The sequence below is a fragment of the Pseudomonas sp. C2B4 genome, assembly GCF_013359695.1.
Taxonomy (GTDB): domain Bacteria; phylum Pseudomonadota; class Gammaproteobacteria; order Pseudomonadales; family Pseudomonadaceae; genus Aquipseudomonas.
The window spans coordinates 114,357-169,345 of record NZ_JABFMU010000005.1 but is presented as its reverse complement, the minus strand read 5'-3'; the positions used below and the strand labels follow the sequence as shown (position 1 = coordinate 169,345).

60 protein-coding genes (2 of these 60 cut by a window edge) are annotated in these 54,989 nt (G+C 59.1%); 27 read left to right on the top strand and 33 right to left on the bottom strand.

Features of this window, described 5'->3' with window-relative positions:
* From HNQ83_RS06330 to HNQ83_RS06245, 18 genes are all read right to left on the bottom strand, one after another.
* A protein-coding gene (locus tag HNQ83_RS06330) for a baseplate J/gp47 family protein (protein WP_175388159.1) crosses the window boundary here: on the bottom strand, positions 1–605 show its 5' portion. Its footprint begins 571 nt before the window's first position; the window shows 605 of its 1,176 coding nt (coding positions 1–605); its start codon is at positions 603–605; its stop codon lies off the left edge, out of view.
* Positions 602–919 (bottom strand): DUF2590 family protein, encoded by a 318-nt coding sequence (locus HNQ83_RS06325; RefSeq protein ID WP_175388158.1) that lies wholly within the window; start codon positions 917–919, stop codon positions 602–604. The genes HNQ83_RS06330 and HNQ83_RS06325 overlap by 4 nt, the downstream gene beginning before the upstream one ends.
* Positions 916–2,901 (bottom strand): phage tail tape measure protein, encoded by a 1,986-nt coding sequence (locus HNQ83_RS06320; RefSeq protein WP_175388157.1) that lies wholly within the window; start codon positions 2,899–2,901, stop codon positions 916–918. The genes HNQ83_RS06325 and HNQ83_RS06320 overlap by 4 nt, the downstream gene beginning before the upstream one ends.
* A 5-nt stretch (positions 2,902–2,906) precedes the next feature.
* On the bottom strand, positions 2,907–3,047 hold the full coding sequence (locus HNQ83_RS06315) for a hypothetical protein (protein WP_175388156.1): 141 nt from the start codon (positions 3,045–3,047) through the stop codon (positions 2,907–2,909).
* 23 nt (positions 3,048–3,070) lie between these two features.
* Positions 3,071–3,361: a putative phage tail assembly chaperone gene (locus HNQ83_RS06310; protein WP_175388155.1), complete on the bottom strand. Its 291-nt coding sequence runs from the start codon at positions 3,359–3,361 to the stop codon at positions 3,071–3,073.
* A complete protein-coding gene (locus tag HNQ83_RS06305; protein WP_175388154.1) occupies positions 3,358–3,615 on the bottom strand; it encodes a hypothetical protein in 258 nt (85 codons plus the stop codon). Before HNQ83_RS06305 ends, HNQ83_RS06310 begins: the two co-directional genes overlap by 4 nt.
* Before the next feature lies 1 nt (position 3,616).
* Positions 3,617–3,979: a DUF1353 domain-containing protein gene (locus tag HNQ83_RS06300; RefSeq protein ID WP_175388153.1), complete on the bottom strand. Its 363-nt coding sequence runs from the start codon at positions 3,977–3,979 to the stop codon at positions 3,617–3,619.
* A complete protein-coding gene (locus HNQ83_RS06295) occupies positions 3,969–4,184 on the bottom strand; it encodes a hypothetical protein (protein ID WP_175388152.1) in 216 nt (71 codons plus the stop codon). Before HNQ83_RS06295 ends, HNQ83_RS06300 begins: the two co-directional genes overlap by 11 nt.
* Positions 4,185–4,577 carry a D-Ala-D-Ala carboxypeptidase family metallohydrolase gene (locus tag HNQ83_RS06290; RefSeq protein ID WP_175388151.1) on the bottom strand — a complete coding sequence of 131 codons (393 nt, stop codon included), beginning with the start codon at positions 4,575–4,577 and terminating at the stop codon, positions 4,185–4,187.
* Entirely contained in the window at positions 4,574–4,786 is a 213-nt protein-coding gene (locus HNQ83_RS06285; protein WP_175388150.1) for a TraR/DksA C4-type zinc finger protein, read from the bottom strand. Before HNQ83_RS06285 ends, HNQ83_RS06290 begins: the two co-directional genes overlap by 4 nt.
* On the bottom strand, positions 4,786–5,238 hold the full coding sequence (locus tag HNQ83_RS06280; RefSeq protein ID WP_175388149.1) for a phage protein: 453 nt from the start codon (positions 5,236–5,238) through the stop codon (positions 4,786–4,788). Before HNQ83_RS06280 ends, HNQ83_RS06285 begins: the two co-directional genes overlap by 1 nt.
* Positions 5,239–5,243: 5 nt before the next feature.
* Entirely contained in the window at positions 5,244–6,359 is a 1,116-nt protein-coding gene (locus tag HNQ83_RS06275; protein ID WP_175388148.1) for a DUF2586 domain-containing protein, read from the bottom strand.
* 11 nt (positions 6,360–6,370) lie between these two features.
* Entirely contained in the window at positions 6,371–7,054 is a 684-nt protein-coding gene (locus HNQ83_RS06270) for a phage virion morphogenesis protein (RefSeq protein WP_175388147.1), read from the bottom strand.
* On the bottom strand, positions 7,041–7,493 hold the full coding sequence (locus HNQ83_RS06265) for a phage tail protein (protein ID WP_175388146.1): 453 nt from the start codon (positions 7,491–7,493) through the stop codon (positions 7,041–7,043). Before HNQ83_RS06265 ends, HNQ83_RS06270 begins: the two co-directional genes overlap by 14 nt.
* A complete protein-coding gene (locus HNQ83_RS06260) occupies positions 7,490–7,951 on the bottom strand; it encodes a head completion/stabilization protein (RefSeq protein WP_175388216.1) in 462 nt (153 codons plus the stop codon). Before HNQ83_RS06260 ends, HNQ83_RS06265 begins: the two co-directional genes overlap by 4 nt.
* Positions 7,952–8,048: 97 nt before the next feature.
* Positions 8,049–8,774, bottom strand: coding sequence for a phage terminase small subunit (gpM, locus tag HNQ83_RS06255; RefSeq protein ID WP_175388145.1), 726 nt, complete (start codon positions 8,772–8,774; stop codon positions 8,049–8,051).
* Positions 8,771–9,805, bottom strand: a complete 1,035-nt coding sequence (locus HNQ83_RS06250) for a phage major capsid protein, P2 family (protein WP_175388144.1) — start codon at positions 9,803–9,805, stop codon at positions 8,771–8,773. Before HNQ83_RS06250 ends, gpM begins: the two co-directional genes overlap by 4 nt.
* A gap of 1 nt (position 9,806) precedes the next feature.
* The gene (locus HNQ83_RS06245) at positions 9,807–10,730 is read right to left on the bottom strand and encodes a GPO family capsid scaffolding protein (RefSeq protein ID WP_175388143.1); all 924 of its coding nucleotides are present in this window, start codon (positions 10,728–10,730) and stop codon (positions 9,807–9,809) included.
* 163 nt (positions 10,731–10,893) lie between these two features.
* On the opposite strand from HNQ83_RS06245, the gene HNQ83_RS06240 reads away from it, so the two are divergent.
* The 3 genes from HNQ83_RS06240 to HNQ83_RS06230 all read left to right on the top strand — a co-directional run bounded on the left by HNQ83_RS06240 (position 10,894) and on the right by HNQ83_RS06230 (position 14,047).
* Positions 10,894–12,933, top strand: coding sequence for a terminase large subunit domain-containing protein (locus HNQ83_RS06240; protein WP_175388142.1), 2,040 nt, complete (start codon positions 10,894–10,896; stop codon positions 12,931–12,933).
* The gene (locus HNQ83_RS06235; protein WP_175388215.1) at positions 12,830–13,723 is read left to right on the top strand and encodes a phage portal protein; all 894 of its coding nucleotides are present in this window, start codon (positions 12,830–12,832) and stop codon (positions 13,721–13,723) included. Before HNQ83_RS06240 ends, HNQ83_RS06235 begins: the two co-directional genes overlap by 104 nt.
* 66 nt (positions 13,724–13,789) lie before the next feature.
* A complete protein-coding gene (locus HNQ83_RS06230; RefSeq protein WP_175388141.1) occupies positions 13,790–14,047 on the top strand; it encodes an ogr/Delta-like zinc finger family protein in 258 nt (85 codons plus the stop codon).
* 347 nt (positions 14,048–14,394) lie between these two features.
* Here HNQ83_RS06230 and HNQ83_RS06225 read toward each other — a convergent pair whose 3' ends face one another.
* On the bottom strand, positions 14,395–14,745 hold the full coding sequence (locus tag HNQ83_RS06225; RefSeq protein WP_175388140.1) for a helix-turn-helix domain-containing protein: 351 nt from the start codon (positions 14,743–14,745) through the stop codon (positions 14,395–14,397).
* An 84-nt stretch (positions 14,746–14,829) separates the two neighbouring features.
* On the opposite strand from HNQ83_RS06225, the gene HNQ83_RS06220 reads away from it, so the two are divergent.
* The 8 genes from HNQ83_RS06220 (at position 14,830) to HNQ83_RS06190 (ending at position 21,488) form a co-directional block, all read left to right on the top strand.
* Positions 14,830–15,042: a DNA-binding protein gene (locus HNQ83_RS06220; protein ID WP_175388139.1), complete on the top strand. Its 213-nt coding sequence runs from the start codon at positions 14,830–14,832 to the stop codon at positions 15,040–15,042.
* A 29-nt stretch (positions 15,043–15,071) separates the two neighbouring features.
* Positions 15,072–15,551 (top strand): YmfL family putative regulatory protein, encoded by a 480-nt coding sequence (locus HNQ83_RS06215; RefSeq protein ID WP_175388138.1) that lies wholly within the window; start codon positions 15,072–15,074, stop codon positions 15,549–15,551.
* The gene (locus HNQ83_RS06210) at positions 15,548–15,913 is read left to right on the top strand and encodes a hypothetical protein (RefSeq protein ID WP_175388137.1); all 366 of its coding nucleotides are present in this window, start codon (positions 15,548–15,550) and stop codon (positions 15,911–15,913) included. The genes HNQ83_RS06215 and HNQ83_RS06210 overlap by 4 nt, the downstream gene beginning before the upstream one ends.
* Before the next feature lie 75 nt (positions 15,914–15,988).
* Entirely contained in the window at positions 15,989–16,234 is a 246-nt protein-coding gene (locus HNQ83_RS06205; RefSeq protein WP_175388136.1) for a hypothetical protein, read from the top strand.
* Between the two features lie 8 nt (positions 16,235–16,242).
* Positions 16,243–18,945 carry a toprim domain-containing protein gene (locus HNQ83_RS06200; protein WP_175388214.1) on the top strand — a complete coding sequence of 901 codons (2,703 nt, stop codon included), beginning with the start codon at positions 16,243–16,245 and terminating at the stop codon, positions 18,943–18,945.
* A gap of 37 nt (positions 18,946–18,982) precedes the next feature.
* Positions 18,983–19,363, top strand: a complete 381-nt coding sequence (locus tag HNQ83_RS31570; protein ID WP_372241876.1) for a DUF4224 domain-containing protein — start codon at positions 18,983–18,985, stop codon at positions 19,361–19,363.
* Positions 19,360–20,508, top strand: a complete 1,149-nt coding sequence (xerC, locus tag HNQ83_RS06195; RefSeq protein WP_175388135.1) for a tyrosine recombinase XerC — start codon at positions 19,360–19,362, stop codon at positions 20,506–20,508. The genes HNQ83_RS31570 and xerC overlap by 4 nt, the downstream gene beginning before the upstream one ends.
* A gap of 92 nt (positions 20,509–20,600) precedes the next feature.
* Positions 20,601–21,488 (top strand): hypothetical protein, encoded by an 888-nt coding sequence (locus HNQ83_RS06190; RefSeq protein WP_175388134.1) that lies wholly within the window; start codon positions 20,601–20,603, stop codon positions 21,486–21,488.
* Positions 21,489–21,735: 247 nt separating this feature from the next.
* Here HNQ83_RS06190 and HNQ83_RS06185 read toward each other — a convergent pair whose 3' ends face one another.
* The 4 genes from HNQ83_RS06185 to HNQ83_RS06170 form a co-directional block, all read right to left on the bottom strand.
* Positions 21,736–22,389: a hypothetical protein gene (locus HNQ83_RS06185; protein ID WP_175388133.1), complete on the bottom strand. Its 654-nt coding sequence runs from the start codon at positions 22,387–22,389 to the stop codon at positions 21,736–21,738.
* Between the two features lie 377 nt (positions 22,390–22,766).
* Positions 22,767–23,477, bottom strand: coding sequence for an SDR family NAD(P)-dependent oxidoreductase (locus HNQ83_RS06180; RefSeq protein WP_175388132.1), 711 nt, complete (start codon positions 23,475–23,477; stop codon positions 22,767–22,769).
* A gap of 42 nt (positions 23,478–23,519) precedes the next feature.
* Positions 23,520–24,176 (bottom strand): DsbA family oxidoreductase, encoded by a 657-nt coding sequence (locus HNQ83_RS06175; protein ID WP_175388131.1) that lies wholly within the window; start codon positions 24,174–24,176, stop codon positions 23,520–23,522.
* The gene (locus tag HNQ83_RS06170) at positions 24,173–24,391 is read right to left on the bottom strand and encodes a 4-oxalocrotonate tautomerase family protein (protein WP_175388130.1); all 219 of its coding nucleotides are present in this window, start codon (positions 24,389–24,391) and stop codon (positions 24,173–24,175) included. Before HNQ83_RS06170 ends, HNQ83_RS06175 begins: the two co-directional genes overlap by 4 nt.
* A gap of 380 nt (positions 24,392–24,771) precedes the next feature.
* Between HNQ83_RS06170 and HNQ83_RS06165 the strand changes: the two genes are divergently transcribed.
* The 3 genes from HNQ83_RS06165 to HNQ83_RS06155 are packed head-to-tail and all read left to right on the top strand — an operon-like array spanning position 24,772 to position 28,107.
* Positions 24,772–26,112 carry a CHASE2 domain-containing protein gene (locus tag HNQ83_RS06165; RefSeq protein ID WP_175388129.1) on the top strand — a complete coding sequence of 447 codons (1,341 nt, stop codon included), beginning with the start codon at positions 24,772–24,774 and terminating at the stop codon, positions 26,110–26,112.
* Between the two features lie 39 nt (positions 26,113–26,151).
* Positions 26,152–26,517, top strand: coding sequence for a hypothetical protein (locus HNQ83_RS06160; protein WP_175388128.1), 366 nt, complete (start codon positions 26,152–26,154; stop codon positions 26,515–26,517).
* A 12-nt stretch (positions 26,518–26,529) separates the two neighbouring features.
* Positions 26,530–28,107 carry a M48 family metallopeptidase gene (locus HNQ83_RS06155; RefSeq protein WP_175388127.1) on the top strand — a complete coding sequence of 526 codons (1,578 nt, stop codon included), beginning with the start codon at positions 26,530–26,532 and terminating at the stop codon, positions 28,105–28,107.
* Between the two features lie 107 nt (positions 28,108–28,214).
* On the opposite strand, the gene HNQ83_RS06150 is transcribed toward HNQ83_RS06155, so the two are convergent.
* Positions 28,215–29,501: an OprD family porin gene (locus tag HNQ83_RS06150; protein WP_175388126.1), complete on the bottom strand. Its 1,287-nt coding sequence runs from the start codon at positions 29,499–29,501 to the stop codon at positions 28,215–28,217.
* 441 nt (positions 29,502–29,942) lie between these two features.
* On the opposite strand from HNQ83_RS06150, the gene HNQ83_RS06145 reads away from it, so the two are divergent.
* Positions 29,943–32,036, top strand: a complete 2,094-nt coding sequence (locus tag HNQ83_RS06145; protein ID WP_175388125.1) for a TonB-dependent siderophore receptor — start codon at positions 29,943–29,945, stop codon at positions 32,034–32,036.
* Between the two features lie 196 nt (positions 32,037–32,232).
* Here the strand turns inward: HNQ83_RS06145 and HNQ83_RS06140 are convergent, their stop codons facing one another.
* The 4 genes from HNQ83_RS06140 to HNQ83_RS06125 all read right to left on the bottom strand — a co-directional run bounded on the left by HNQ83_RS06140 (position 32,233) and on the right by HNQ83_RS06125 (position 37,862).
* Positions 32,233–32,445, bottom strand: coding sequence for a hypothetical protein (locus HNQ83_RS06140; RefSeq protein ID WP_175388124.1), 213 nt, complete (start codon positions 32,443–32,445; stop codon positions 32,233–32,235).
* Positions 32,446–32,691: 246 nt separating this feature from the next.
* Complete coding sequence (gene aguA / locus HNQ83_RS06135) at positions 32,692–33,798, bottom strand: agmatine deiminase (RefSeq protein WP_175388123.1); 1,107 nt, start codon at positions 33,796–33,798, stop codon at positions 32,692–32,694.
* 5 nt (positions 33,799–33,803) lie between these two features.
* Positions 33,804–34,682, bottom strand: coding sequence for an N-carbamoylputrescine amidase (gene aguB, locus HNQ83_RS06130; protein ID WP_175388122.1), 879 nt, complete (start codon positions 34,680–34,682; stop codon positions 33,804–33,806).
* Positions 34,683–34,949: 267 nt separating this feature from the next.
* Positions 34,950–37,862, bottom strand: coding sequence for an aminotransferase (locus HNQ83_RS06125; protein ID WP_175388121.1), 2,913 nt, complete (start codon positions 37,860–37,862; stop codon positions 34,950–34,952).
* A 179-nt stretch (positions 37,863–38,041) separates the two neighbouring features.
* Here HNQ83_RS06125 and HNQ83_RS06120 point away from each other — a divergent pair, with 179 nt between their 5' ends.
* The 3 genes from HNQ83_RS06120 to HNQ83_RS06110 are packed head-to-tail and all read left to right on the top strand — an operon-like array spanning position 38,042 to position 41,737.
* Complete coding sequence (locus HNQ83_RS06120) at positions 38,042–39,850, top strand: ATP-binding protein (RefSeq protein ID WP_175388120.1); 1,809 nt, start codon at positions 38,042–38,044, stop codon at positions 39,848–39,850.
* Positions 39,847–41,241: a sigma-54 dependent transcriptional regulator gene (locus HNQ83_RS06115; protein ID WP_175388119.1), complete on the top strand. Its 1,395-nt coding sequence runs from the start codon at positions 39,847–39,849 to the stop codon at positions 41,239–41,241. Before HNQ83_RS06120 ends, HNQ83_RS06115 begins: the two co-directional genes overlap by 4 nt.
* A gap of 40 nt (positions 41,242–41,281) precedes the next feature.
* Entirely contained in the window at positions 41,282–41,737 is a 456-nt protein-coding gene (locus tag HNQ83_RS06110; RefSeq protein ID WP_175388118.1) for a YiiD C-terminal domain-containing protein, read from the top strand.
* A 174-nt stretch (positions 41,738–41,911) separates the two neighbouring features.
* On the opposite strand, the gene cysQ is transcribed toward HNQ83_RS06110, so the two are convergent.
* A complete protein-coding gene (gene cysQ / locus HNQ83_RS06105) occupies positions 41,912–42,739 on the bottom strand; it encodes a 3'(2'),5'-bisphosphate nucleotidase CysQ (RefSeq protein WP_175388117.1) in 828 nt (275 codons plus the stop codon).
* Positions 42,736–43,302 carry an ADP compounds hydrolase NudE gene (nudE, locus tag HNQ83_RS06100; protein WP_175388116.1) on the bottom strand — a complete coding sequence of 189 codons (567 nt, stop codon included), beginning with the start codon at positions 43,300–43,302 and terminating at the stop codon, positions 42,736–42,738. Before nudE ends, cysQ begins: the two co-directional genes overlap by 4 nt.
* Positions 43,303–43,390: 88 nt before the next feature.
* On the opposite strand from nudE, the gene yrfG reads away from it, so the two are divergent.
* Positions 43,391–44,053: a GMP/IMP nucleotidase gene (yrfG, locus tag HNQ83_RS06095; protein WP_175388115.1), complete on the top strand. Its 663-nt coding sequence runs from the start codon at positions 43,391–43,393 to the stop codon at positions 44,051–44,053.
* 98 nt (positions 44,054–44,151) lie between these two features.
* Here yrfG and lysM read toward each other — a convergent pair whose 3' ends face one another.
* On the bottom strand, positions 44,152–44,601 hold the full coding sequence (gene lysM, locus HNQ83_RS06090) for a peptidoglycan-binding protein LysM (RefSeq protein WP_175388114.1): 450 nt from the start codon (positions 44,599–44,601) through the stop codon (positions 44,152–44,154).
* A gap of 149 nt (positions 44,602–44,750) precedes the next feature.
* Between lysM and HNQ83_RS06085 the strand changes: the two genes are divergently transcribed.
* The 4 genes from HNQ83_RS06085 (at position 44,751) to HNQ83_RS06070 (ending at position 49,768) form a co-directional block, all read left to right on the top strand.
* Positions 44,751–45,638, top strand: coding sequence for a LysR family transcriptional regulator (locus HNQ83_RS06085; RefSeq protein WP_175388113.1), 888 nt, complete (start codon positions 44,751–44,753; stop codon positions 45,636–45,638).
* A 92-nt stretch (positions 45,639–45,730) separates the two neighbouring features.
* Positions 45,731–46,570, top strand: a complete 840-nt coding sequence (gene fdhD / locus HNQ83_RS06080) for a formate dehydrogenase accessory sulfurtransferase FdhD (RefSeq protein ID WP_175388112.1) — start codon at positions 45,731–45,733, stop codon at positions 46,568–46,570.
* Positions 46,567–48,915, top strand: a complete 2,349-nt coding sequence (locus HNQ83_RS06075; protein WP_175388111.1) for an FdhF/YdeP family oxidoreductase — start codon at positions 46,567–46,569, stop codon at positions 48,913–48,915. The genes fdhD and HNQ83_RS06075 overlap by 4 nt, the downstream gene beginning before the upstream one ends.
* A gap of 361 nt (positions 48,916–49,276) precedes the next feature.
* Positions 49,277–49,768: a glycine zipper domain-containing protein gene (locus tag HNQ83_RS06070; protein ID WP_175388110.1), complete on the top strand. Its 492-nt coding sequence runs from the start codon at positions 49,277–49,279 to the stop codon at positions 49,766–49,768.
* 66 nt (positions 49,769–49,834) lie between these two features.
* Here the strand turns inward: HNQ83_RS06070 and HNQ83_RS06065 are convergent, their stop codons facing one another.
* On the bottom strand, positions 49,835–50,254 hold the full coding sequence (locus HNQ83_RS06065; RefSeq protein WP_175388213.1) for a thioesterase family protein: 420 nt from the start codon (positions 50,252–50,254) through the stop codon (positions 49,835–49,837).
* Positions 50,255–50,358: 104 nt separating this feature from the next.
* Positions 50,359–52,293 carry an ATP-dependent DNA helicase RecQ gene (locus HNQ83_RS06060; RefSeq protein ID WP_175388109.1) on the bottom strand — a complete coding sequence of 645 codons (1,935 nt, stop codon included), beginning with the start codon at positions 52,291–52,293 and terminating at the stop codon, positions 50,359–50,361.
* A gap of 265 nt (positions 52,294–52,558) precedes the next feature.
* On the opposite strand from HNQ83_RS06060, the gene HNQ83_RS06055 reads away from it, so the two are divergent.
* The 4 genes from HNQ83_RS06055 to HNQ83_RS06040 all read left to right on the top strand — a co-directional run.
* The gene (locus HNQ83_RS06055) at positions 52,559–53,623 is read left to right on the top strand and encodes a S8 family peptidase (RefSeq protein ID WP_175388108.1); all 1,065 of its coding nucleotides are present in this window, start codon (positions 52,559–52,561) and stop codon (positions 53,621–53,623) included.
* A 327-nt stretch (positions 53,624–53,950) separates the two neighbouring features.
* On the top strand, positions 53,951–54,241 hold the full coding sequence (locus HNQ83_RS06050) for a hypothetical protein (RefSeq protein WP_175388107.1): 291 nt from the start codon (positions 53,951–53,953) through the stop codon (positions 54,239–54,241).
* A gap of 103 nt (positions 54,242–54,344) precedes the next feature.
* Positions 54,345–54,698, top strand: coding sequence for a DUF1493 family protein (locus HNQ83_RS06045; RefSeq protein WP_175388106.1), 354 nt, complete (start codon positions 54,345–54,347; stop codon positions 54,696–54,698).
* Between the two features lie 43 nt (positions 54,699–54,741).
* Positions 54,742–54,989: the 5' portion of a DMT family transporter gene (locus tag HNQ83_RS06040; RefSeq protein ID WP_175388212.1), read on the top strand. The gene runs 607 nt beyond the window's last position; 248 of the gene's 855 nt are visible here — the first part of the coding sequence; the start codon lies at positions 54,742–54,744; the stop codon falls past the right edge of the window.

Below are 54,989 nucleotides of genomic sequence, written 5' to 3'. Positions count from 1 at the left end.
TGGTCGTTGGGTTCAGGATCTGCACCCGGGGATTCCAGCCAGCCGTCCACGTTGGACACCTGGACAATGCCCGGTACCGGCTCCGGCAGGATCGCGTAGTAACCAGGTGCCAGGTTGTAGCCGCTGCCCGCCTCCTTGCCTTCCACCGGCACTGCCAGTTGCAACTGGCCATTCTGGAAAGTCGCGGCGGCGGTCGTGTTCAACTGGTAGACGTTGCCGTTGATTGATGCTGACTGCACGGCGATACCTTTGGGCAGCTCCATCACCCCGTCCGGTGTCGCCCGGGTAAACAGCAAAGTGCCCCGGGCTTTGGTGGCGCCCTTGCGCTCGACGTTGACCGCCCAAGCCAGCATGTCCAGCCAGGCGTCCACCGCCGTTTTCACAAAGAAGTTGGGCAGCACCGTCAGGCACAGAAAATCCAGCAGCCATAGCACCGGTTTGGTCACCAGGGCCGTCATCACGCGCCAGAACGGCGAATAGCTGCTGGTGTTGGCCACCTTGGCACCCTGAGCCACCACTTCCTTTTCCCAGGCCGCCTTCAGCCCCGCTTCCGTGGTGGGAATGCCGGCGTCGGCGATCACTTGCTTAAAATCGACCTCGCTCATGCACGAACCTCAATCAATCCGAATTTCAGGGTTTTCGCGGTGACCAAGTACTGGCCAGCCTCCAACTGCGTGATGCGCGCTGTACCCGGCACCAGGCGTTCGTCCGCCTCCACCAGCAGCTCCAGCTGTTGAATGCAGTCGCGTTGGCGCAGCCGATCGCGCTCGGCCACCAGGGTGACCAGCAGCCCGCTGTCACGGATCATGTGCGCGATGTCCTGGGCGATGCAGGCGCGGTCATCGACCAGCCGCGGCTGGTGCGACGGGTCCAGCGCCAGGTCGTTGTTGACGATCAACAGGTCCAGGTACTCGCTCATCCTCCCACCGCCATGGCCATCATGTTTTCCATTTCCAGCGGGCTCATCGGCTTGCTGGTTTGAATGTTCACGTTCTCCACATGGGTGCCCTTGTTCTGGCTGTTGGTGTTGTTCTGAATGCTGGTCAGCAGGCCGCCTGGCGGCACCGCTGACGGGCGCGCCGGAGACAGGCTGGGGATGGCCGAGTTGATGGACTGCTGGGCTTTCTGTGCGGTGCCGGCGGCGTCGGCGGCACTAGTCGCGGCATCGACGCCGGGAATGTCGGGCATGCCACCGAAACGCGCCTCGATGTTCACCCCGGGGATGCTGTTGAGCATCTCGATCAGGCCGTTGATCGCCGTCTGAAAGACGCCGACGATGCTGTCCCAGGCCGCCTTGGCCATGCTCGACCAGCCGCCCATGGAGTTGAACCAGTCCGACAGCCCCGCGAACTTGTCCGCGACCCATTGAAAGGCGGCGGTGTCCATGAGCGCCGACGTCCATTCGTCCCAGTAGTAGACGGCGGCGACCACCATCGCGACCAGTACGGCAATCCCCATCACAATGACGCCGATCGGGTTGGCGGTCAGGGCAACGTTGACCAGCCATATCGCGCCCTGCCACAACAACATAGCGCCGCGAATGACCGCCAGGGCAGCGCTCAAACCATAGATCACGACGGAATAAGCCAGGATGGCCAGCTTTTGCAGAATGAAGCCGGCCACGGTGCGCAAGTTCAGCAACTGCACCACTTTCCACACTGTCACCAGGCCCAGCCAGGTGGTCCTGGCGATTCCCACCACCAGAGTGAGCAACGACATGGCGGCCACGATGCCCATGATGGTCAGCGCGGTGAGGCCGATCACGCGGGTGATGTTGGGAAACAGCTGCGACCAGCGCACCAGGGTTTTGCCGATGTCGACCATCTTGGACATGAACGGCGACAGGACCGGGATCAGCACCTGGCCAAATACCACGCGCATGACCTCGACCAGGGACGCCCACTGCTGCCATGGATCGACCATCGCTTGGGCCATCTGCTCAGCCTTTTCCAGACCGCGCACCTTGCCCAGTTGATCGATACCGTTGCGCAACCGCTCGCTGTCTTTGGCAAGGGCGCCGATCACCTGGGCGCCTTCACCACCGAACGCTTCCATCAACTTGGCCCCAGCCGAGGCGCTGGACAGATCGCCGAACTTGCCCTGGAGTTTGTCCAGGATGGTCATGATCGGCAGGATCTTGCCCTGCTGGTCGGTGAACTTCAGCCCCAACTTGTCCGACGCCGCGCCGATATTCTCGAAGAACGATTTGTAGCGTCCACCCGCGTCACCGCCTTCCATGGTGCTGCTCAGGGTGCCGATCACGGCCATCTGCTCGGCCAGATCGACACCGGCTGTCGTGGCGATCGCGCCGGCCTCCTTGAAGGCGTCCTTCATCGCCGCACCACTGGTACGGAACATCCGCACCGCCAGTGCCGTCTGACCACCGAGCCTTTCGACCCACTCGTCCTTGCCCATGGCATCGGCCTGGGATTTTTGCAGGTTGTAGAGCGTGCCGACGTACTCGCCCATCGTGCCGGCATCGGTCTTGGTCGCCTTGGCCAACAGGTTGCTGGTGTTGGTGAAGGTGGCCAGCTGGTTGCCGGCCAGGCCCTTGATCGCACCATCGATTTGGTATGCCGACGCGACAAAATCACGGGCGTTCTCGCCGTAGTTCACCGCAAACTCCAGCGACTTGCTGTTGAGCGCACTCAAAGCGTCCTCGGCCACACCCAGCGATCGGACGTCGCCCAGGGCGCGGTTAACCTCCAACGCCGGTGCCATGGATTGCTGAATGCCGACCACGGCCGCCGTAAGCCCGCCCAGACCCAAGCCCATCGTTTTGATGTGCTGTTCGCTCTGCTCGGCAAGGTCGGAAAAGCCCATTTTCACCTTGCCCAGGGGCGCGGTGACCTTGTCGGTCAGGCTCAGGATGAAAGCCAGGCTGGCGCTACGGTCTGCCAAAATCGTTACCCGTTCAGCGCAAGGGCGATGCCGTTAGCCACGGCAAACTCCATGCGTCTCCAGTATTCGTCTTCCAGCCACTTGGCCGTGCCCATCGCTTCGGTCGTGGGCTCGGCTCCAGGCAGCCAGCGGTTGGTCAGGGCCATCAACTGACCCAGGCCGTTTTCGGTTAGGCGGTCAGCGTGGTCGAGCGCTTTTTTACGATCACCTCAACGTTCGGCGCGTACTCTTCCAACAGCGTGCCGGCGAGCTGCATCACCATCACCGGGTTGCCCAGCAGTGGTTTCAAAGTGGCACGCTGTTCCTGCTTGACGGTGGTCATCAGCAGGTTGTTGCCCGGGGCAACTTTGTTGGTCTGCGTCAGCGCGTTGAAGTATTTGGTGACGTCCTGCGGGGTCAGGTTGAAGGTGAATTCCTGTTCGCCGACTTCCAGGACGATTTCCGGGTTTTGCTCGTTCATGCGCTCGCTCTCTTGTTGAGGTTTTTGAAATAGGTATCGAGGTGGTTTTCCAGCCGGTCTTCCAGGCGGGTAATGACCTTGTCGAACTGGTCGTTGCGCACGTAGTTCTGTGCCAGGTGCAGGCGCAGTTCCAGGTGCTCGCGGCGTGCCGCATTGATCTGTTTGAACAGGTACACCTGAAAGCCCATGACACCGGTCAGCGCCAGTTCGGTCAGCACTAAAAGGATGCTCACGGTTAATGGATTGAGTTCCATGTCATGCACTCCAGGTGCCGCGACCGCCGATGCGCACGGCTTTCCACATCAGCCAGGCCAAAGGCGTGGCCATGCCTTCTTCACGCAGCGCGTCGTAGAAAATCCGGTCGGCTTCCACCTTGCTGAAACGGTGGCTCAAGTGGGTGTAAATGTGGTCATGCACCACCGAAGGCCGACGTGCTTGGGGCGTTTGTGGATCAACGATCCGGCGCGCTACGTGCGGCACACTGGCCAGGTCCGAGAGGTAGCCAACCGGCACAACGACCTGTCGCCCGTCGCTGGTCCGATAGACCAGCGGGCGGATCACTTCCCAGCGGGTGTGCCCGGGCCGGTGTCGCAATTCCAGATCACTTTCAAAGGGCATCGGCGGCGCACCCCACGCGAATGGTATTGGGGGCGGTGTCACTGGCGATCTGCGCACGCAGCAGCACGCGTACTGTTTCCGGCGCTTGGCAATACATCGCCACTAGCGTGGACGCACTCCGCGCCACCACCGTACGGGCGTCACTGAAGGCACAACCGACCAGAGCGACGGCGGTGAACAGGGCAACAATCGACAATCGAGACATTCAGTAGCTCCAGATCGCAGGGCTGGGGAATCGGCCACCGGCCGGCGCCATACCCAAGTGGATAAAACGGGCACTACCGCGCTGGCTGATCCCGAAGCGAGTGAACTTCAGGTTCATGGCTAGGCGCAAAATCTCCACGGCATCAACACCACTGCAGCGCACGTCAACGGCCAAGCCGGTACAGTGTTCACCGGGGGCGGGCTTGTTTACTTCCACCGGATGCTGGGGGCAGCGGAAGGCACTGCTGAGTGCCATCGGCCGACCAAACTGCTGACGCAGCGTTACCAACTCAGCCATGAAATTCGGATTCATCTCGGCGCCGGTGCTGGCACATTTCCCGCACCGGCAGCGCAATTCAGCCGCAGCAAAGTGCGGCCAGGTGATCAGGCTCATCGGAGTTTTCCTGTCTCAAAAAGGGATTGGCACGGGGAGCACCGGCTGATTCCGCCCAGGGCCTGGCGCTGCTCCGGAATAGGGTTTTCGCACTCCAGGCAATGGCTGCGGCTCGGCCCGATCGGGCGTGCCTTGGCGAGCTGGGCGGCGATCGCCTGGTCACGCTGGCGTTGCTCCAGCGCCTGGGCACGATCGAACGGGCACACCATCAGCGCAGGCCCTCGATCTCACGGGCATCGAGGTACGGCACGCCGTTGATGTGCACAAAGTCAGGGCTGGTGACGTTGAACGGCACTTTGTGTTTGCTCTTTTCCGCACCCTTGGGATCGATACCTAGCAGGCTGGAAATCTTCACCTTGCAGCCGAAGGCTTCCACCCGCAGTTCCTCTTCTTCACCGGCCTTGGCGAAAAACACCGCGTCGAACGGTTTCAACGCACGGAAGCTGCCGGCCGATCGCGCCGCGTCGATCAGCAGGTTGAAATTGGTGGTGTCCAACTCAAACTCACCCGCCGCCGCGACGTCGCCTTCCACGTAGCCATCGGGAACGCCCCGGGTTTGTGCCACCGCCGAGTTGTCGGTGATGTCCAGGGTGCAGTTCTCGACGTGCAGCACCAGGTCGCCCAGGCTCACGTCGAAATTCTTACCGCCGATTTTTGCCATGGGCCTTACTCCGATTGATCGTTGGAAAGATCCAGGGCGATGTTCGCCGTCAGGTCTTTCGGGCAGTTGAGGGGTTTGAGTTTGATGAAGGCGGCGACCTTGGTTTTGCTCAGCCAACTGAGCACCAGGTCGCCGTCTTTCGGCGGCTCGATGTCACCCGGGAACACCTCGCCGTTGAACGTGCTGGACTTGGCCATGGCACGCAGCGGCGCCATCAACTGGTTGGTGTTGACCGCCATGCTGTTGGGGGTGCTGTTCAAGCGGCGATCGGCCACGCGACGAATCAGCAGCGGACGAATCAGGCGCGCAGCCTTGTCGGTGATGCGCAGGTATTCAACGACCTGAAAGTCACTCGCCGGGGTGTCGAGCATGTTGCCGTCGCCCCAGTACACGCCCTGGTAGTCGGGATAGGTTTGCGACACGGAGAAGCGTGCTCGATCCAGCTCATTGCGCACGGCAGACGGCAAGGGCACCTTTTCTTTGTCGATTGGCACCGCACCCAGTCCCAACACCGGACCGGTGGCGACACGCATCGGGCTGTCCGCAATGCTGACTGCGGTGTTGGCCAGGCGTCCGGCCAACACGCCCAGATCATTGCCGTGCAGTTGCGGCACGACCAGCACACGCGGTGCCGCTACGTTCGCCAACAACGCCTTCTGCTCAGTCTGGTAGTGCGCCCAGGTTTGTTCGGGGGTGATGCCGGTAACGCTGGCCATCACGAACACACGGCGGCCGTAGGTGTTGTTCAGCGCCACGGCCGTGTCATGCATAGCCGACAGTTCACCAGGCGTGGCCACCGGTTTGGTGATCACCACGGCTTCGACGGAAATGCCCTGTTGCTGCGCCTTTTCCAGCGCTTCCTGCCAGTTGCCTTCGACACCTATTGGAGCGGCGACGCACGCCCAGCGCTGACCGCCGTTGAGCCTGGCGGCGATGATTTGGGTTTTCAGATCGCTGGCCGGAATGCCCAGGGCTCCATCCAGGTCGCTGTCGGTATTCAGGGGGATGAACTGGCCGACGTTTTTGCCGGCTGGGCCGATGAACAGAAAATAACGTTCAATCTCTGTCACGGCACCCTGGCCCAGATTGAGATTGTCGACGGTGACTTGACCGAGTGCCATGCAATGCCTCGTTAACGGGGTGAAGTTAGGATTTGTTGCAACACCTGGTTGATCAGCACGCTGGTGTCGCGGTCGGAGTTAACGCCGATGAACTGGCGCTTGGGCAGAGTGATTTCCCAGCTCTGCGCGCCGCTGGTTTCGGCTCGTTCGTCGTCCAGGATGCGGATCAGCAAACCCGCCTTGGCGTAGTTCACATGCTCTTGAATCCACGCTACGGATGGCCGGGACAGCGCTTTTTTACCGGCCTGGCGCACACGAAAGCCCAGCCGGCGCAGGCGTTTGGCTTGCTTGTCGGTCGCAGCCAGGCCGGGTGCAGTTTTGTTCCAGCGCCTCATCTGTGCGGCAGTGCGGCGCTCGCTGACGCCGTTGTTTTGTTGCGCGGCGACCCAACGAGTTAAAGCGTTACGCCAACCCAACTCGGCTTCATCGGCGCTGACGCGGGTAACCACCATCAGCTTGGCCAGGCCGGCTTCCATCTTTTTCTTGCCTTTGCTGGAGCCCTTCCGTGCTTCAAACGGTGTGCCGTCCAGGTTCTGCTGGTCGCGCACACGCTGGCGACTCATCGTCCGCACACGCTTGGTGACGTTGTTCAGCAGCCGGCGGCGCAAGCGTGGCGGCAGGCTAAGCAAAGCCAGTTGTTCACGCACACCCAGGTAACCGCGTGCATCGAGTTCGAAGGTGCTACGCCCCGCCATTGGTGGCCACCTCGCCGCGCTCAGCCACCCACAGATCGAACGGGACAAATGCCCAGGTCTTGCCGAAAGCCAGAATCTCGCCGGCGGGGTCTTCGGCCAGATACTGTGGCTCGACAAACTCCAGGGTGATGTCCACGTCGGCCAGGTCGTTGTCCAGCATCTCGATGGCGAACTGCGCGGCCGGTAGTTCGTCGCGATCGCGCCCGGGATCGTTGCTTTCCAGCCAACTGCCAACTAGGGCCATCAGCCGCGCCGGGTGATCGGCGAAACGCTCCAGGACAATCGCGGCGCGATAGCGCATGTTGCCCAGGTGCATGCCATCCACGTCAGGCTTCCAGACCAGTTCGAGGGTGACTTGCTCGGTCCAGCTATCGAGCTGTTCGGGCTCGACCAGGCGGCGCTCCAGCAGATAGGCCGTGAGTTTCTGCAGCTTGGTCATAGCAACGCCGCCGTGATGCGGCCACGGCCCTGCAGAGCGCGTACAGCCTGCTGGCTGAACTCAAGGTAGGTTTCTTTGCGCTCAGGAGCTTCTTTACCCAGGTTCTCGGCACTTTCACGACGTACAACCGAGGCAAACTCAGGCAGCAAGCTGGCTTTGGCACGGCAATACACAGCGCGTTTGTACGTCGCGGCTTGAAAGGTGCGCTCCGGCAGAACGGTGGTGTCTGCAGACTCAACGTTTGACACTCCAGCGCCCTGCCAGCGCGCTTTTAACTTGGCCAGGTCACGATTGACCTCGGTCATTGCGCTGGTCAGGTTGATGACCAGCATCTCAACCAGGTGCTCTGCCGGTAGGCGATACCCCTTCTGGAACTCGGCCACGGAGAGGTTCGGCCAAAAGCCGTCGTTCTCAATCGCTTGCTCCACAAAGGTGGTGGGTTTCCCGGAAAAGCTCATTGCTGGCCGCTCAAATAGGGCGGGGAAACTGTTTCCCGTGGGGCTGGCCATAAATGGCAGACACACGTCCACAGTTCCCCGCTGGGGGGGTAGTCGGTTATTGGGCGCCGTTGGTGGCGGGTTCTTTTCTGGCCAGCGCCTTGCGGCACTTCTCGATGCGGGTGTCCACACCGGCTTTCGGGTACAACTCCGTGGCACGCTCAAAATGCTTGAGCGCGGTTTCCCACTCGTTGGCCTCCATGGCGCGGATGCCGATCAACTTGTGATACTTGGCCGGGATCTGCTCTGTTAGATCCCATTCCGTATCAACGCGGGGCAGCAAGTTGGATAGGTAGGGCTCCGGACTGCGATTGGCGTTGTACTCGGCATAGGCCCACTCGATCACGGCATCCGCGACAAAGGTCTGGACGTCGCGACGTTTGAAGCGCTCCGGCATTTGCTGCCCTTGGGTCATGGCGAAATCAGCCAACTCCAACCCGTCTTCGAACTGGGCGGTGTCAAACAGCCAGATCATTACCTGCACCAGGACGCGATTCGGGAAGTTCATACCCGACTCGATGTAACGCTGGATGTAGTCCTGGTACTTGGGCAGCAGTTCGTCGCGCTTGAGCAACTGGCGGCCGGCCAGCGCTCCCTTCATCGCGCTCAGGCGCTCCAGATCCTGGTCCAGGGCCGCTTCCTGCAGCAGCAGATGCTTTCGGGCATTGGCTGGGCTGCTCAGCGCATCGCCAGGGGTGTACGCCACCGGTGCCGCAGCTGCAGCGGCTACGGCCGCGCCGCCCAAGGCCAAGAGGCGGCGCTTGTGCGCCAGAGCCAGGCTCACGCTGCGCCCTCTGCCGGCACCAGCTCGACGTTTTCGGTCATCGCGAACTTCTCCAGCTGCTCGATCACATAGCCCTCGTTACGGCTGTTGTAATCCTCGACGCGGGAGCGTTTCGCGTTGTCCACGGTCTGCTTGCGCCAGCTGGAATCCTGGAAGTAGATCGACAGGTTGTCCCAACTGGTGACCACCACGCCGTTGACCGGGAAGAACGGCACGCTGAAGCTCGGCAGACCGCCGTAGGTGGCAATCACCTGGGCCTCTTCGATGCGCTCTTTCTCGGTCGGTACATCGCCTTGTTTGGCGTACAGCTTGGCCTTGTCAGCGGCCAACAAGTCGGTGCCGATAATGGCGATCAGGTCGCCGCCGTCGCGCAGTCGTTCGTCCACCATCTGCTTGGTGTCATGCACCAGGGCATCCAGGTTGGCGTAATCGCCACCAGCGCCCAGCAATACCTTGCCAGGAGTTTTGCCTTCCTTGAGGACTTGCGCCGGGATCTGCTCACGGGCCTGTTGCAACCAGCCCTTGTTCACGTCCTGCAGCATTGGATAGGCGACGATGTCGGTCTGCGGAGCAGCGTGCGTGCCGTGGAAGCCAACCATGATGCGATCCAGGGCGATCTGCTTTTGCACGGCGTCGGAATAGCGCTTGTGGAAGTCCGGGAACTTGGCCCAGGCATCGATTTTCGCGTACGGCAGCCCCACGTCGGATTCAGTCGACGACAATTCATAGGTGGTGTCATCGAGTGCCGAAGCGTCCTTGGCTTCGCGGTCGGTGGTCTTGGTGTTGGTTCGGCCAGTGACCGGACCGGACACGCCAATGAACACCTTTTGACCTTTGATCTCGGTCACCGGGATGACGTTGATGCGCTGCAGGAAATCCGACTTGGCGGTGATCGCGTCGTTCAGCTCTTGGGCGACCGAAGGCTCCACACTGAACTGCTTACTGGACAGCGCGACGCCGTAGGTTTCGGCGATGGCCAGCTGCAGCTGCGCATACATTTTTGCGCCATAGGCGCTCAGGGAATGAGCCATGTCAGAGCACCCGCACTTTGGCTTTGTCAGCCACGCCAGTGGTGCGCGGCAACTGGCGGCCGGTACCGGTGTTCTGCAGCGCGGTGAACTTTTTATCGAGGTTCGCCAGCGCAGCCAGCACGGCCTTATTGGTGGCGCCACCGCTGCGTGCAAACTCGCGTTGTTCTTCTGCAGTGGTGACGATTTCGTCCACCGCCGCGCTTACGTCATCGATCGGGGCTTGATCGGGTTCGGGTGCCTCTTCAGCTGCAGGCTCAATCACGGCCTGAATGCCGGCAGCGACAACCAGCAGCTGCGCCAGCAGGGCCTTCAAGGCCGTTGCGGTAGCTTCATCCATTGGGGGTTTGCTCTCGGTTTGTGGGGTGTTGGGTTCAGAGGGGGCTTCTTCTAGGCCGAAGCGCTTAAACAGGCGGGTGAACATGCCCAGTAGTTTGGTGGCCTCGCCCTGCGGCTGAGACTCCTGGAATGGGCCAAGCTCCAGCGATGCGGCGTAATACGCGGCTTTGCTGGTCTTCTTCGAGAAGTAGAGTTCCTGAGTGCCCAGGCTGGCGGGCTCGTCGGTCACCGCCAGGCCGGTCAGGTAGGCTTTCCCGGTGTTCGCGAAATTCGGGGTAATCTCGATGCTGGTGAACAGCTTTTCGCCCTGGTCGTTGAGCCACAGCAATTTGTCGTTGGGCTTCAACTGCGCCTCAAGGGCGACTTGGCCAGGCACCAGATCCTCGGCATCTTCAACCAAGCGCACGGCAAATACGGTCCCATGGGAGCCGTACCAGCGTTCGTGGTCACACCAGATCACCGCTGTGTAAGTGGCGGCTTTGTAGGTCTCAGCGATATCACGCAGTTCCTGGGGAAGGATCTCGCGGCCATCTACGGTCGGGCCGCTGGTGGCGACACGTTTCCAAAACGAAACAAGGGAACGGGGCATGGGCGATAACTGCGCTCAATCGGTGATTTGAGTCGCCACGATAGGGAGCCGTTTGCCCCTGAACAAACGGTTCAAATGCGCGTTCCTCCTAGATTCGATATCTAGGTGAATCGCGGAATTTAACCCCGCGTTTACCGCGTTTTCGCCGCATAGACTGCGGCCCATGAACTACCCGAGCGAAGTCAAAGAAGCTGCAAAACGCCTATACCTACGCCGTTGCTCGGTAAAGGAAATCCAGGCGCATCTGAAGCTGCCCAACATCCGAATCGTCTACTACTGGATCCGCCAAGGATGCTGGGACGAAATGCTGACGGATGAAGAACCACTGACTGCGGTCAGCCGTCGCATCACCTTGATCCTGGAGAAGCTGGACACGCTGACCAAGGGCGAACTGGACGAGCTGGAGCGTCTGACCACGCTGCGCGAGCGCCTGATCAAGCAAACGTCTAAGCCGGCGCCGGCGGCCCCCTCTGAAAGCCCCGACGAATCCCGGGAACGCTCACCAGGCCAACGTCGCGAACGAGGCGAAGGCGGCGGCAAGAAACGCGAAAAGAAGGCCAAGAACGACATCAGCGGCCTGACCGAAGTCGACTTCCTGGATAAGTTCATCTCCAAGATGTACGGCTATCAAAAGGAGCTGTTCGAGGCGAAGCAAAACCCGTTGACGCGACGGGTCCGCAACATTCTCAAAAGCCGCCAGGTGGGCCTGACCTACTACTTCGCTGGCGAGGCGTTTATGGACGCCGTGTTGAGCGGCGATAACCAGGTGTTCCTATCCGCCAGCCGATCGCAATCAGAAATCTTCCGTAGCTACATCATCCAGTTCGCCCAGCAGTGGTTCGGCATCGAGCTGACCGGCAACCCCATTACCCTCAGCAACGGTGCCGAACTGCGCTTTCTCAGCACCAACAGCAGCACCGCCCAGGGCTATCACGGACACGTCTACGTGGACGAATATTTCTGGATCCGCGACTTCGAGAAACTGAGTACTGTGGCCAGCGCCATGGGCACACATAAGAAATGGCGCAAAACCTATTTCTCGACGCCCAGCGCGGTGTCGCACCAGGCGTACCCATTCTGGTCGGGCGAAGAATTCCGCAATAGCAAGCGCGGCAAAAAGATCGGCGGTGTGTGGCCCAGTGAAACAGCCTATACCCAGGGCGCGCTTTGCCCCGATGGCCAGTGGCGTAAAACGATCACGCTGGACGACGCGATCGCCGGCGGTTGCGATCTGTTCGACCTCGAGCAGCTGCAGCTGGAGTACGACGAAGACAAATTTCAGCAGCTGTTCTACTGCAAGTTCATCGACAGCACGCAGAGCGCCTTCAGCCTCAAGGATCTGGAGCGCTGCTATTCGGATCTGTCGTTGTGGGAGGACTACAACCCGGAGCTGGAACGCCCATTCGGCAACAGTCCGGTCTGGCTCGGCTACGACCCGAGCCGCACCCGCGACGACGCCACGTGTGTGGTCATCGCGCCACCGCTCGAACCCGGGGCGAAATTCCGCATCCTGGAAAAGCACAGCTGGCGTGGGCATTCGTTCACCTACCAGGCCGCCCAGGTCAAGAAACTGACCGAGCGCTTCAACGTGCAGCACATCGGCATCGATGTCACCGGCGTGGGCTACGGGGTGTTCGACCTGGTGCGCGATTTCTATGCGAAGGCGACGCCGATTCACTACAGCCTCGAGGCAAAAAACGCCCTGGTACTCAAAGCCCAGGACACCATCCAAGGCAGCCGCATCGAATGGGATGCCGGCTGGACGGACATCGCTCAGGCGTTCCTGACCATCAAGCGCGGCGCTACTACCAGCGGTCAAATCACCTACAGCGCGTCCCGAACGGATGCCACCGGCCACGCCGATATCGCCTGGGCGGTGATGCACGCCCTGGCCAACGAACCCCTCAACACCAACAAGCGGCGTCGCAGCCGCTATGTCACGAGTACCCACAGTAGCCATGGCCAACAAACGCAGAAAGCCCCAGGTAGTTCAACGATCGCAACAGCCCATGCGCTCCTTTACGTTCGGGGAGCCGGAACAAGTGTTGTCGGGCAACATCGGCGAGTACGTGGGCGTATTTCCCAGCGACGACGGCAAAATCTACAAGCCCCCCGTATCGCGGGCCGGCCTGGCCAAACTGCTGCGTGCCAACGCACACCACGGCGCCATTCCCAAGTTCAAACGCAACCTGCTACTGCGTGAGTTCATCCCCTCGGCCGGCTGCAGCACGGAAACCATGGGACGGGCCGCACTGGATTACATGGTTTTCGGCGAAGGCTATTTTTACCGCGACCGAAACGCCTTCGGCCAGGTCCTGGAGCTGCAGCACCTGCCGGCAATAAACATGCGGGTCAAGGTAGATGGCGGGTTCGTGATGCTGCTGCCCGACAACAAGGAAATGGAATTTGACCAGGACGACATCGCTCACGTCTTGGACTACGACGTGGAACAGAACATCTACGGCGTGCCGGACTACCTGGGCGGCCTGCAGGCGCTGCTGCTCAATGAAGCCGCAACCTTGTTCCGTCGGCGCTACTACAGCAACGGTGCGCACGCGGGATACATCTTCTACACCAACGACCCGGACCTGACCGAGGAAGACGAAGAGGAACTGCGCGCCCAAATCAGCGCCAGCAAGGGCGTAGGCAACTTCCGCTCAATGTTCGTCAACATTCCCAATGGCAAGGAGAACGCGATTCAGATCATCCCGGTGGGTGATTTTCAGGCCAAGGACGAGCTGGAGAAGGTGAAGAACATCACGCGAAACGATGTGATCGCCGCCTGGCGGATGAATCCCGCGCTGGCCGGCATCATTCCGGAAAACAACGGCGGGTTTGGCGACATAGAGAAGATCGATCGCGTTTACACCAGCAACGAAATACGACCGATTTGCCAGCTGTTCAACCAGCTGAATGACTCGCTACGCGAAGACAGGCGATTCACCTGGAGAACAGCAACAAAAACAGTTGATAACACTACATCAAGCACCTAGAAGAGAGATTACCACTACATATTGTGGCAGTATGGCAGCGACAAGTTGCCCCTGGGGAGGGACACAATGCGAGTTGTATGTAAATGCGGACATAAGGGCCGCATTGCTTCCAGAGAAGAACTTTCCGTCGATTTTGCGAAGCTCTACTGCCAATGCCTGGACGCAAAATGCGGGCACACGTGGGTCGCAAATCTGACGTTTTCGCACACGCTGAGCCCTTCGGCGCAGTCATTTGAAAGAATGCTGTTCGATCGTTTGAGAGGCATGCCCAGGGCGCAGCAACGGGAGTTGTTTGAGCAGTTGGGATCGCAGGCGGTTGCGTAGGTACAAACCGCCAACGCATTAGCGTCGGCGACTATTTCAGTTGGCTTTTTACTTCGAGTAGAACGGTTATGGGGTATCCCTGCACTCAAACAGAGTTGGATGTTCTGCTAGCAAATTCGCGAGGCGCCAAACTTGTTTCCGATCATCAGCACTCAACCGCCGGTAGGTGTCGATCAAATGACTTTCAACGTGGGTGAACACGGGTCGCTCGTTCCTTAAAGCGTCCGTATCGACAAGGGTGCCGCTTGTTTCATTCAACATGCTACTGCTCCATAAAGTGCATTGTTGAATCCACGTTAGTGAGCCAGCGTGCTGAGGGAATCAGACATCTCTGATTGTCCGAATGGTTATTTCTGATATTTAGCAGCGTCATCCGCCATCGCTTGGAGAAAACGGCGGATAGCTTTTTGGTCATCCTCCGGAATGCTTCGATATTGCTTAACAAGCATGTCTTCGACGTCACTGAGAGCATGCTCGGACAGTGTTGTCCGCACACCATTCAGAATATACGGGACGTCAAAACCGAACTGAATCGAGACTTTGCTCAAATACGACGCCGTCGCGTCACTAGCTCCAGACTCGTAGTTAGCTTGCGTTCGCTTGGCTATTCCCAATGCATCCGCAAGCTCGTTCTGAGTTTTCGCGCATCGCTTTCGTTCTTCCTGCAGTCGGGAGCCTATCTCTTCGGAAAGGTGCAAAATAATTCATCTCTGATATTTACAAATGCACCGAAGTGCATCATTGTGCATTCCACACCACATGAAACTGCACGGAATTGCACTATGCCCAACACATGCATCACTGAGCAAGCCCGCAAACAAGCGCGTGAAGCCCTAGAGAAGCGCGGTCAATCCGCGAAAGACTTTGCCAAATTGCATGATCTAAACGCCAGCACCGTTTACGCGGTGCTGAGTGGCCAGAGCCATTGTCGCCGTGGGGAGGCACATCGCGCCGCCGTATTGCTTGGCATCAAAGACGGCGTGATCGAACAGTAATGGCACTGACCCACAGGGAGTAGCAGAAGATGAAGAACATCGTTCTAAAGACCCGGCGACAGGTCGTCAGTGCAATCATTTGCACTTACCCAGGTGGACGTGAATGCGCAGCAGCTCGAATCGGATTGGCGCTGAAGAAGTTCGACAACCACGCCTATGAAAACAACAACAGCCGCCCACTGACTGACGCTCAGATCTACCTGCTCGAACTGGAAGCCGGCACCACCCATTTGCCTGAATACATCGCATCGATGTACGGCGGCATGTTCGTCCCGGTGACCGAGCCTGAATCGCTCGATAACGTCGAAATGTATGCCCGATGCGTCCAGGCTGCCGCCAAGAAAGGCACTGTGGATCAGCTGATTGCCGAGGCATTGAAGGACGGGATCATCAATCAGGTCGAAGCCGAGACGATCCTACAAGCGGAGACTCTTCACCTGGCCGCCAGGCATGCCGAGGTTCTTGCAGTTATCCAACTGCACGCATCGAAGTCGGAGACATCCAAATGACCAACCTGCCTGCCGTACAGGAATACCAGGACATGCTCCAAGCCGCCGCGCTTGCGTTCCTGGAGCGACACCAATGCGAACACCTGGGCAACGATCAGCAGTTGTTCGACCGGGCCGTACAGCACCTGGTCAGCGACTATGACGTGCTGACCCAGACCGCTGAAAGGCTGGTGCATCTGGCGTGCAGCCACATGTCGGAGATACGCAACCGTCAGCGATTGGACATCTTCAACAGCACATCCACCCACACAGTCATCATTGACCCTGCCACAGGTAACACCTGGGCCGTGCCGGTCAGCCTGATCTACGAACGCATTCTCAATGCACCGGACAACGGCCGTTTCCGCATAGCCGCACCGTAACACCCACCCAATAACTCGCCTGTCCCACACATCCCGTGGGTTTGGGTGAACTGCGCCCGGAATTGAGGTTTGACGATGGAAAACGCCATGAACATCAACGCAAAACTGACGCCCGATCAGGCTCAAGCGCTCTTGGCCAACCTGCGCGAGCAATACCGACTCAGCCTCAATGATCTCTGGTACGCAGACCAATACCGCCTGATTCCGGATGGCCTGCGCCACGGATCAATCCTCGCCAATAGCCCTGTGATGGCCGCTCAAAAACACCTGATCGGCGCCCTCACCCACAGCCTTGGCCTCAGCCTTAAACCAGCGAAGTAACACTCATGATGAATGAAGATATCCGCACACAAGTACTTCAGCGGTTGGAAGACGACTTCGGCCTGAAATTACGTGCAGGCACGAACTACATGCGGGGTGGCGTCTGCCCCGCATGCAATAAGAAAGAGTTGTACGCTCGCCACGACAAACCCTGGCAGATCCGCTGTGGTCGTCCAGAGCGCTGCGGCCACATCGAACACGTCAAAGAACTTTATGAGGACCTGTTCGAAGATTGGAGCAAGCGAGCACCGGCAACGGACAACGACCCGACCTTAACCGCCCGAGCGTACTTGGAATTCGCCCGGGGCCTGAACGCCGGGAATATGACCGGTTGGTTCACACAAGAGAACTACGTCAACCACGAAACGAACGAGTCCAGCGCCACGATTCGCTTCGTCCTGCCAAACGGTGGTTACTGGGAACGCCTGATCGATCGCCCTGCCCGCTTCGGCAAGATGAAAGCCCGCTTCAAGCCGAAATACAGCGCTCAGGGAGAATGGTGGTGCCCCCCGAGTGTGGACTTGGCCACCGTCACAGAGCTGTGGATTGTTGAGGGCATCTTCGATGCCAGCGCTCTAGTGCAAAACGCAGTCAATGCTGTGTCAGCCATGTCGAGTGTGAATTTCCCGATCGAGGCATTGAAGCAACTGCACGAGCAGCGCCCGGGTAATTTGCCCACGCTGGTCTGGGCTCTGGACAACGAGCCAACAGCCCGTGGCTACCTGCTGCGTTGGGTAAAACAGGCGCGCGAAATGGGCTTCAAGTGCAAGGCTGCACTTATTCCCCAACGGGACAAAAAAGTCGACTGGAACGACCTACACCAGCGCTGGCAGTTCGAGGAAGAAGGTAAGTCTCGCAACGACAAGCGCAAACGGGATCTGGATGCTGCGCGTCATGAGGGCGATTTGCTCCTCGCTCCGTCGCCGAAGGAAAAGGCGTTGCTGATGTACACCTGGGACGAAGGATTTCCAGAGTTCGCGTTTAATTTCAGCAACCAAACCTACTGGGCCAAGTTCGACTTGTCGAAGCTCGAGGAGGAACAAAAGGCGCTGGCGACAAGCGAAGATCACAATGAGCAGCAACTCAACGACAAGGCTGCACGCCGCAAGGTGCTGCAGAACGTTTGCGGGCTAAAGCTATTGGCCAACTGCCGCTTCGAGGCGCTGTACAAGCAAGTGAACGACGTCACCAACGAGGCGTGGTTTTACTTCCACGTGGCTGGCATCCACGACGATGAGGGTGAGAACTACACCTTCACGCCGAAACAGATCTCCTCGAGCAGCGAATTCAAGACCCGTCTGATGTACTCCGGCGCCACCTGGCTCGGCACTCAAAAACACTTGGACCAGATCATCATTCGGCAAACCGATGGTTTGAAGACCGTCGAAACCATCGACTTTTTGGGTTACAGCCGGGACCACAAGGCCTACATCTTTAATGACATCACCATCCACAGTGGGTCTGTCTACAAGGCCAACGACGAGGATTTTTTTGAGTTCGGCAAGCAGCGGGTCAAGTGTCTAATGAAGTCGGTGAAACTAAAGACGGCCTTGGACGCCAAGGGCTATCGCGAAGACTGGCTGCCTAACCTTTGGACCTGCTTTGGCGAGAACGGCATTCTGGCGCTCACCTACTGGTTTGGCTCGCTGTTCGCCGAGCAGATCCGAGCAGAGCACGAGAGTTTCCCGTTCCTGGAGATGTCCGGCGAGCCCGATTCGGGCAAAACTACGCTGATCAAATTCTTGTGGAAACTGTTCGGGCGAATCTATGAGGGTTTCGACCCGGCCAAAAGCTCGTTCTCGGGTCTGAGCCGGGCCATGGGCCAGGTGGCAAACCTACCATTGGTGCTCCTCGAGGCTGACCGAAACACCAACGAGGACAATACGAAAGCCTTCGAGTGGGACCAGTTCAAGGACTTCTACGGTGGCGGCACCCTGCGTACCCGGGGCGTAAAGTCCAATAGCAACGACACCTACGAACCGCCGTTTCGCGCTTCCATCGTGATCGCCCAGAACGCGATTGTTACCGGCCACGAAGCGATCATCAGCCGTATCGTCCGACTACCGTTCCTCAAGCCTGTGATCACTGATGAAAGCCGCAAGGCGGCTGATGCGATCGTCCAAACCGAACTGGATCACGTCAGTCATTTCATGTTGAAGGCAATGCGCGCCGAGCCATTGGTTCTCAAGCGTTTCGCTGAGCTGTATCCCAAGTACCGCGCCGAGCTGTGGGCCAGTCGTAACCTGTCATCCGATCGAGTCATCAAGAACCACAGCATGATGCTGGCACTGCTCGATTGCCTGCAGCTCGTCATCGCCATTCCGGACCACATGCTCCAGGCATGCCGTAAGTATCTCCAGAAAGCGGCCAACGAACGCCAAGCGGCGATCAGTACCGATCCGAAGGAAGTGAACGAGTTCTGGCAGGTGTTCGACTACCTCGAGTCGCTGCCTGCTGCCCCACTGGTCAATCACAGCAAGAAGGCCGGCGTGATTGCCATCAATCTCAACCAGTTTGCCGAAGTCGCCCTTGAACACCGCCAGCGGATCCCAGATTTGGCCGTGCTGCGCCGCCTGCTCAAAGACTGCCGTGCTCACCAGTGCCTAGATACCCAGAAGCGGGTAGAGAGCGTTATCCGTGCCCGACAGCAGGACATGGCCCCAACTACCCACATCCCCTCCACCATGCGCTGCTTCATCTTTCGGGAGTAACAGCGATGCAGATCCAAGTTATCAACGATTGTGACCGGTGTGCCCTTCAAGCCCTACTTATCCTGCAACTCAGCGACTGGGCGCGGAAACTGGGAAACAGAGCTCCAGAATCAAACTCTATGGTTTCTACTTCGCTTCCAGCAGTACCCGGCTCTACACTACTTTGCCATCAGGCACGGGAACATTCAGGTTCGAGGGCTGTGCTGTGACTCAAGCAACACCTGGTGTTTTGACCTTTCAAGACCTGCAACAAATAACTGGTTATCAGCGCAGATCGGACGTTGAGCGATCACTGATCGACCAGGGCGTTCGGTTGTTCCGGGGGCGGACAGGTCCTTGGACAACCCTTGATCTGATTAATCATGCTGGCGGCGTCACGGCGGCCAGCGCTGAAAGGTACGACTCCGACATATTATGAGGCGAGCAAGGAAGCGTAAGCACAATCCCCATATCCCTGCCCATATCGATCAGGCCGCTCTCCCGGCGGCCATTTACTTCGACCATCGCGGCAGCGGAGTCTGGTACACCCTTCATTACGACGAAACCGGAAAGCAACGCCGCAAGAACGTCGCGCCTGCAGATGTTTCATTGGCCGAACTTCATCGGATCATGGACGAAAGGTCCAATGTCGACCGTGGCACCCTTCGCTACGTCTGCGAGCAATTCCACCTGAGTGACCGTTACAAGAAGCTCGCGCCGAAGACTCACGACGACTACTGCTACTCCAGAGATGTGGTGCTCAATATCCCAACCAAACTGGGCAAGCCGCTGGGCGATCTGGCAGTGAAGAAGTTCACTGCCGCCCTGGTGCAACGCATTGTCGATCGGCTCGCAGATGAGGGTACGCCCTCAAAGGCCGCTCACGCGCTTCGATACCTGCGCCGTGTTCTGCAGTGGGGGCGTAATCGTGGATTCCTGGAAGTAAACCCTGCCCTGGGCATCGAGGCCCCGATCGAACGGAAGCAACGCCGATTGCCACGGCACAACGTGATGGCCGTTCTATTCGATCGCGCAACTGCCCGTGGGCGTCTGGCTCGGAATGAGCCTGGTAGTTGTCCGGAGTACTTGGCCAGCGTGATGGAGCTGGCCTATTTGTGCCGGTTACGCGGCATCGAGGTCGTGACGCTCACAGATGCCAACGAGCTGGAAGAAGGGATTCTGACGAATCGGCGCAAGGGTAGTAGAGACAATATTGTTCGTTGGACTCCGCGGCTACGCGCCGTTTGGGATGGTGCAAAGGCTCTGCGTGCCAGGACATGGGAACGCAGGAAAACACCGATCCCGATCGCCCTTTCGAAGCGCTTTATCATCGTTGCCAGCCATGGGGGTCGGCTTCGCAAAACGAGCCTCGACACCGCTTGGCAACGCTTCATTACCTTGACGATCGCCGATGGAACTATCGAACCAGAGGAGCGGTTCGCGCTGCATGATCTTAAGCGCCGTGGCATTACTGACACTGCTGGTACCCGTGCGGATAAGCAAGAAGCCAGCGGTCACCGGGATCCGAAGATGATGGACATCTATGACCATAGTCTTCCAATCGTATCACCCTCGGTTGATTAAAATGGTGCTCGCATTAGGTCGCCCAGCTAGGGTTTACTCTTTTTTCATAATCTAATGTCATGGTTGCCAGGCAGCCAAGGTGGGCACAAATAATGTTAGGGACACAAGGAGCAACACCTGAAAAGGAGTTGCAAATAATGGCCATAGGACAGGGCGAATTTAATTCCATTCGCAAGTTGACTGCGGAGGAAACTGCGGCGTACCGAAAGGCCCATGAGCATCTTCACTCTCACGATGAAGCTGCTTCACTGACAGAAATTGCTCGCAGAAACCTCGTTGCCTTTGAGGAATGCGTGAAAGATCTTTGTCAGGTAGTACCTGGCCGAGGTCAACATCGAACCCTTTCTCGAGAAGCCAAGCTTGATGTAAACAGGCACTTTCTGAATTTTTTGTCCGCTGTAAGACAGCTTCTGGATCACACTGAACTACGTTTGAAGAGGCAATATTCTAACAACCCAGAGATCTTCAAAGTTTTTCAGAAGCGCACAAGCACAGCATTCGATACTGTTTTTGCATATCGATTCCTCTACAAGCTGAGAAACTATTCTCAACACTGTGGTGCACCTATCGGGATCGTCGAATACGAGAGCAAGTCGCACGGAAATGCAGGGGAAACGAAGCACACTTTGCACCTTTTTTTTGATGCGAATGAGCTGCTGCGGGTAGGTGGCGATCTTTGGGGACCAGTCAAAACGGATCTAAAAAAAATAGACTCAAAGTTTCCTGTTGATACGTTAGCGAGAAAAGTCATGACAGAACTCGAGGCGATATGGGAAGCCGTTCGAAATGCGGAACGTCCACATTTGAAAACTAGTGCCGAAATCGCTTTAGAAACCGTGAAGGAGGCGTGTAAACCTCACTTGTCACCGGCCGTCGTGCGGTTCTGGCATAGAAAAAAGTCGACTACCATCGAAATCATTAACCCACCCATTGAGACCATGGCTTGGCTCGGCGACCACACTTTTAAGGAAATTCTCTGATTCGAGTCTTTGTGTCTGATGAAACTCTACCGGTGATTCCGGCGTAACAACCGAGTTTTGCGCTACAGGCACCAGGCACTTCGCGGAAGCCCGGCGTAACAAGAAAACCCATAAGCGATTGATTTTTATGTATAAAGCACCTCCCTTGTAATCAGTAGGTCCCGGGTTCGATTCCTGGTGCCGGCACCATACAAAACAAAGCCCTCGTAGAAATACGAGGGCTTTGTTGTTTCTGTAGGGTTCAAAATCAGAATCTCAGTCGTAAAACGGTTCGCCAGATATTTTTAAGCACCGATCGTCGGTGCTTCCTCCAGTTACGCTCCCACCACTCATCGTCATTCAGGGCAACTGCCTCAATATCGCTGCCTGTCACAGCGGCCTCGTGCTGGCGAAAAAGCATTGGGAAAACACAATGTTGTTTGAGTTGTCGCTTGAAAAAGACATCTACCGGCGTGCCGCAGTAGGGTGTCTCAGCCAGAATCCGACAGCCTTCGCGAGAAATGATGTACGCGTGCAGGGCGACTACTCTCCCCCGGGCAATGAAGGGAAACCATGTCATCCACGTGCGCCCCATGCTGTAGCCCAAGTGAAGTGCCTGAAACGGGTGAGTCCGGATAAACCGATTCACCCATCGGACCTGAGCACTGCGCAGATTGTAGGGCCTGGCATCATCCTCGAAGATCAAAATCCTCTGCCAACCTTCGGCCAAGGCCACTTTGGCTAGCCACTGATGCGACTCATAGCACCCTTGAACGGGGTCGCTATGTCGTTGCGTACTGAAAAACTCGATGGGGTTTTCAATCAGCGGAGCGACACATCGGCAGAACAACACCCGCCTGTCTGTCCTCTCGCTAAGCGATATACAGAAGGCGCGGTCAACGTCGAAGAAAACACGACTCATGACGCCACCCCTTCATCGGGTGACGAGATATTGCTGACGGATTGACCGACAAAAACCTGCACGTAACGCAGTACCGAATACACCACGTGAATTCCTCAAAAGACATCTCCCAAGCCCTGCGCTAAGGGAAAAATCAATGATCGATTCAGGGTTTTGCGGCGTATGTCAGACGGCTCCCTTAAAGGCGCTCACGGCTCTCCAAGTCATGTGGGATGCCTTAACCCTTTTCCATTGCATAACGGAACGCGTCTCTGCGCCGTTGCAGGGTCTTGCAATGAGTGGCTCAAAGAGGCGAAGTCCGGTGCCAGCCACACAACAACAAAGCCCTCGTAGAAATACGAGGGCTTTGTTGTTTCCGCCGTTTGGAACGTCAGGTCTTAGTGACCCGCGCTCTGGCCACCATCGACATGCAGGATTTCGCCGGTGACAAATTTGGCGCCGTCCAGGTACACGACCGCGTTGGCAATGTCGTCGATCTCACCCATGTGCCCTACCGGGTGCAGAGCGCCCAGCGCGGCGTGGGTTTCTTCGCCATGCATCGGGGTCTTGATGATGCCTGGCGACACCGCGTTGACCCGAATGCCGCGCTTGGCGTACTCGATGGCCAGGGAACGGGTCGCCGCGTTCAGGCCACCTTTGGTCAGCGAAGCCAGTACCGATGGCACGCCGTCGATAGCGTGGTCCACCAGGCTGGTGGTGATGTTGACGACGTGGCCGCTGCCATTTTTCTCCATCTCGGCGATGGCCAGTTGAGTGATGTAGAAGAAGCCGTTGAGGTTCACCGACAACACATTGGCGTAGTCTTCGGCGGTGTACTGGGTGAACGGCTTGGCGATGAAGATCCCGGCGTTGTTGACCAGGGTGTCGATGCGGCCGAAACGTGCGATGGCTTCGCGAATCACGCGCTGGGCGGTTTCTGGTTCGCCGATGTCACCGGCCACGGTGAGGATGTCCGGATCGGTGGATGGTTTGATCGAACGCGAAGTGGCGACGATCTGGTAACCCAGTTCACGGAAGGCCTTGACCATGCCGTCGCCGAGACCTTGGGAAGCGCCAGTGATGACGATGACTTTTTTCGAATGGCTCATGATGTACACCTCTAACAATAATGGGGTTTGAAATTCGATGAATCAGGCTTCGGCGGCGGCCGTTGCCATTTGTCTCAACATTTGTTCGTAGTACTCGACCGACTGCGAGCCGGTCACCAGGTGACGGCCGTTCAGCACCATGGCCGGGACCGAGTTGATGCCGCGCTGCTGGTAAAACGTTTCAAGCTCGCGCACGTCTTCGGCAAAGGCACCGGACATCAACACTTCCCGTGCCCGGTCCTCGTCCAATCCCGCTTCGCCCGCCAACCGCACCAGCGTCTGCTGATCACTCGGGTTCTGGCCTTCGCTGAAGTAAGCGCGAAGCAGGATCTTTTTCAGCGCCACCTGACGCCCTTCTTCCAGTGCCCACAACAACAAACGGTGAGCGTCGAAGGTGTTGTAGAAGTGCGTGCGCTTCTCCAGGTCGAACTTGAAGCCAATGGCTGCTCCGCGCTCGATCTGCATTTTCTTGCCGGAAGCGACGTCTTCAGCAGTGCGTCCGTATTTGCGCATCAAGTGCTCGACGGCTTTCTCGCCTTCGGCGGGCATGTTCGGGTTCAGTTCGAAGGGCTTGTAGGTCAGCTCGACCGACACCTCACCCGCCACGTTCTCGATCGCCTGCTCCAGCGCCGTCGCCCCCAGTGCGCACCAAGGGCACACCACATCGGAGATGAAATCGATGGTCACCGACGCCGTCATGACTGCCCCTCTTCCGACAGTTGCTTGCGGTATTGGGTGGTGGTGATCCCGGCGTAACCCCAGTTATCGGTGTCGACTTCCTCGATCACGATGTGGGTCAGGTCAGGGCGCTTGTTGAGAACGCGTTCCAGTGTTTCAGTGATTTCCGCGATCACCTGAGCTTTCTGCTCAGTGGTAACCCCGTCGCGGGTGATGCGTACGCTTACGAAAGGCATTGAGGAATCTCCAGTGACCTTCCCGTCGGGATGATGGGAGAGGCGTTGGAGCTCAATGTAGGGAGTTCACTGGAGGGGATAAAGGTGGGGGCGGGAACATCATTAGTTACGCGGTGTAATGAGTTGAAAGGCTTCGTAGAGCAAGGCTGCCAGGTGCAGGTCGCTGGCGTAATCCGAATTCTAACGTGTCGCAATTTCTCGCTTTTCGCGACACGTCCTGGGAACATGTCGCCGCGGACGACACGTTCGCAGCACATGCAAAGTCCAGAATCGATAATCGCTTTTTATATTTCGAGCTGACAAGCAAAAAAGATGGCACCTTGACATCAGCCGTTACATTCACTTAAAACGTCGGCTCATTTGCTTATATCGAGCCAGGGATGCCGGCCAGATCACCATTGTTTTCTCGCTGGCAGGTTGTGCTCGGAGTGCTTGTCCTGGCCATGGCACTGCTCGATCCCTTCGGGCTTGCCAGTTCAAGCAACAACGCTTCGGCCCAATGGTTGAATCGCGTATTCGCCAGCAAATACCAACGCACGGGACAGCAACAAGTCGCGGTGATTCTGATCGACGACGCATACCTGATGCGCAACAACACGCACTGGCCGATGCCCTACGACGAGCAAAGCAAGTTGTTCAAACGCTTGCTGGCCTACAAGCCGAAAGCGGTGTTCGTCGATTTGATGTACAGCCACGATCACTCCCTGGGCGACCCGGCCCAGGGTAGTCAGTTACTGGCCAACGTTTTCGAACGCTATCGCCATCAGGGCATTGCGCTGTTGCTGGCCAACACCGGCCAGGTACGCGGTGAAGAGGGCCAGGCCAACACGCTGGCCAATCTGGCCGAAGTCAGCAGCCCTGCGCTGGTGGCGTGGAGCGGATTTGGCGATAAATATCCTCTGGCGGTCGAAATGCCGCTTGGGCCGATGGAAACGCCAGCGCTCTTGCTCTATCGCCAATACTGCCAATCGCATTCCTGCGCTGATCTCCCCAGCGATACTCAAGCTGCGGTCCAGAGCCCGCCCATCGCCATTCAGTGGGGGATCAATCTGGCACCGGAGCAGATGCGCATTGCCGATATTGGTCATTGCTCAGCGCCCGGCAACGTCTACGCCGAGATGCTGAAGGCGTTTTTTCAGGCGATTTTCTGGAAGATGGCGGGCGCAGAACAATCACGCTGCCTCTACAACTTCACGCTCTCGGCAAGTGATCTGGAGGTCAGCACGCCGCAAGACCGTGCCCTGCTCGCCGAACTGCTGCGAGATCGACTGGTGCTGGTCGGTGCAAACATCACCTCGACCGGTGACCTGGTTGAGTCGCCGGTACACGGCCAGGTCCCCGGTATCTACTTGCACGCCATGGCGCTGGATAACCTCGTCACACAGGGCATGAACTATGACCGCGAGCCGGCCGACCTGCTGAATTCCAATATCAATTGGCTCGATCTGACGGAGCTTGCATTGCTGGGGCTGATTGCACTCCTTAAAGCCCTGCACGAGCAGCGCCATTCGGGGTTGGAGTTTGCCGAGCCCAAGGTCAGCAGGTTACGCGCTCTGATTTTGTTCTTGATACCCATTGCGCTGGTGGCCACCGTGCTCGGTCTACTGAGCTACTTGCTTCATAAACTCCACTACACGCCCGTCAACGTGCTTGCCGTGCTGATGCTTTCGCTGGCGATATTCAGCGAAAAATTCGAAGCACTCTTCGCGGACGAGAAGTGATCGCCCACACATTTTCCATCTAATAAAAAGGAATCAAGGATGACCAAAGCAGCCGCTTTTTTACTCACCACATTGTTCAGCCAGGCTGTTTGGTCAGCGACGCCGACGGTCGAGGCGTTTCTTGCCGATCCGATCGCGTTGCTCGATGAACAAGGCAAACTCGAACGCGAGTTGCCGCTCAAGGACGCCCCGAAAACCGCCCTGCCGGTACTGCAATACAACGAGGCTTTGGAGTTGGTGCAGATTGAGCTGGCGGGCCGGAAAGTCTGGCTGGATACCATGGATCTGCGCCTTAACCCCAGCAAACTGGTGAAACTGCCTTGCCAGAAAATGCCGGGCAGCAAGGTTGTCGACAGCCAAAACAACTCCACCATTGGTTTTGGTGCGGGCTGCAGCAAACAGTAAGGGGAGCGTTAGATGAAAAGGTCTCTACTGGCGCTCGGCCTGCTGTCCGGCTCGTTGCTCAGCGGTTGCAACACCATCCATGGCGCCAACGATGCATTGATGAACCTCGTCGGTCCCTCGACTCAATCCAGAGTCGCGGGAAAGTATGTCGAGAACACCGAAGTTCGCCAGCATTACAAACTCGACCCGCTGCAGCAAAGCAAGCAGCGCTTGAGCTACGACGGCCGGACCATCCCCGCCTCCGAGCTACACCAGCAAAATCTGGTGGACATCCCGATGCTGCAAAGCTACTTGCAGGGCATCGTGACCCGACTGTCCAAGAGCTGGCCCGGCGAGATGCCGACACTGCGCGTGAAGATCACCGACAGCTACAGTTTCGGGCCGTCGGCAGATCCGTTCGGCAACGTGTTCGTGCCGCTGGGCATGCTGGATAACGTCGAGAGCGAAGATGAAATCGCCGCCATGCTCGGCCATGAAATGAGTCATGTGCTGCTGCGCCATCATGAGCGCACGGAAGCCTTCCAGCAGCAGAAAGAGCTGATGACCAACATCGCCTCCACGGTGGTATTTGCCACGATGGCCTCCAACGCTGGCGTGGACCGCAGCACCGGGTCAATGAAATTGATCAACAAGGATCCGATCGGTACGCAAAAAACCATCGGCAACACCGTACTGTTTACCGCGTTGGCCAACAGCTTCTCGGACAACATCTGGAGTACGGCCTGGGGGCGCGCTCAGGAAGATCAGGCCGATTTGCTCGGCACGGATCTGATGATCCGCGCCGGATATGCGCCCCGGGCTGCCAGCTACAGCCTGCAGCGACTGAATGATTTCCAGGGTAAGCAAAAGCCGCTGCTCAGTAGTTTTCTCAGTGCCCGCAAGGACGCCATGCAGCAGTCGCTGGAGCAATTCAATCTCGCCAGCCTGACCAAAGAACTTGATGTACTGGTCAATCAGGGCCTGACCACCGGTATCACCGCGACGAGCGAATATTTCAATCGCGCACATATGTCACCGACAGACCGCGACGAGGAGCTGCGCCAATACCTGCAACGTGAATACCGTCAGGAACGTCGAGCCCGGGTCGATGCACGTGGATGGCCAAAAATCCGCGATGCAGCGCCGGTGGCTGCCGCCATGCAGGCTTACAAGGATGCCTATGCATCGACTGACGCGCTGGAGCAAGGCAAGGTGCATGAAGCCGACGTCCTTAGCCAGCGCGCGCTGTCTTCTTCCGTGAAGGACCAGCCTGGCATTCGGCGCGCTGCGTTCGCCGTGCATCTTGCACAAGGCAAAAGCGCCGAGGCGCTGAAAGATCTTCAGTCAATCAAGGATTGGTCGCTCGCCGGGCCGTCGATCTACGACTTGATGATTGGTTACTACCTCAAGCGCGGCGAGGCTCAAGCGGCATTGGCTCTGATCGATAAAGCTGAAAGTAACCTGGGATCGGAAGAATTGTTCATCACCGAAAAGCTGCTGGCCAACCAGCAACTCAAGGATGCCACTCAGGTTCAGACGGTGCTGCAAAAGTGCGAGCAATATCCAACTCGCAAGGAAAACTGCAAAAAGCTGGCGCCCGCCAAAGCCTGACGGGCAGGTCGCCGTCATCGAGGCAAGAAGCCCACAAAAAAGCCCCGAACCAGTCGGGGCTTCTTTTTTCCCGGCCTTGAATCAGGCCTCGATATCGCAACCGATCATCAGAAAATGTTGATCGGGTAATCCACGAACACACGCACTTCGTTACCGCTGACGTTGTACTCGCTCGACTTCTGCGACACGCGCAGGATCGAGCTGCGCAGTTTCACGCTCAGGTCTTTGGCCGGGCCGCTTTGCACGACGTATTTGAACTGGTTGAAGATTTCGCGCTCGGTACCGCCTTCGCTGGTGGAGGTGGTGATGTTGTCACCGCGTACGTAGGCGAAGTTATAGCTCAGGCCCGGAACACCGAAGGTGCTGAAGTCCAGGCCGTAGCCCAGTTGCCAGCTGCGTTCGTCTTCGGCGTTGAAGTCGGACCAGTAGGAGTTGGCCAGGTAGATGGTGTTGCCACCGTCACCGATGCGGTTCTGGTCTTTCTGGTAGCCGCCGTACGGGTAGCCCAGGTTGCTGTCGCCAGTGCTGCGCTGGTAGCCGAGGGTGAACGAGTGCGGGCCGGTGGCGTAGACGGCTGCCAGGCTCCAGATCTTGTTGTCGTCGCCGGTTGCACCGACGTCTTCAACATAGGAACTGTCCAGCTTGGTGCGGTAGCCGTTGAAGTCCAGGGTCAGGGACTGATCCTTGGCCAGCGGGAACACGTAGTTGGCGTTTACGTATTGCTTCTTCAGCACGTCTTCGACGTCGGAGGCGTACAGGGACGCCTTGAACTGTTCAGTGAACTGGTAGCTGCCGCCCAACACGTTGATCGACTTCAGGCCACCGCTGTCATGGCCTTCAGCGCTTTTACGCGATTCGGCGGTGAAGCGACCGGCGTCCAGTTGCAGCCCCTTGATCTCCTTGGAGGTGATCAGAGTACCGGTGTAGCTTTCCGGCAGCAGACGCACGTTGTCGTAGCTCAGCACCGGCAAGGCCGGCATCTGGTCGCCGTAGGTCAGTGTCGTGCTGGACAGGCGGAATTTGACGGCGGCGCCTGCCTTGGCCAGGTCGTCAGCCGGTTCGCCACTGGCGCCCTTTTTGAAGAAGTCGATACCTTGTGCGCCACTGCGGTCTTCGCTGCGCTCCAGGTTCAGTGCGTACAGACCGAAGGCATCCACGCCCACGCCGATGGTGCCTTGGGTGAAACCGGACGAGAACGTACCGATGGCGGCTTGGCCCCACTCGGACTTATCGTCGTTGCCATCCTTGAAATCACGGTTCATGTAGGCATTGCGCAGCAGCACCTTGAGGCTGCTGTCTTCGACAAATCCCTTGGATTCGGCCTGGTCGTTAGCCATGGCCTGTGAAGCGCTCAAAATCCCCAGAGCGATCAGGCTGATTCGCTTGTTCAACATTTTGTTTTCCTTATTACGGGTTGAAACGCGCTGTGTCGAACGACTGAAACGGCACTATCGCGCTCTTTTTTCATTCCGCAAACAAAAAAACCCGCCCACGATCTCTCGTGGCGGGCCTTTTTATTGTTTTAGGGTCATGGCGGTCTGCCACAGGCGTTGGCCGAATCGTAGCCGCGCCCTCGACGATGTGTCAATTTCATGAATCGTCTGTAAGTAGGCAAAAATCGTCTAAGAAATGACTTTACGCAGCAGAAAAATTCAATTCCCCGCGTCTCTTCCCTCGGTTGATTCAAACGACACAAACCAAAAGTAACAATCACGACACAATTAGAAACACTCCAGCGAGGGAACTTCCCAAGAATAATTAACGAAAGTAAATAGCAAGCATTACCATTCGCGCCGTCTCGCTACACCCCTAAAAATCTACGGATGCGTTCTTCAATGCCTGCCCCTTTTCGCGTTTTGCCCTACAGTCTTGGGCTTTCTGCTTTGCTGTCTGCCGGTTTTTCCTACGCTGCACCCACCACGCTACCTGCCACGTCCATCAGCGCCGAAACTGAGGCAGATGACCCGCGCGTGAAGGAAACCAATACTGCCACCCGCACCAACACGCCGGTACGCTACGTGCCACAAGCCATCGACTCGATCAAAACCGCGAATGTCGTCGATTACGGCACCAACGACCTGGGCACTGCATTGAGCGGCATTCCCAACGTCAGCAGCGGCGCTGACACCCGCTTCGACAGCCTGCGCATCCGGGGCTTCGACGCCAGCAACGATTTCTATCTCGACGGCATCCGCGACGACAGCCAGTACGTGCGCGATTTGCACAACATCGAACGCATCGACGTGCTCAAAGGCCCGGCCGCGGTGTTGTACGGCCGCGGCAGCCAGGGCGGGATCGTCAATCGGGTGAGCAAATTGCCAGAATTCGGCCGCCGCTCGACCCTCGAAGCCCAGGGTGGCAGCGACGATCTGCGCAGCCTGTATGCCGACCTCAGCACTGACCCTTCCGAGAACATCAGCCTGCGCCTGAACATGGGCAACATGGACCAGAACAGCTTCCGCGATGGCGTGAGCGGCAACCGCCAATTGTTCGCGCCATCGATGAGCTGGCAACTGACCCCCGACCTGAACTGGCTGGTGCAGTACGAATACAGCCGCTACAACCGTACGCCGGATCGCGGTATCCCCGGGGTAAACGGACGCCCCGCTGACGTTGGCCGCGATACGACCTACGGCAGCGAGCACGATTTCATCGACGATAAATCGCAATCCCTGCGCTCGAAACTCACCTATGAACTCAGCGACAACTGGCAACTGCGCCAGACCCTGGGCGTGTTCAAGCTCAACAGCGATTTCGACAACACCTACCTGACCGGCTACACCCCGGCGACCAACCGGGTCACGCGCCAGCGCTGGCAGCAGGACCTGACCACCCGCAATATCTACAACAACCTTGAGCTGGAAGGCGGATTCGATACCTTCGGCCTGGAGCATCGCCTGCTGACCGGACTCGAAATCGGCAGCCAGCGCCGCGATCCGACTTTGTACACCGCGGCCACCAGCGGGCCGGGCAGCTCGCCTGTACCGTCGCTGGACCTCAGTAATCCCAATCGCGATTTGCGCCACACGGGGCGCATGCAGGTCAACAGCAGTTCCCATACCGAAGTCGAAAGCCGCGCGGTGTATGTACAGGATCAACTGCAACTGAACGATCAATGGCAATTGCTCTCCGGTTTGCGCTACGACACGTTCGACATCGAGTCGACCAACAAGCTGCGGGGCATTTCCGAAGACCGTGACAGCCATAGCACCAGCCCACGTGTAGGACTGGTCTGGACGCCGCTGCAGAATCACTCCTTCTACGCCTCGTGGTCGAAGACGTTCTCGCCGGTTGGCGGTGGTTTGATCGGTATCACGCCGGGCGCCGCGGGTAACACCAACGACCTCAGTCCCGAGCTGACCAAGCAGAAAGAGATCGGCGTGAAGAGCGACTGGCTGGACGATCGCCTGAGCACCACGCTGGCGATCTATGAACTGGAACTGTACAACCGCCGCACCAGCGACCCGAACAACCCGACCATTACCCTGCTTTCCGGCCTGCAACGTTCCCGAGGGATCGAGCTGACCGCCACCGGCAAGATCGCCGGCAACTGGTATGTGCGTGGCGGCGTGGGTGTGCAGGACGCAACGGTCGAGAAGGACAACAATGGCTTTGAGGGCAAGCGCATCAGCAACGTGGCCAAGCATAACGGCAGCCTGTTCCTGACCTGGAAACCGGAAATGGGTTGGTACGCCGAGACCGGTTTGACCCTGGTGGGTGACCGTTATGCCGATAACCTCAACACCACCGTACTGCCCGGTTATGGCCGCTGGGACGCGCTGGCCGGGTTCCGCCAGAAGGATTGGGATTTGCGCGCGGCGCTGAACAACATCACCGACAAGACCTATTACTCGTCGGCCACCAGCGCGGCGCAGATTCAGCCGGGGGAGCCGCGTAGCGTGGTGGTGACCGGTACCTACAGCTTCTAATCACCGAATACCACCTGTGGGAGCGAGCCTGCTCGCGAAGAGGCCAGAACATTCAACTTCAATGTTGACGGTCAGTCCGCCTTCGCGAGCAGGCTCGCTCCCACAGTGGACAACATTGACCGGGAATTCTTTGTCCATAAAAAAAGCGCTGCCATCCCGGCAGCGCTTTTATTTGATCAATCCGTTGTTTTTCTTCTTATCCTTCCATCACATCCCACAACGCATCCAGTTCCGCTTCGCTGAATAAACCAGCGGGGTAGCGCTCGATCATCGTCCGGCGCGGATCAGTCTCGCTGATCTGACGCGTTCCATTGGACTTGAACCAGTGCGCCAGGATCTGGAGCGATTCGCTATTTACCGCCAGGGGATGCAACGCCCGCTCGCTCACCACATTTACTTCGGCGTTCATTTCAGCGCTCTCTCCTGGTTTGTGAGCGGCCTAACTTATCCAAGGTTTATGACAGAACAACTAAGTTCTCCCCCTCCCTGTGTTGCCCAAGAAGCGATACAAGAGCTATGCCAACGTGTCTGAATTGTTGAGAAAGCGATACAAAAAAGCCCGCAATCCTTATGGAATGCGGGCTCTGTGCACGGTGAGGAACGAAAACGTTTGCCTGATTTTTTTCGCAATCAACTCAGGCTGTTACGGGCTCACTCACTCCTTGTGCGGCGCTGGCTGCTGTTGGGTAAGGCAGTGAATGTTGCCGCCACCCAGTAACAGTTCGCGCCCCGGCACCATCACCACCTCATGCTGTGGGAACAGCGACTGCAGGATCTCCTTGGCAGGGCCATCCAGCGGGTCGTCGAAGCTCGGTGCAATGATGCCGCCGTTGACGATCAGGAAGTTCACGTAGGAACCGGCCAGGCGCACCGAAGGATTACGCTCCTGAGTGCCGTCCACCGGATCGACGCCGGCGCACTCTTCCTCGGTCGCGTACAGCGGCCCCGGAATCGGCATTTTGTGCACCGTGAACGGGCGTCCCTTGGCGTCGGTGCTGCTTTGCAGCACTTTCATCGCCGCCTGGCAACGCGGGTAGTTCGGGTCCTGCGGGTCGTCGGTCCACGCCAGCAGCACTTCGCCCGGACGTACGTAGCAGCAGAAGTTATCCACATGGCCGTCGGTTTCGTCGTTGAACAAACCGTCCGGCAGCCAGATGATCTTATCCACAGCCAGATTGTCTTTGAGCACCGCTTCGATTTCTGCACGGTTCAGGTGCGGATTGCGATTGCGGTTGAGCAGGCATTCTTCGGTGGTGATCAGCGTGCCTTCGCCATCGACGTGGATCGAGCCACCTTCGAGCACGAAGCCTTCGGTGCGGTAGCGCGGGCTGCGCTCGATCTCGAGGATCTTGCCGCCCACCTGCGAGTCACGGTTCCACGGCGAATACAGGCCACCGTCGAAACCGCCCCAGGCATTGAAGTCCCAATTCACGCCACGGACTTCGCCGCTGTTATTGATGACGAACGTCGGCCCGGTGTCCCGGACCCAGGCGTCGTCGCTGGACATCTCGACCACGCGGATATTCGGCACGTCCAGGCGGGCACGGGCGTTTTCGTACTGGCCGGCGGAAACCGCCACGGTGACCGGTTCAAAGCGCGCAATGGCCTTGGCCACCGCCACGTGCGCGGCTTGCGCCGGTTTGCCGCCCAGGCGCCAGTTGTCCGGCCGCTCGGGCCAGATCATCCAGGTCTGGGTCTGGGGTGCCCACTCGGCCGGCATGTAGAAGCCGTCTGCGCGAGGGGTGCTTTTTAAAGTGGTCATGTCGATCAGGACTCCAGGGTTCCGTCGAGGGTTTTCAGCGCGCCGTACAGGTTCGGACGACGGTCACGGAACGAGCCCCACGCGCTACGGATGTGTTCGAGTTGGTCGAGGTCAAAGGTGTGAACCAGAATGCCTTCTTCGGTTTCATTGAGTTCCTGCACCTTCTCGCCGAACTGGTTGGCGATGAACGACGAACCGTAAAAGGTAATGTCGTAGCCGTCTTGTTCTTCGTTGCCGATGCGGTTACTGGCGATCAGCGGCATCAGGTTAGCGCCGGCGTGGCCCTGTTGCACGCGTTGCCAGTGATCACGGGACGAAATGGTCTTGTCGTGGGGCTCGCTGCCGATGGCCGTCGGGTAAAGCAGAATTTCCGCGCCTTGCAATGCCATGCTGCGCGCGGCCTCTGGAAACCACTGGTCCCAGCAGATGCCCACGCCGATTTTCGCGTAACGGGTGTTCCACACCTTGAAACCGGTATCGCCCGGGTTGAAGTAGTACTTCTCGTGGTAGCCAGGGCCGTCCGGAATGTGGCTTTTCCGATAAATCCCGAGGTTGCTGCCGTCAGCGTCGATGATCGCGATGCTGTTGAAGCGCGCGCGGCCCGCCAACTCGTAGAAGCTGATCGGCAACACCACTTGCAGTTCCTTGGCGACTTTCTGGAAATGCTTGATGGCGACGTTGTCTTCCACCGTCGTCGCCAGCTGCAGGTAGTCCGGGTTCGGCTTCTGGCAGAAGTACGGCGCCTCGAACAACTCCTGAATCAGGATGATCTGCGCGCCTTGGGCGGCGGCTTCACGGACCAGTCTCTCAGCGACCTCGATGTTGCCTTCAAGGTCCCAGGAACAGGCCATCTGGGTGGCGGCAACGGTAACGATACGGCTCATGAATCATCTCCGGGCAAGTGCTTGACGGTCGGGCATGGCTCATCCACACCCAAACATTGGCGACTTTATAGCCGATAAAAATCGGCTTTTGAAGCATTTGGATAGCCTTCCGTCTTATTTTTCGCACTTAAACCCGATAACAATCGAATTAACAGCCCAAAAAAGTGTGGGAGCGAGCCTGCTCGCGAAAGCGACGTGCCAGTCAACATCAATGCCGACTGTACGATCGCCTTCGCGAGCAGGCTCGCTCCCACAAGGATTTTATGTTTACAGGTCTTCGGCGAGCACCTTCGAAAGCATGTCCACAAAGAAATCCACGCTTTGGCGCGACGTCACCATCGGCGGCTTGATCTTGAGGACGTTCAGGTAATCGCCGGTCGGCTGCATGAAGATGCCCAAGTCACGCAAGCGATTGCACAGTTCCGTGGTTTCCTCGGTCGCCGGCTCCAGTGTTTCGCGGTTGCGGATCAACTCCACGCCCAGATAGAAGCCAGAGCCATGCACGGCCCCCACCAGCGGATGAAGATCGATCAGCGCTTCAAGACGCTCCTTGAAATACCCGCCCACGACCTGAGCGTTTTCCCAAAGCTTTTCTTCCTCCATCACATCCAGCACCGCCATGCCGATCTGGCAACTGACCGGGCTGCCGCCAGCCGACGAGAAGAAGTAACCCTCGGCCTCCAGCGCTTCGGCAATTTCCCGACGGGTGATCACCGCACCGAGTGGCTGGCCGTTGCCCATGCCCTTGGCCATGGTGATGATGTCCGGCACCACGCCCTGCTCTTCGAAGCCCCAGAAGAAGTGCCCCATGCGCCCGTAGCCGACCTGCACTTCGTCGGCGATGCACACGCCACCCTGGGCGCGCACCTTGGCATAGACCTCTTTCAGGTAACCCGCTGGCAGCGAGATACCACCGGCATTGCCGTACACCGGTTCACAGATGAAACCGGCCAGTTGGCGTTTCTGCTCGGCGATTTTTGCCAGGTTGTGCTCGACGCTGCGTACATAGTCCGGCGCGCTGTCCGGACCACGGAATTCGCCGCGATAGGTGTTCGGCGCGGTGACGGGATGCACCCAGTCCGGGCGGCTTTCCAGCGCCTTGGGATTGTCGGCAATCGAGGTCGACACGGCATCCGCGCCCACGGTCCAGCCGTGATAGGCCTCCAGCACACTGACGATGTCGCGACCGCCGCTGTAGGCCCAGGCCAGACGGATTGCCAGGTCATTGGCCTCGCTGCCGCTGTTGACCAGGAACACGCGATCCATGGAGTCCGGCGCCAGCTTCAGCAAGCGCTCGGAGAACTCGGCAACGGCGGCGTAGTTGAACCGTGAATTGGTGTTGAGCAATGACCACTGGCGGCTGGCAACCGCAGCCATGCGCGGATGTCCATGGCCGAGCACCGCGACGTTGTTGAGCATGTCGAGGTAGGAACGGCCCTGCATGTCGATCAGGTGGTTGCGCCAGCCGCGTTCAATGCGCGGCGGGTCGACGTAATAGTGTTTTTGCGTGCGGGCGAAGCTGGCGTCGCGACGGGCCAGCAAGGTTTGCGCATCGAGTTCTTGTTCGGCATCGCAAGCCAGCCCCAGCAGCGCCGCCGGCGACGGGCACAACGCTTGCCAGGCCGGCGCGCGGGTCGGCGTGCAGAACAAGGGCGCGGTAAACGACGCCCCCCGGCACAGTTGCACAATCAACGGCCCGCTGACCGAGCCCAGCACCTGGCCTTTGACCAGCGCAGCGCCTGTATGCAGCGATGACGTAACGCCCCACAGACGCACGCTCAGTTGCGGGCCGTCCAGTTGCAGAACGCCCGGCAAGGGTTGGTGAACCACCCCGGCAAACGGCGCCTCGACCGCCGTGCCATGGGGCACACGCAACTCGACGTGCAACGGGCAGGTGTCCGGTTCGATGGCGCTGTCCGGGCGAGTGCGGGACAAGCGGTATTGCCCGTAGCGACTGGCCGCCAGACCATGCGTCGCGGCGGCTTCATCGAGCAGGCGTTGATCGATGCCTTCCTGTTCCCAGTTACCGGCCTCAAAGTGCGGGCTGAGCACGCCCAGATCGATCAAGGTAAATTCACGCCCCACCAGGCTCGGCAGCAGCGGCGCAAAACCTTCGCTGACGATGCCCGGCAAAGGCTGGCCGACCGCGCTCAGAATCGCCGCTTCCATCAGCGCCAACGGCACGGAGGTCGCCACGCGGAAAATCTCCCATTCGTGGGTCAGGTTATCGCGGCTGTAGGCATTGCCCGGATCGATACTGACCTGCTGCTCACCGCTGAGCACCAACACCGCCGCACGGGCGACGATCAGCGGCCACAGCGCCAGCAATTCTTCATGCTGCAAAGGGTTGACCGCGTGATAGGCCTGCACCGCCGGCAAAATGCAGAATGGATCGCCATCGGCATGGTGCAGCAATGCCGCGCAGGTCACCGACAGATCGGTGATGCGCCAGGTGCGAATCAAGTCGCCGAAATCGATGACGCCCTGCAACTGCCATTGACGCTCGCCATCGCGCTGCCACACCACGTTATCGTCGGTGATGTCCATGTGGATGGCCTGCACCGGCAACTTGTCCATCAAGGGTTGCAAATGACGTTCGGCGCGCTCCGCTGCTTCGGCGATCAGTGTGCGCTGAGTGTCATCCTGGATAACCGGCAACAAATGCGCGATCAGTGCCTGGGCGTGACGCGCGTCCCACTGCAGCGTGCGCTCCAGTCCCGGATGATCGAATGCCGCCAGCGCCAGGTCCATCTCGCCACACAAGCGACCGAAGCCGGCCACCACCGTGCGGTTGAAATGATCGAGATGCGTCAGGGACTGACCCTCGATGTAATCCAGCAGGCGCACATGCACCGCCTGGCCGCCGACGTCCAGGGACAACAGATCCGCACCGTTTTTCGCGGGGATCACTCGAGGCACGTGCACGTCAGGGTGCTGCGCCAGGTGTTTGAGCCCGGCGTGTTGGGCTTGCAACTCCAGCGCCGAATAATCGCCCCGGCAGATTTTCAGGACAAAACGGCCCTGCTCGCTGTCGACGCGGTAGTTCAGATCCTGCTGGCTGCCCAGGGCCTGCAACCTGCCGCTCAGCCCGTAATGCTCCTGCAACAGCTCAAGCGCTTGCTCCGCAGAGACTTGCGGACTGGGCAAACTGGCGCGATGAATCAACGTGGCGAGCGGCATGGAACGGACCTCTTCAATGAAGGTGTTAAATTTATTAGGCGCCTATATCGCCACTGCGCGAGCCGATACGCAACCCCCCTTTCACCCACCTGATGAACAACCGGCGGCTATCAACGGTTCGCAGACTGCGCCCGCAAGCCTAGGCATAATGTGCCCGTACCCACAGGCGCTCGATGCTCATGACTCCGACCCTCCCCCGCAGACCCCGCTGGCGCAGCCTGGCCCTGCTCGCACTGTGCCTGGCACCCTTGCTGTGGCCGCTGGAGCATTTGGCCGAGCGCTACTACCGCAGCGAACTGGCCGGGCAGAACCGCCAGACCCTGGACCTCTACGTCGCCAACCTGTTGGGCACCCTGCACCGCTATGAAGTGCTGCCGCAGATCCTCGGCGATCTGCCAGCCCTGCGCGCCGTGCTCGGTGCGCCGGACGATGGCGTCACCCAGGGCAACGCCAACCGACTGTTAAAAAACATCAGCGCCCAGACCGGCGCCGAAGTCATGTACCTGATGGACACCACGGGCAAGACCCTGGCGGCCTCCAACTGGGACAAGCACGACAGTTTCGTCGGTCGCAATTTTTCGTTCAGACCGTATTTCAGCGAAGCCATGGCCGGGCGGCTGGGGCGTTTTTTCGGGCTCGGTACGACGTCCGCCAAACGGGGTTACTTCTTTGCCGCGGCCGTGCGCAACGGCGAGAAAATCATGGGTGTGCTGGTGGTCAAGGTCGATCTCGACCATACCGAAAGCCTCTGGGGCAAAACCCCTGAACAACTGCTGCTGACCGACCACAACGGCGTGGTCATCCTCACGTCGCGGCCTGAATGGCGCTTCCGCTCGACCCGCCTGTTAAGTGACGACGAGCGCAAAGCCATCAGCGCGATTCAGCCCTATCCGACCCGTGATCCGAAGCCGTTGAAGCTCAACCCCAATGCCTGGTTGACCCAAACCCAGGCCATCGCGGAAACCGGCTGGAATGTCAGCATCCTCGCCCCGCGTACCCTGATCGACCGTCCGGTGCGCACCGTCGTTGCCATCGGCGGCGCGGCGCTGTTGGTGTTGATGCTGCTGCTCGGCCTGATGATGCAGCGCCGTCGCCATTACCTGGAGCGGATCGCCTTCGAAGCCAAGGCCCGACGCGAACTCGAAGGCCGGGTGGCCGAGCGCACCAGCGATCTGGAAGGCCTCAACCGTCGCCTTAAACAGGAAGTGCTGGAGCGCGAGCAGGCCCAGCAAGAGCTTGTGCGTGCCCAGGATGATCTGGTGCAGGCCGGCAAACTGTCCGCCTTGGGAACGATGTCGGCCAGCATCAGCCACGAACTCAACCAACCGTTGGCCGCCATTCGCAGCTATGCGGAAAACGCCGAAGTGTTGCTCGACCATCAGCGCACCGAGGATGCCCGCGGCAATCTCAAACTGATCAGTGAACTGACCGGGCGCATGGCCTCGATCATCGCCCATTTGCGCGCGTTTGCCCGACGCGACCGGCACGCCCCGGAAAGCGTCGCCCTGCAACCGGCGCTCGACGATGCTCTGGCCTTGCTGGCCAAGCGGCGGCGCAGCATGGAAGTCGAACTGATTCGCGATTTGCCCGCCGCGACCTTGTGGGTCGAGGCCGGGGAGACCCGCCTGCGCCAGGTGCTCGGCAATCTGCTGGCCAACGCCCTGGACGCCCTGACGGAAAAAGGCCCGCCGCGTAAACTCTGGCTCAGTGCCCAATCCACAGCCGATGGCGTCAACCTGTACATTCGCGACAACGGCCCCGGGTTCTGCCTGGAGGCCCTTGGCCGCGCCAGCGAGCCCTTCTACACCACCAAGACCCGCACCCAGGGGCTTGGATTGGGGCTGGCGATTTGTGAAACCCTGATGCGCGCCTTCGGCGGTGAACTGTCGTTCGCCAACCACAAGGAGGGTGGCGCTTTGATTACCCTGAAATTGCGCACAGGCGCACCGGGTGTGAGCCTGCAACCGTCCGAGGACCGAAGTGCATGACCATCGACAATCGCATCCAGGTCGTGTTGATCGACGACGATCCCCATCTGCGCCAGGCCCTGGGACAGACCCTTGATCTGGCCGGTCTGAAGATTCTGTCGCTGGCCGAAGCCAAGGGCCTGGCCGGGCAATTGGAGCGCGACTGGCCGGGCGTGGTGGTCAGCGACATTCGCATGCCTGGCATGGACGGCCTCGAATTACTGACTGAACTCCACGCCCAGGACCCGGAGCTGCCGGTGCTGCTGATCACCGGCCATGGCGACGTGCCGCTAGCGGTACAAGCCATGCGCGCCGGGGCCTATGATTTTCTGGAAAAGCCCTTTGCCAGCGACGCCCTGCTCGACAGCGTGCGCCGCGCCCTGGCCTTGCGCCGATTGGTGCTGGATAACCGCAGCCTGCGCCTGGCCCTGAGCGATCGCAATGAGTTGAGTACCCGTCTGGTCGGGCAATCGCCCTCGATGTTGCGCCTGCGCGAGCAAATCGGCGCCTTGGCGGCGACCAAGGCCGACGTGCTGATCCTCGGCGAGACCGGCGCCGGTAAAGAAGTGGTGGCTCGGGCGCTGCATGATTTGTCGAGCCGCCGAAACGGTCCGTTCGTGGCGATCAACGCCGGGGCGCTGGCCGAGTCGGTGGTCGAAAGCGAGCTGTTCGGCCATGAGCCGGGCGCCTTCACCGGCGCGCAGAAACGGCGCATCGGCAAGTTTGAATTCGCCAACGGCGGCACGCTGTTCCTCGATGAAATCGAAAGCATGAGCCTCGACGTGCAGGTGAAATTGCTGCGCTTGCTGCAAGAGCGGGTGGTCGAGCGCCTGGGGGGCAATCAGTTGATCCCGCTGGATATCCGCATCATCGCCGCGACCAAGGAAGACCTGCGCCAGGCCGCCGATCAGGGGCGTTTTCGCGCCGACTTGTACTACCGCCTCAACGTCGCGCCGCTGCGCATTCCGCCACTGCGTGAGCGAGGTGAAGACGCGCTGGTGCTGTTCCAGCACTTTGCCGATGAGGCCAGCGCCCGCCACGGCTTGCCGCCCCATGAACTGCAACCGGGTCAGCGCGCCCTGTTGCTGCGTCATACCTGGCCCGGCAACGTGCGCGAACTGCAAAACGCAGCTGAGCGCTTCGCCCTCGGCCTGGAATTGGCGCTGGACAACAGCGAGTCGCAAGGCACCGCTGGCACCCTGGTAGAACTGGTCAGCGGCGGCCTGAGCGAGCAAGTGGAAAACTTCGAAAAAACCCTGATTGCCGCCGAACTGGCGCGCTCCCACAGTTCGGTGCGCAGCGTCGCCGAAGCCCTCGGCATCCCGCGCAAGACCCTGCATGACAAACTGCGCAAACATGGCCTGAGCTTCGCCGACAGTGGTGCCGCCAACCACACAGACGAACTCGATTGAGCCACCGTCCAATCATCCACTGCACACAAGAGGCCGCTGAATGAGCCGCGACAGTCGTCAACTGGAATCCGTCCTCCACCACGACATCCCCCTCACCCGGGACATGGGCCTCAAAGTGCTTGATTGGCACGATCAGCAACTGCGCCTGCACTTGCCGCTCGACGCCAACGTCAATCACAAAAGCACCATGTTCGGCGGCAGCCTGTATTGCGGCGCGGTGCTGGCCGGTTGGGGCTGGCTGCATTTGCGCCTGAAAGAAGAAGGCATCACCGACGGGCACATCGTGATTCAGGAAGGGCAGATCAACTACCCGCTACCGGTGACGGGCGATGCGCACGCCATTTGCCAGGCGCCTGGTGCGCAGGTGTGGAAGAAGTTTCTGGCGATGTATCAAAGGTATGGACGGGCCCGGTTGACCCTGAATACGCGGGTGGTAAATGCGGGCAGCGATGAGGATGCAGTGAGGTTTGTCGGGCAGTATGTCCTGCACCGCTAAACATCAGAACCCCTACAAAAAAATTGGCAAAGATAGAACAAGCAATGATTAATTGTGGCGAGGGGATTTAGCGAAACGTCGCACCGCCCCGTTGGACTGCGCAGCAGTCCCATTTTTGGGGCCGCTTCGCAGCCCAGCGGGGATAAATCCCCTCGCCACAGAGGTACAGCGGGATCAGGAACGGGCCAGCTCCAGCAGCTTTTCTCGCCACGCAGCCTTCGCCGGCAACGCCAGGAAAAACTCGTTCAACAACGAGTCCCGCGCCGGATAACAGAACGGCGCACCGCTCAGATCCAGCACCTCGCCACCCGCACCTTCGAGCACCCCCTGAGCCGCGGCGGTGTCCCACTGCGACGTCGGCGCCAGGCGCGGGTAACAATCCGCCGCCCCTTCGGCCAACAGGCAAAATTTCAGCGAGCTGCCGATATTGGCCAGTTCCAGCTCACCCAGGCTGGCGCTCAGGCCGGCCAGCAGGCGCTCCTGTTCCGGGCTGGAGTGGCGGCGACTGGCGACCACCGTGAACGCTGCATCCGCAGGTAGCACGTCGCGAACCTGAATGGGCTGCGGCTCGGCGCCCTTGTCGCCCCGCCAGGCGCCCAACCCGGAACCGCCCACGTAAAAGCGCCCGTTGGTCGGCATCGAAACGACGCCAAACACCACGCGTCCCTGCTCGATCAGCGCAATGTTGACGGTGAACTCTTCGCTGCCGGAAATGAATTCCTTGGTACCGTCCAGCGGGTCCACCAGCCACCAGCGCTGCCATCCGGCGCGTACGCTCTGGGGAATGTTGGCATCTTCCTCGGACAACACCGGGATGCTCGGGTCCAGCGCGGTCAGCCCGGCAACAATCAGGTGGTGGGCGGCCAGGTCGGCGGCCGTGACAGGCGAGTCGTCAGCCTTGGCGGTTACCGCCGTGCCGATGCGCCAGAACGGCAGGATCGCGTCGCCCGCCTTCAAGGCCAGTTCGACCACCGGTGCCATCAATGGATGGGAAAAATTCATGGCAGGAACACTCCGCGCTGGGTCAGCAGATCTCGGGCCAGGTACAACGCAGCCAAGGCTCGGCCCTCGGTAAATTGTGGGTTTTGCGCCAGCGCCGATAATTCCCGCAAGTTGACCTTGCCCAGGCCCATCGGCTCCGGCTCGTCACCTTCCAGTCGTTCTTCATACAAATCGGTCGCCAGCACTATCTGAATTTTCTGGCTCATGTAGCCGGGGGACAACGACAGTTCAGTCAAATGCTCAAGCTGCCGCGCGCCGAAGCCAGCCTCCTCCTTAAGTTCGCGTTCCGCCGCTGCGAGCACATCCTCACCGGGTTCGACCAGGCCTTTGGGCAGCGACAGTTCGTATTCATCGGTGCCACCGCAATACTCCTCCACCAGCACGGCGTGATCCGCATCGAGCATCGCCACGATCATCACCGCACCATATCCGGCGCCTTTGCCGACCAGTCGCTCATAGGTGCGCTCCACACCATTGGAAAAGCGAAGCTTGAGCTCCTCCACGCAAAACAAACGACTGGTGGCGACGATCTCGCGGGCGAGTATGGTGGGTTTCTGGCGCATGAGCGGCTCCTGAGCGATAGCGGGTTACTATACCCGGCCTATCCTGATTGTTGTCCCCGGATACCTTTTTTATCGCTGGAGAAGTTTTATGCCCCCGCTGCCTTGGCACGACATCGACACCGTTCTGCTGGACATGGACGGCACGCTGTTGGACCTGCACTTCGACAACCATTTCTGGCTGGAGCATTTGCCGCAGCGCTATGCAGACTTGCACGGAGTGAGCCGGGCCATGGCCGAGCTGGAGCTGCAGCCGCTGTTCGAGCGCAACGCCGGCCAATTGCAGTGGTACTGCCTGGATTTCTGGAGTGCCGAACTGAAGCTGCCGGTGCGCGAATTGAAGCTGGAAACCGCCCACTTGATCGCCCTGCGCCCGGACGCGGACACGTTTCTGGCCGCCATCAAACGGGCTGGCAAACGCGTGGTACTGATCACCAACGCTCACCGTGATTCACTGTCTTTGAAGCTGGAAAAAATCGAACTGGCGCCCTACTTCGAGCGTTTGATCAGCTCCCACGATTACGGTTACCCCAAGGAAAATCCGCAATTCTGGGAGGCGTTGCAAGCGGACATCGACTTCGACCCGGCGCGCAGCCTGTTTATCGATGACACCTTGCCGATATTGCGCAGTGCGCGGGATTTTGGGGTGGCACATTTGTTGGCCGTGAGCGAGCCTGACAGTCGCAAGGGCCCCAAGGACACGGCGGAGTTTGCGGCGGTCGGGGATTATCGGGATTTGATTGCAGGGCTTTAGACCGAGGCGCCTATTTCGCGAGCAGGCTCGCTCCCACAATGGATCTGCGTCCAGATCAAATGTGGGAGCGAGCCTGCTCGCGAAAGCGGTCTTGAAGATTACTCAGGAATCCGCAACACCTGCCCCGGATAGATTTTGTCCGGATGCTTGAGCTGTGGCTTGTTGGCCTCGAAGATCTTTTGGTACTTGTTCGGATCGCCATACACACGCTTGGAAATCGCACTGAGCGTGTCGCCTTTCTCGACCGTTACAAACTTCGCGGCCGGGGCCACAGCCCCTGTCACGGTGATCTGGTCGTCAACACCGCTGACGCCCGCCACGTTGCCCAACGCCAGCAGGATTTTTTCTTTCTCTTCCTGACTGCTCGCTTCACCCGTGGCGATGACTTTATCGCCCTCGACTTTCACCTGGATCTTGGAGGTATCGATCCCCGTCAGTGCGCTCTGCACATGCTGGGTCAACGCAGCGCTGTTGGCTTCAGCCTTGTCCGGCGTCAGCGCATCGAGGATTTTTTCTCCGGCTTCTTTTAGAAAACTGAACAGGCTCATCGTGTGCTCTCCCTGGGGAATTTAGTGTCCAGACGCAAAAGCCTAGACCACGGTTGCCAATCAAGGCTCCGAACCGACCAATGACGCCGCTTCGTGCCAAGCGATAGAATCCCCGCCTGCTCAATCCCTGGATCCGCCCTGGAGCGAAGATGGACATCAAACAGCTGAAATTCCTCATCGCCCTCGACGAAACCCGACACTTCGGCCAGGCCGCCGCGCGTTGCCACATCACCCAGCCGACCTTGTCCATGCGCCTGCGCAGCCTCGAAGAAGAACTCGATCTGCCACTGGTCAATCGTGGACAGCGCTTCGAGGGTTTCACCGCGCCAGGCGAGCGGGTACTGGCCTGGGCGCGCACCGTGCTGGCCGCCTATGACGGTTTGTACGCCGAAGCGGCGGCCTGCCGCGGTAATCTGGTCGGCACCTTGCGCCTGGGCGTGGTGCCGCTGTCGAGTTTCGATCCGCTGCCGCTGTTACAGCGCCTGCACGCTGAGCACCCGAACCTGCGCTTCGAACTCTCGGCGCTCAGTTCGGAACAAATCCTCGAACAACTGGCGAACAATCGCCTGGATCTCGGTGTGTCGTACCTGGAACGTCTGGATGCCGACCACTTTGACTCGCTCACCTTCAAAGAAACCCGCATGGGTCTGCTTTACGATCAGCGCTTCTTCACCTTTGGCGAGGCGCCGCTAAGCTGGGAGTCGCTCATCGAACTGCCGCTGGGCATGCTCACCAGCGGCATGCATTTCCGCCAGTCCATCGACCACAATTTCCACAGCCGAGGCCTGACCCCGCAGCCTTTATTGCAGACCGATGCGGTGCATCAACTGTTACAAGCTGTGCACGGCGGCTTGTGCTGCGCCGTGATGCCCTTGGACGGCGGCCTCGAAGGACTGACCGATCATTTGCGCCTGCAGCCCATCGAAAACGCCCAGACCCTCGGCCGGCTGGGGCTGATCATGCGTCGTAGCGCGCCGCGCTCGGCGTTGGCGGAAGCCTGTTTCGCGATTTATCAGCAATCGCTGGCAGGCGCTTGATCGACGGCATCTATCGGTAGATCAGTATTAGCGATTAGACGCGACACTTTGCCGCGCCTAGTCTTAAAGCTGATCAAACCGTCGGTGATGCCATGAACGACAAGCGCCCTGCCTGCGCGGCGCCTGCCCTCGAAACGCCAGCGCCTGCTGCCAGCCAGACCTACAGCTACAGCAACCTTGAAGACACGGAATCGGCCAGCACAGCCTTGGCCGAGGAAGTCGCGTTGGCGATTGCCTACAACGGCATCAGCCAGGCCGTCATGTTGGTGACGCCGACCGATCTTGAAGACTTTGTCGTCGGTTTCAGTCTCGGTAGCGGCATCATCGAAGACGCCAATGAAATCTATGACCTGCAACTCAGCGGCTCCGGCTCGGCGCAGTATGCGCAAGTGACGATCGCCAACCGCGCCTTCTGGAATCTCAAGCAGCAGCGCCGGCAACTGGCGGGGACCAGCGGTTGCGGGCTGTGCGGCGTCGAGGCCCTTGAACAGGCGTTGCCGGAACTCAAGGTATTGTCCGGCGCGCCACTGCCGCCCCCCGAATGGCTCGACGGCCTGCGCCAGCGTATCGGCGCGTTCCAGCCCTTGGGGCAGTACAGCGGCGCGGTGCATGCGGCGGTGTTTATGAACGACAAGGGCGAGTTGTTGCTCGGTCGTGAAGACATCGGCCGGCACAACGCCCTCGACAAACTGATCGGCGGACTGATCCGTCGCAACATCCCGATCAGTGGCGGCCTGGCGATTGTCACCAGCCGTTGCAGTCTCGAATTGATCCAGAAAGTTTTGCGCGCAGGCATCCAGACCCTGGTCAGCCTGTCGTCACCCACGAGCCTTGCCGTGCAATGGGCCCGTCGCCACAACCTCAATCTCATCCATCTGCCACAAAAGAATGCGCCGCGGGTCTACAGCCCGGCTTTGGAGAAACAAGCGTGAGTCAACACCGTCAAGCCGACCAGACACCCGTCCCCCGTTACAAGCCTTACAAAGGCCCGGCCGGCGGCTGGGGCGCGCTGATCAGCGTCGCCCAGGCCTGGTTGACCAGCGACAACGCCCTGAAAAACCTGCGCATGATGCTCAAGACCAACAAGAACGGCGGCTTCGATTGCCCCGGTTGCGCCTGGGGCGATTCTTTGGAAGGCGGCATGGTGGCGTTCTGCGAGAACGGCGCCAAAGCGGTGAACTGGGAAGCGACCAAACGGCGCGTCGACGGCAAATTCTTCGCCAAACACAGCGTCACCTCGCTGCTGGAGCAGAGCGACTACTGGCTTGAATACCAGGGCCGTTTGACCGAGCCGTTGGTGTACAACGCCGAAACCGATCGCTACCAACCCATCAGCTGGGAGGATGCCTTTGCCCTCATCGCCAAGCACCTGCGCGGTTTGTCGAGCCCGGATCAAGCCGAGTTCTACACCTCGGGACGTGCCAGCAACGAAGCGGCATTCCTGTATCAATTGTTCGTGCGCGCCTATGGCACCAACAACTTCCCCGACTGCTCGAACATGTGCCATGAGGCCAGTGGCGTCGCGCTGTCACAGAGTGTGGGTGTGGGTAAAGGCACCGTGACCTTCGACGACTTCGAACACGCCGATGCCATTTTCGTCTGGGGCCAGAACCCCGGCACCAACCACCCACGGATGCTCGAACCGCTGCGCGAAGCGGTGAAACGCGGCGCGCAAGTGGTGTGCATCAATCCGCTGAAAGAACGGGGACTGGAACGTTTCCAGCACCCGCAACACCCGATCGAAATGCTCACCAACGGCGACAAGCCGACCAACACCGCCTACTTCCGCCCGGCGTTGGGCGGAGACATGGCGATCATGCGCGGCATGGCCAAGTTCCTGCTGCAGTGGGAACGCGATGCGCAGAAGGCTGGCGCCCCGGCGGTGTTCGATCACGCCTTCCTCAATGAACACAGTGTCAATGTGCTGGACTACCTGGCGGTCATCGACGACACGCCGTGGGAACAGATCGTTGAGCAATCAGGCCTGAGCCTGGTCGAGATCGAACAAGCGGCGCGCATGTACGCCAAGGGCAAGAACGTCATCATGTGCTGGGCCATGGGCATCACCCAGCATCGCCACTCGGTGGCGACCATCCAGGAAATCGCCAACCTGATGCTGCTGCGCGGCAACATCGGCCGGCCGGGCGCGGGCCTGTGCCCGGTGCGTGGCCACAGTAACGTGCAGGGTGACCGGACCATGGGCATCAACGAACGCCCGCCGGTGGCATTTCTCGATGCCCTGGAGCGTCGCTTCCAGTTCAAGGTACCCCGTGAAAACGGCCACAACGTGGTCGAGGCGATTCACGCCATGGCCGAAGGTCGGGCAAAAGTGTTCATGGCCCTGGGCGGTAACTTCGCCCAAGCCACCCCCGACAGCCCACGGACCTTCAAGGCCCTGAGCAATTGCGACCTGACCGTGCAGATCAGCACCAAGCTCAACCGCAGCCATCTGGCCCACGGTAAGGACGCACTGATCCTGCCATGCCTGGGGCGGACCGATATCGACCGGCAAACCGAAGGCCCGCAAGCGGTGACCGTCGAAGACTCGTTCAGCATGGTCCATGCCTCCAACGGTCAATTGGAGCCGCTGTCGAACCAAATGCGCTCGGAGCCGGCGATTCTTGCCGGCATCGCGACAGCCACGCTGGGCAATCACCCCGTGGATTGGAACTGGCTGGTGGCTGACTACCGCCGCATCCGCGACTTGATCGCCGACACCATTCCCAACTTCAAGGGCTTCAACGAGAAGATCAAGAATCCGGGCGGTTTCTACCTCGGCAACAGTGCCGGCGCTCGCAAGTGGAACACTGCGTCAGGCCGGGCCAACTTCCGTCCGAACGTTTTGCCCAAGGACCTGGTGCACGAACGCAGCCGCGCCACCGGCATATTGCCGGACCTGATCCTGCAATCGATGCGCTCCCACGATCAGTACAACACCACGATTTATGGCCTCAACGATCGTTATCGCGGCGTGAAAGGTCAGCGTGATGTGTTGTTCGTGAACGAAGCCGACATCATTCGCCTGGGTTTCAAGCCTGGGCAGAAGGCTGACATCGTTTCGCTCTGGGACGATGGTGTTGAGCGTCGGGTGAAGGGCTTCACCTTGCTGGCGTTTGATATCCCGGCCGGGCAAGCGGCGGCGTACTATCCGGAGGTGAATCCGCTGGTGCCGCTGGAAAGCACCGGGGACGGCAGTCATACACCGACGTCGAAGTTCGTGGCGATCCGGCTGGAAGCGGCAAGTGAGACTGGGTTGATCATGGCCAGGTCGGCTTAACGCGGCGTTTGATCCGGCCTCTTCGCGAGCAGGCTCGTTCCCACATTAATTCTTCTGTGAGCACAGCATTTGTGTTCCACCAGGATCCACTGTGGGAGCGAACCTGCTCGCGAAAGCGTCGGACTAAGCACTCCGGGTAATGGCACCGTTAAAACATTCCAAACACCCACAAAAAAGGCCGTTTTCTCACAAAAACGGCCTTTCCGAAGTAGCTAAAGACCGGCGAAAAACACTTAAGTTCCGTCTAAAAAACAGCAACTTATAGAAATGTGCTCAAGTCGTGTTACTCGTCGGATTTCGATTGTCACGCCCCCGACACAGCCTCAGGATCGCGCCGTCATCCCCTTGAGGTTCCTACTCCATGAAGTTCTCCTCGATTCTCTTGTTGTCCCTTGGCCTGGTCAGTGGCATTGCTTCTGCTGGCGGCACCACCGAAGCAGGTGTGGGTGGCGCATTGGGCGGGGTTTTGGGCTCGGTCGTCGGCCAATCGATAGGCGGCAATACAGGTTCCACCATCGGCGCAGCCCTGGGCGGCGCGGGCGGTAGCGCAGTCGGCGCAGACAAACACAGCCGTGGCGAAGCCGCCATCGGTGGCGCGCTGGGCGCGGCAGGCGGTAACGTGGTCGGCCGCAGCATGGGCGGCACCACCGGCAGCCTGATCGGCTCCGCTGCAGGCGGCGGCGCCGGTGGCGCGCTGGGCAACTACATGGGCAACAAATACGATGACGACGACGATGACGATCGTCGCTCCTATCGTGACCATGACCGTCGCTACTACCGTGACGGCCACCCGGGTCGCGGTCATGCCTACGGCCACCGCAAGCATCACAAACACTACCGCCATCGTCACTGAGACCGGATCGGTTTCACTGGCAGGTGAAGAATCGCAGCCCAAGGGCTGCGATTTTTTTTGCCTGAACTAAACCACCAGTCGCTCCAGGGCGTTGCGCAATCCTGCTGGAATCGCCACTGGCTGGTTCGACGCACGGTCAACGAACACATGGACGAAGCGCCCCGCTGCACAGGCCTCGTCCTCTCCTTGCTTGAACACCGCCAACTCATACTGCACGGAACTGTTGCCCAATTTGCCTACCCGCAGTCCGATCTCGATCCGATCCGGGAAGGCGATGGAAGCAAAGTAATCGCACGCCGAACTCACCACGAAACCCACCACCTCGCCATCATGGATGTCCAGGCCGCCGACTTCGATCAGGTAGGTGTTCACCGCTGTGTCGAAAAAGCTGTAGTAGGTGACGTTGTTGATGTGGCCGTAAGTATCGTTGTCATGCCAGCGGGTGGTGATGGGTTGGAAGTGTGGGTAGTTGGTGCGTTGGGGCATCGGGTTGGACATCCGTGTTGGTTCCTGAGGTTGAGTGGCCAGTTTAAAGCGAACATCGCGTTATCGTCCTTCGCGAGCAGGCGCGTTCCCACTTTGATGACGATTCATTCAGTTAAATGCGCTTCAGCCCATGCGCGCACCTCGGCATACGGATAATCCTCCAACATCGCATACCCGGAAATCGTCCGCACCTTGAGCCTGGTGAACAGCGGCACGCTGATCCCGCACAGAAACCGTGTCACGCGCTCGGCAGACGGCAAGCTTCCGGTGTGCTGCTCATGCCTGTGGATAAAGTCACTGCACAAGGCCTCGAAATTTTTATCCACAAGCGCCGGGAGTGTCGGTGGCTCTGGCAGTCGCGCCACTTGCCCATGACATACCGAACAATGCCCACACTGCCGGGGAGCGTTTTCGTCACCGAAATATTCGGCCAGGCGATGGCCCAGACAATGGTCGGTGGCGAACAGATCCAGCATGGCGTGGATTCGTGCAATTTCGGTTTGCTCATGCCGAGTGAAGCAGGTGTGCAGCTCTTCGCTCAATGCGGCGCTATCGAAATCGGTTTGCAGCAGACTGTAGACCTCAGTCATCAGCTTGCTCTCAAGCTCCACCCAACCCTTTTCCTGGAAGTAGTCCAGCGCCTTGACCACCCTTTCGCGCTCTGCCTGATGCTGCTGGTACAACGCCTCGAAATTCACCGTGGCCCAGGTACGTGCACGGCTGGACGTCTGGATGATCGCCGCGACGAAATCCCTGCGCTCGCCTTCGAAACGAGCCAGCAATGCCTCTGGCTCCTGCAAGTATTTGAAACGGTACTCGGCGTAGTACGCATACTTCGGGGCGATGATTCCACGCAGCTCCAGCTGCACCAGCAAAGTCTTGAGCGGGAGCTGTCGAATGTTGCTGTTGTCCGCCAGCGGCCCCAGCAGAAACTCCCACTGGCCTTCAGGCCCACAAGCTAGCAACTCGTCGAGTACACGACGTATGCCATCGCGCTCCGGCGTATCACCGTAGACGAAGTTTTCCAGCACATTGAGGCTGTCGCGGTTTGCCAGCACCAGGCAATCGGACGGTTGCCCGTCTCGCCCGGCACGGCCGATTTCCTGACTGTAGTTTTCGATGGATTTCGGCAGGTCGAAATGCACCACGTTGCGGATGTCGCTCTTGTCGATACCCATGCCGAACGCGATGGTGGCGACGATGCAGTTGGACTGCCCGCCCATGAAGCGTTTCTGGATATCGTCGCGCTGATCGTGGGGCAAGCCGGCGTGATAGGCCTCGGCCTGAATGTCGTTACGACTCAGGTGCTCGGCGATCTGTTCGGCGGTTTTTTGCAGGGTGACGTAGACGATGCTCGGCTGACCGGGACGCTCGCTCATCCACTCGACGAGGCGTCGGCGCTTGTCCTGCCCACGCACCGGCTCAACCCATAGATTAAGGTTCGGTCGATAGAAACCGGTGGTCACCACGTCCTCGGGACGGATGGCGAATTTTGCCTGCATGTCGGCGATCACCTTGGGCGTCGCAGTGGCCGTCAGCAGCAGGGCTTGAGGGATATTGAACTGACGTTGGTAGTCCGGGAGCTTGAGGTAATCCGGACGGAAGTTGTGGCCCCACTCCGAAATGCAGTGCGCCTCGTCCACCACCAGCAGCGAGATCGGCACCTGCTGCAAGAAATTGCGAAAGCGTTCGTTCTTCAGGCGCTCCACGGAAATCATCAGAATTTTCAGTTCGCCGGACTTGGCGCGCGCCATGACATCGCTGGCGTCATCGCGGCTCTGGGCCGAGTCGATACTGCCCGCTGCAATGCCGTGACGCTGCAGGAACATCAGCTGATCCTGCATCAACGCCAACAACGGCGAGACCACCAGCGTGAGGTGCGGCAGCATCACCGCCGACAACTGATAGCACAGGGACTTACCGGAACCCGTGGGGAAAATTGCCGCTGCCGAGCGCCCGGCCAATACCGCACTGATGGCCGCTTCCTGACCGGGTCGAAACTGTGGATAACCGAAAACCTGTTCCAGGGTGTTGTGCATAAGCTGTCACTCCGTTGACCGCTGCGATGGGCAAAGCCTAGTCGGCGATGGCAGCGCGTCGAGAAAAGGTCGGGGCTAAAACGATACGGAATGATACAGCCTCAACCCACTCTGCTTGCGCCACAGATTGAAATACACGGAGCACTTTGCCACCTGATAACGACTGCCCATTCGCAGGTAAGGTTCGCCACCAGCAACGCAACTCTGCGCGAAGACTTCATTGGCAAACAACCTGGAGGGCGCAGACCTATTCGAAGGACCGAACATGCTCCAACCCAATACATTTCATTTTGCCCTCGCGCTGACAATGCCACTGTTTCTCGCCGGATGCCTGACGATCCCCGATCAGCCCACTGTCGAACGAGGCACATTCGAAACGCCTGAATATCAAGCTCAGAAAGGGCTGTCAGTTATCAAGGCATCACACCTTTATGCACGCGGCGGCACCGGCCAGGGTGTGACCGTCGCATTGATCGACTCAGGGCTGAATACCGATCTGTCGGAATTTGAAGGCAGAATCGCTGACCCCGGATTCGATCATGTCGAAAACCGTCCCGCTACGCACGACCGCCTCGGGCACGGCACTCAAATGGCCGGCATACTCGCCGCCAATAAAAATAATCAGGGCATGCACGGCGTCGCTTTCAATGCACAACTGATCCCCTTCCGTTTCGGCGACGATAACGAACCGTTCTTTTTCGATGATGAAATCGCCCTGTCCTGGCAGGATGGATTCGACAAAGGCGCACGTATTCTGAGCAACTCCTGGGCTAATTCGATTCCCGCGACCGAGATCACTGAGGCACGCTACAACCAGGTAATGCCGCAGTCGCTGGTGACCGCCCGAAAACTGGTCAAGGAGGGTGCGGTGCTGGTCTTTCCAACCGGCAATGAACTCAAGCGCGAACCGCTGGCGGAGCCTGGCCTGCCGCTTGCCCTGCCTGAACTGGAGAAAGGCTGGATCGCTGTCGTTGCACTGAAAAACGATGGCAGCGTCATCAATGCCAAATCCAATTTCTGCGGCGTGGCGGCGGCGTGGTGCATTGCCGTTCCGGGCGGAGATTCGGGTGCTGGCCAAGGCCTTCTGACCACAGGAAAAGACGGCAAGTACGTGCAGACCGCAGGCACCTCACCCGCCACTGCGCTCGTCAGTGGAGCGCTGGCGGCACTGCAAAGCCGCTACCCGGAACTCAGCGCGCAACAGATACGCGAACACTTGCTGGCGACGGCCAATCGCACGGGTATCTATGCCAACAGCGAGGCTTACGGCCGGGGAATGATGGACCTTGATGCAGCATCGCATACGCCACCCAAACTCCACGCTGACTAATACATGATCGCAGAGCCCGCCCCCCGTCGCACGGGCTCAAGTTTCACCCTTACGAAAAACCTTACAGACTCTTAGGCGCCTCCTGCCGAGATTAGCCATGCATTGCCTGATAACACCGTAGGCTTTTTTACCGATAGCGACCTCACAACTAAAAACCAGCTTTGGTGCGTAGTCTCCTTCCTCGAACGACGATAAAAGCCCTACGAGAGCCGTCCCCTAGCGTCGTCTTGTCCCTCGCTGATTGATCCTTCTATAGTTTCCGGCGCGGCTGAAAACGGTGTCTCGGCCTGCCGGGAACACTTGCCGATTTCGCACAGGACTACCTCGATGAAGAACGCTGATCCAATGACCGACCGCTACCGCCCGCTCAAATCCAGTTACAGCGAAACTGCGGTGCTTGTCATCGATACAGACGCCGATCCCTTCGAAATCCTCGACGCCGCCCGCCAACGCATCCGCGCCGCCAGCAACCTGCTCGAAACCCTATACTGCCTGTGCTTCAAACAGGCCGACGCCAGCGACATCCCCAACATTGTCAGCGCGCTGTACCTGCTGACCCAGGACGGCAACGACCTACTCGACATTGCCCGGCAGCGCCTACCCAAAACCACCCGCTAACCACATTCCCCATGTGGGAGCGAGCCTGCTCGCGAAGAACGATAAAGCGCTCTACCTGATGAAAAACAATAAGATCCGCCCTACCTCAACCGGATACCTTGCCATGCAGCTCGCCCCAAACTTCCCCGACGCCCCCACCATGCACCAGCTCATGCAGCTGCTACACGAAGAAATCGGTCTCCCTGAACGCAAAACCATCCACCTCACCACATCAATCAATGTCGACCTCGCCTGCAACGGCGCCGACGCACAGCATCTGATCGAAACCCTGGAAGAGCAGTTCGCCATCGATTTCGTGGATTACGACAGTTATCGCTATTTCCAGCCCGAAGGCTACGATGTGTATCTGAAGCGCAAAGCCAAGGGTCGCGGCGACAAGGAACCATTGACCATCGGCATGCTCTACCGGGCTATCAAGGCCCAACGCTGGGACACCCAAGAGCTTGAAGGTCTGTAACGTCCCCGGCGCATAATGATAAGGATATTGCGTGGACGTTCTGATGGGTTTGCTGGCCGCCTTGCTTTGGGGCGGCACGGATTTTCTGGTGGGTTTGAATGCCCGCGCAGTCGGCGTCAAACGCGCCGTTTACTTCGGTCAGGCGTTGGGCTTCAGCATCATGAGCCTGCTGATGATCGCCTTCCCCATGTTCATTCTCCGCTCCATGGCCGCCCCGCTCGAGACCTGGCTGATCGGTATTGCCGCCGCGGCGTTGACCGTGTCCGGCGCGCTAGCCCTGTCCAAAGCCTT

What these genes read in the sequence shown, in the direction of transcription:
- HNQ83_RS06325 (WP_175388158.1), bottom strand. Translation starts at nt 919, where the DNA reads ATGAGCGAGTACCTGGACCTGTTGATCGTCAACAACGACCTGGCGCTG.
- HNQ83_RS06315 (WP_175388156.1), bottom strand. Translation starts at nt 3,047, where the DNA reads ATGGCCCTGACCAACCGCTGGCTGCCTGGAGCCGAGCCCACGACCGAA.
- HNQ83_RS06310 (WP_175388155.1), bottom strand. Translation starts at nt 3,361, where the DNA reads ATGAACGAGCAAAACCCGGAAATCGTCCTGGAAGTCGGCGAACAGGAA.
- HNQ83_RS06305 (WP_175388154.1), bottom strand. Translation starts at nt 3,615, where the DNA reads ATGGAACTCAATCCATTAACCGTGAGCATCCTTTTAGTGCTGACCGAA.
- HNQ83_RS06300 (WP_175388153.1), bottom strand. Translation starts at nt 3,979, where the DNA reads ATGCCCTTTGAAAGTGATCTGGAATTGCGACACCGGCCCGGGCACACC.
- HNQ83_RS06295 (WP_175388152.1), bottom strand. Translation starts at nt 4,184, where the DNA reads ATGTCTCGATTGTCGATTGTTGCCCTGTTCACCGCCGTCGCTCTGGTC.
- HNQ83_RS06290 (WP_175388151.1), bottom strand. Translation starts at nt 4,577, where the DNA reads ATGAGCCTGATCACCTGGCCGCACTTTGCTGCGGCTGAATTGCGCTGC.
- HNQ83_RS06285 (WP_175388150.1), bottom strand. Translation starts at nt 4,786, where the DNA reads ATGGTGTGCCCGTTCGATCGTGCCCAGGCGCTGGAGCAACGCCAGCGT.
- HNQ83_RS06280 (WP_175388149.1), bottom strand. Translation starts at nt 5,238, where the DNA reads ATGGCAAAAATCGGCGGTAAGAATTTCGACGTGAGCCTGGGCGACCTG.
- HNQ83_RS06275 (WP_175388148.1), bottom strand. Translation starts at nt 6,359, where the DNA reads ATGGCACTCGGTCAAGTCACCGTCGACAATCTCAATCTGGGCCAGGGT.
- HNQ83_RS06270 (WP_175388147.1), bottom strand. Translation starts at nt 7,054, where the DNA reads ATGGCGGGGCGTAGCACCTTCGAACTCGATGCACGCGGTTACCTGGGT.
- HNQ83_RS06265 (WP_175388146.1), bottom strand. Translation starts at nt 7,493, where the DNA reads ATGACCAAGCTGCAGAAACTCACGGCCTATCTGCTGGAGCGCCGCCTG.
- HNQ83_RS06260 (WP_175388216.1), bottom strand. Translation starts at nt 7,951, where the DNA reads ATGAGCTTTTCCGGGAAACCCACCACCTTTGTGGAGCAAGCGATTGAG.
- HNQ83_RS06250 (WP_175388144.1), bottom strand. Translation starts at nt 9,805, where the DNA reads ATGGCTCATTCCCTGAGCGCCTATGGCGCAAAAATGTATGCGCAGCTG.
- HNQ83_RS06245 (WP_175388143.1), bottom strand. Translation starts at nt 10,730, where the DNA reads ATGCCCCGTTCCCTTGTTTCGTTTTGGAAACGTGTCGCCACCAGCGGC.
- HNQ83_RS06240 (WP_175388142.1), top strand. Translation starts at nt 10,894, where the DNA reads ATGAACTACCCGAGCGAAGTCAAAGAAGCTGCAAAACGCCTATACCTA.
- HNQ83_RS06230 (WP_175388141.1), top strand. Translation starts at nt 13,790, where the DNA reads ATGCGAGTTGTATGTAAATGCGGACATAAGGGCCGCATTGCTTCCAGA.
- HNQ83_RS06220 (WP_175388139.1), top strand. Translation starts at nt 14,830, where the DNA reads ATGCCCAACACATGCATCACTGAGCAAGCCCGCAAACAAGCGCGTGAA.
- HNQ83_RS06215 (WP_175388138.1), top strand. Translation starts at nt 15,072, where the DNA reads ATGAAGAACATCGTTCTAAAGACCCGGCGACAGGTCGTCAGTGCAATC.
- HNQ83_RS06210 (WP_175388137.1), top strand. Translation starts at nt 15,548, where the DNA reads ATGACCAACCTGCCTGCCGTACAGGAATACCAGGACATGCTCCAAGCC.
- HNQ83_RS06205 (WP_175388136.1), top strand. Translation starts at nt 15,989, where the DNA reads ATGGAAAACGCCATGAACATCAACGCAAAACTGACGCCCGATCAGGCT.
- HNQ83_RS06200 (WP_175388214.1), top strand. Translation starts at nt 16,243, where the DNA reads ATGAATGAAGATATCCGCACACAAGTACTTCAGCGGTTGGAAGACGAC.
- xerC (WP_175388135.1), top strand. Translation starts at nt 19,360, where the DNA reads ATGAGGCGAGCAAGGAAGCGTAAGCACAATCCCCATATCCCTGCCCAT.
- HNQ83_RS06190 (WP_175388134.1), top strand. Translation starts at nt 20,601, where the DNA reads ATGTTAGGGACACAAGGAGCAACACCTGAAAAGGAGTTGCAAATAATG.
- HNQ83_RS06185 (WP_175388133.1), bottom strand. Translation starts at nt 22,389, where the DNA reads ATGAGTCGTGTTTTCTTCGACGTTGACCGCGCCTTCTGTATATCGCTT.
- HNQ83_RS06180 (WP_175388132.1), bottom strand. Translation starts at nt 23,477, where the DNA reads ATGAGCCATTCGAAAAAAGTCATCGTCATCACTGGCGCTTCCCAAGGT.
- HNQ83_RS06175 (WP_175388131.1), bottom strand. Translation starts at nt 24,176, where the DNA reads ATGACGGCGTCGGTGACCATCGATTTCATCTCCGATGTGGTGTGCCCT.
- HNQ83_RS06170 (WP_175388130.1), bottom strand. Translation starts at nt 24,391, where the DNA reads ATGCCTTTCGTAAGCGTACGCATCACCCGCGACGGGGTTACCACTGAG.
- HNQ83_RS06165 (WP_175388129.1), top strand. Translation starts at nt 24,772, where the DNA reads ATGCCGGCCAGATCACCATTGTTTTCTCGCTGGCAGGTTGTGCTCGGA.
- HNQ83_RS06160 (WP_175388128.1), top strand. Translation starts at nt 26,152, where the DNA reads ATGACCAAAGCAGCCGCTTTTTTACTCACCACATTGTTCAGCCAGGCT.
- HNQ83_RS06155 (WP_175388127.1), top strand. Translation starts at nt 26,530, where the DNA reads ATGAAAAGGTCTCTACTGGCGCTCGGCCTGCTGTCCGGCTCGTTGCTC.
- HNQ83_RS06150 (WP_175388126.1), bottom strand. Translation starts at nt 29,501, where the DNA reads ATGTTGAACAAGCGAATCAGCCTGATCGCTCTGGGGATTTTGAGCGCT.
- HNQ83_RS06145 (WP_175388125.1), top strand. Translation starts at nt 29,943, where the DNA reads ATGCCTGCCCCTTTTCGCGTTTTGCCCTACAGTCTTGGGCTTTCTGCT.
- HNQ83_RS06140 (WP_175388124.1), bottom strand. Translation starts at nt 32,445, where the DNA reads ATGAACGCCGAAGTAAATGTGGTGAGCGAGCGGGCGTTGCATCCCCTG.
- aguA (WP_175388123.1), bottom strand. Translation starts at nt 33,798, where the DNA reads ATGACCACTTTAAAAAGCACCCCTCGCGCAGACGGCTTCTACATGCCG.
- aguB (WP_175388122.1), bottom strand. Translation starts at nt 34,682, where the DNA reads ATGAGCCGTATCGTTACCGTTGCCGCCACCCAGATGGCCTGTTCCTGG.
- HNQ83_RS06125 (WP_175388121.1), bottom strand. Translation starts at nt 37,862, where the DNA reads ATGCCGCTCGCCACGTTGATTCATCGCGCCAGTTTGCCCAGTCCGCAA.
- HNQ83_RS06120 (WP_175388120.1), top strand. Translation starts at nt 38,042, where the DNA reads ATGACTCCGACCCTCCCCCGCAGACCCCGCTGGCGCAGCCTGGCCCTG.
- HNQ83_RS06115 (WP_175388119.1), top strand. Translation starts at nt 39,847, where the DNA reads ATGACCATCGACAATCGCATCCAGGTCGTGTTGATCGACGACGATCCC.
- HNQ83_RS06110 (WP_175388118.1), top strand. Translation starts at nt 41,282, where the DNA reads ATGAGCCGCGACAGTCGTCAACTGGAATCCGTCCTCCACCACGACATC.
- cysQ (WP_175388117.1), bottom strand. Translation starts at nt 42,739, where the DNA reads ATGAATTTTTCCCATCCATTGATGGCACCGGTGGTCGAACTGGCCTTG.
- nudE (WP_175388116.1), bottom strand. Translation starts at nt 43,302, where the DNA reads ATGCGCCAGAAACCCACCATACTCGCCCGCGAGATCGTCGCCACCAGT.
- yrfG (WP_175388115.1), top strand. Translation starts at nt 43,391, where the DNA reads ATGCCCCCGCTGCCTTGGCACGACATCGACACCGTTCTGCTGGACATG.
- lysM (WP_175388114.1), bottom strand. Translation starts at nt 44,601, where the DNA reads ATGAGCCTGTTCAGTTTTCTAAAAGAAGCCGGAGAAAAAATCCTCGAT.
- HNQ83_RS06085 (WP_175388113.1), top strand. Translation starts at nt 44,751, where the DNA reads ATGGACATCAAACAGCTGAAATTCCTCATCGCCCTCGACGAAACCCGA.
- fdhD (WP_175388112.1), top strand. Translation starts at nt 45,731, where the DNA reads ATGAACGACAAGCGCCCTGCCTGCGCGGCGCCTGCCCTCGAAACGCCA.
- HNQ83_RS06070 (WP_175388110.1), top strand. Translation starts at nt 49,277, where the DNA reads ATGAAGTTCTCCTCGATTCTCTTGTTGTCCCTTGGCCTGGTCAGTGGC.
- HNQ83_RS06065 (WP_175388213.1), bottom strand. Translation starts at nt 50,254, where the DNA reads ATGCCCCAACGCACCAACTACCCACACTTCCAACCCATCACCACCCGC.
- HNQ83_RS06060 (WP_175388109.1), bottom strand. Translation starts at nt 52,293, where the DNA reads ATGCACAACACCCTGGAACAGGTTTTCGGTTATCCACAGTTTCGACCC.
- HNQ83_RS06055 (WP_175388108.1), top strand. Translation starts at nt 52,559, where the DNA reads ATGCTCCAACCCAATACATTTCATTTTGCCCTCGCGCTGACAATGCCA.
- HNQ83_RS06050 (WP_175388107.1), top strand. Translation starts at nt 53,951, where the DNA reads ATGAAGAACGCTGATCCAATGACCGACCGCTACCGCCCGCTCAAATCC.
- HNQ83_RS06045 (WP_175388106.1), top strand. Translation starts at nt 54,345, where the DNA reads ATGCAGCTCGCCCCAAACTTCCCCGACGCCCCCACCATGCACCAGCTC.